Source organism: Delftia sp. GW456-R20, from assembly GCF_001622915.1.
Taxonomy (GTDB): Bacteria; Pseudomonadota; Gammaproteobacteria; order Burkholderiales; family Burkholderiaceae_C; genus Comamonas; species Comamonas acidovorans.
In genome coordinates this window covers 54730-111886 of record NZ_LWCN01000004.1, presented here as the reverse complement: position 1 = coordinate 111886, position 57157 = coordinate 54730, and the positions used below count along the sequence as shown (strand labels likewise).

The following is a 57157-nucleotide window of genomic DNA, read 5'->3' as shown; positions in this document are numbered from 1 at the left end:
AATCCTCCAGGCACAGCATCACTTGGTGTACTTGAAGCCGCTGGCGCAATATCGGCTGGAAGAATAACTGGATGCAATCCTATTTTAATAGAAGCTCATCTTCGTATTTTTCATCAATCGAAAGGACTGGATGCAACCACCATTGTACGAGCAGACCCCAGCGGTAAAATACCAATAGACTTCTCAAAAATTGGACCAGGAAAAACCACTCAAGGAGGTCCGCAGAGATAGCGTAGCACATATGAAATCAACACCCATAACCTTTGATAAATGTCTGGCGATTGAGGATGATTACTATATGTTTTCATCAAGGCCGGATGGAATCGATGATTCTGCAGAGTTCAGTAGGATTTTCTTTTATGATGCTCAATCTTCGGGAGACCCTTGGAGACATCTAGATTTGCCGAATTTCACAACAGTTAGCATCTGCTCTTCAATCAAAGCAATGGGAGACAGGAGAAAATATGTAATTCTATCGAAGAATGGGGAGATATCAGTTTATTGGCCTGGTGGCGCGAGCACCGAGAATATCGCAGAAGCAGGAGTGGACAAAGAACTTCCAATATATGGATATTTGAATTCTTTAAAAGAAATAAATGGTGCATTATACGCATGTGGAGGTGGAGGCCAAATATATAAACGCGGCAAAAATGGATGGTGCGATATTGCAGGAAAGCTCAGAAAACAAAGCCCGATCCCAAAGGCCAATTTAGCACTAAATACTCTTGAAACAGGTGATGATATTTCTGATATAGATGGTTATTCAGAAGATAATATTTACGCTGCTGGAAGAGATGGAATATATCACTTTGATGGAAAATTGTGGAGTGAAGTTGATATTTCAACTGACGAAATAATTATGAGTATTTCCTGCGCCCCAGATGGAGTTATCTGGGCATGCGGATTCAACGGAGCCATACTTCGAGGTGATTTCAAGAATGGCTTCAAAGACATAAGTCATTATGATGACAACATGATTCTGACCAAGATGGTTTTTTTTCAGAACAAAATATATTTCTCTTCCAATGAAGGACTTTTTTCCTTGGACTATAAAAAGAAAAGTCTAAATTGTATAAAATCAAAGAAATAAAGGAATGCGATGATATTTCGGTTCACAAAGAAACCTTGCTATGCATAGGTCCCCAAAAGATAACTATTTTCAATAACAACGATCATCGCGAATTAAAGCATCCCGATTTAAAATAATTGGCTATCACTAGTTCTCATAAAAACAAAAACAGCTCATTGAGCAAACGACACAGGTGCCACCACAGGCCGCATCGGCCTGCGAGACCTAGTCGCCACACTTCGCGAAGCCCTGGGCCACGAGTGGCAGCAGGAATACGACAGCCGGGGCCACCTTGTGCAGGCCACCGGCCCGCTGGGCCGCACCACGCGCTACCGCCATGACGCCCGGGGGCGCACCGTGGAAGTCATTGACGCCAAGGGCGGCTACAAGCGCCTGGCCTGGGATGAAGCCGACCGCCTTATGGCCTACACCGACTGCTCTTTGCCTATGACCCCCTGGGCCAGTTGCTCAGCGAAACCCAAACTCTCCAGACTTTGGGCAATGCCACAGGCCCGGCCCGCCACAAGCTGCAACGCAGTCTCTTGCACGGCTACGACGAACTGGGCAACCGCACCCACACCCGCATGCCTGACGGCCGCACCCTGCACTGGCTGTTCTATGGCTCGGGCCACCTGCACCAGATCAACATCGCTCACCCTCAGCTATCGGACAAGATCAATGAACTAAAGGTTTCTGGTGTAAAAATTAGCGATGCTCAAGCTTCAGAAATCAGAAAATCTGTCTGAAACAATGCACCCACAATTGCTGTTTCTCCAGATATTCATGCTGAAGGACAAACTTGGCGATATAAAACACTACTGAAATAATCTCTCAGGACGCGGGAAACCTCAATGAAGCTGTAAAAAGAAATACAGATGCCATCTCCAAGGCTATGAAAAACAAGGATCTTGAATGCACGGATGCCTATGACAAAATTGCGCAAGATTTGAGAAACATGGATTGGGATCAATATATTCAGGACGCCATCACCAACGAAACAAAGGCAAAGAAATGAATGCAATAGAACTGATGATTTTTTTAGGCCATAGTAGCACGCATGAACCGTTCGACGAGTTTTTAACCAAAAATGGCATTAAGAGTCGACCGAAAACAGGCCGGTCATTGGAAACGCTCATCCCTATAAAAGGACAAGGTCTTTCAATGTCATTTGAAATCGATGCAAAAGGAAATGGGATAGCACCCAAAAGCGAAGGTGCATTCATATTTAGTCAACTTGAAATTCGAATATCTGGAGATGACGGAAGGAATGAAATTTACACCGGACATTTACCTTATGGTTTAAGTGCAAATGACAGCAGGGATGCGGTAGAAAAAAAACTGAGACAACTTAAGCGCAGAATGCCGGAGATTGATAATTATTTTCTTGACGGAGTTGTATGGACAGTCGCTTTCGAAGAGGATAAATTGGAGTTCTTTCAGCTTGGCGTTCCTACAAATGGCAAAAGAAAACATGGACTTTGCCTCTAATTAGGCAGAATATTTATGCATCCATATCCAGTCATCTGGCTCGCTAAAAATCAGATAAACCGCTTCAGATCACGAAACCCCCATCTTCCATATTTTCTTCAGCGCTAATTAATTTCCTCGGTTGTTCTTCAAAAGATCAGCGTTTGGAAGATTTTCTTGAAGAATACAACATCCATGATCGACCGATAAATAATATTATGTCATCCTTCTTATTGTATTTCGAAGAAATAAATCAAGAATCTAAAAATTACAAAGGATTTGCTGAAGTTGGATTATTTCAGCCACCTGAAACTATATTTTCCGGCAGTATCCGCGCAACCATTAACGGCCGCAATTTTAATGCGGCAATTATTTCAGATAAGACGCATCAAAGTTGCAACGGATTTTTTCAGGAAAACAGTGAACGCGCAGATAATATAAAAATATTATTCAATTTTATTGAAAATAGATTAACCAATGATTGCATTATTCCAAACATTGCGAAATTCATATTTAACAACCAATCTACCGTTAATTTAAATGCGAAATGGATTTCAATAAATATTGAAGATGCAAGAAATAATTTTAATCGGGATCTTTTCGATGAAGGATATTTTCTTAGACTTTGGTGAATGTGTAAATTCGTTAGGCCTGCCCCAATAATCAAATTAATCCTTACAAACTCGGACCGGCAGCGGCAGGCCAGCTTGTGGCCCGTGGCGACTACCTGTGCGGCCGCTACGAACACCACGCGCCACGGCGTCGGCCACCCGCTACGCCTACGACCCCACGGGCCGATGTGTCGCCAAAAGCGATGCCTTCTGCAGTACCCACTACCTTTGGGATGGCGACCTCATGATGCACAGCCAGCGGGGTAGAAGACAGGCGCTCTATATTTACGAGCCGGGGAGCTTTGTGCCGCTGGCCACCATTCAGGGAGCGGGCGAAGAGCACAGCACCTACTGGTACCAGTGCGACCAGATCGGTGCGCCACTGGATCACCGACGAACAGGGCCAAGGGGCCTGGGCCGCACCACGGCCTACTCTTGAACTACTGGTCGTGGCATCTCACTGTGGGACTGAATATCTTAAGAATCAAAGCCGATTGCCTGACTTTCTTTTCTGCAACACGATTCCCTTTGCAAAAGGCAAATGCATTATTGAAGCCAATACAGTTGGATACATAGCCCCTCCATTATGACAATCGATTACCCAAATATAAGCATTATTTTAAACAAATATTTATTTGGAGAAATATGTCTGAATGTTGAAACATCAGCAACGGTGACAGAAAGCATAGAAGACCTGGCATCCACGGGGTTTTCCAGAGAGGGAGATCCGAATGACCATGAATTATTCGAGAAATATTATTCCATAGTTAATAAAAACCAGGGAATCAACTTCAAGATATACACGTTCAAAGGGAAAATATGGAGCAGCGGCCTTGATTTCTATGGATTCAGGTTATCCACCATCCTTAAGATGATTAATAAGCCAGCTAACACGAGATTATTCCTTGACAACAAAAACTCCGATGGCGCACTCATCATTAATGATCTATGCGTTTGTAGATTTTCATATCACAATGAAAACCCTCTAGCCCTTACATTTGAAACCAATGCCGCAATAATCGATGATATGAAAAACAGAAAAATCTCCACCAAGACTGTTGAAAATGACTTCACTGAAATATCTGAAGTACTGGCGAGAAGTAGTAACAGGAAGCTTAGAAAAATAAAACAAATATTGGTAGCCACGGGCCATATATTGAAATAATATACACCAATGGCTCTACAATCTTTATTTAAGATGCAGACATGGCAGCCGCCCATTCATATGAATACAACCCAAAATCTTCATCCACTAAATCTGGAGACCGCAGAGAAATCCATCCGCTTGCTGGCGACCGCATTCTTTCACCAAGATCTGAAAACCCTTGAAGCCCACTTCAGTATCAGCCACTGCAAGTGGATGAGGCTTTTGAAGCATTGGAAAATTATCTAGGCAAAGACGATTTCACCTCGCTTGCACCTCCTCCAATAGGTAGCCATATCGTTCTGGAAGAAGATGAAATTTGTGCCGATGATGAAAATTCCTCAATCAGGCTCTATCGATTGAATTACGGAGGCTGGGGCTACGAGATGGATGTTTTCATGCAAGACAAGAGGTGCGATTTGACCATGCGTGGCGAACTGCCTGGAGATTTCGGCAAAAATCCGCACGGCATCAAATTTCATCTGTTTGAAGTCATGTGATTTTCGTCCCGACCATGCACACCATACCCGAGCTCGCCAGCCCGCAATCATGGCAATCCACACGACCGTCCCGCCGCGCAGAGATTGCCCAAGCCATTCTGGAGGGGCTGCCGCGCGGCTTCGAGTTCGCCAAACCGTTCCTCTCTACAGAACCTGCTGAGGGCGCGGCATGGGAGGTTCCCTGCTTTTACGACGCGCAGCATGAGACAACGCTGACCCTGGTCCTGGGCGGCGATTTCACCTACGGGGCAAAGGCGCAGCGGATGGATAAGTTGCGCGGTTCGATTCCTGCGGAGGACTGGTCCTTGATTGCGCCGGTGGTCCATGCAGCGCAGGAGGCCGGTCCCGTGCATGTGCCCGCATTTCTGATGGGCCGCTTTCCCACGTTCGAGTGGGTGATTGAAGAGCATGTGGAGTTGTGCGATGGGCTGGAGCGGCCTGATTTCTCCAGCGAGGACGGGCCGTTTCCCGCCTATGTCACGCAAGAGGAAGCGCAGCGCTTTTTGGCCGCCACGGGCTATCGCCTGCCTTGGGACCATGAGTGGGAGTACGTTGCGAAGGCAGGCACGGAGCGGCTGTATGTGTGCGGGGACGCAGTTCCCCAGCGCGATCTGTCCGGTGATGTGTGTCTGACGCAGTTTGGCGATGGTCGGCTCAACCGCGCGGCCTCCAATCCCAGGGGAATGGCGGCGTTGGCGGTGGCCACGTTCACCCGGCTGCAGGCCAGTCCGCACGAGTGGCGCATCCGTGGCGGTGCGGCGGCGTTCTATCCGTTTCAGCATCCCATGCAGCAGGCCATGCTGCTGACGGAGCTTCAGCTGCCGCTGGCCAACATGCCCGGGCAGATGGCGGGTCTGCGTCTGTGCCTCGATGTGCCAGCCATATAAGGGCATATAGGGCTATATGAGGTCAATCCGTGCACAGCCGTTGTTGTGGCGCTCCTGGCACAGCAATGTTCTGGTGGCGTCATTTTTCGGCTTTAGGATGGCGGGCCATGCGCAATTCCCACCCCCTTTGGACGGCAGCAGCCCTGGGCCTGGCAGCCTGTCTCGGCACCAGCCCGGCCCATGCAGCCCGGCCCATGATCACGGACGATGCCCGCATCGTCGATGCCAAGTCCTGCCAGCTGGAAAGCTGGGTCAAGTCCAAAAAGGACAGCACGGAGTTCTGGGCGCAGCCGGCCTGCAATTTCACGGGCAATCTGGAGCTGACGCTGGGCGCGGCACGCACGCGAGAGGACGGCAGCAGCCGGACCACGGATGTGGTGATCCAGGGCAAGACCCTGTTCAAGGAACTGCAGCCCAATGGCTGGGGCTGGGGCCTGGCCGTGGGCAATGCGCGGCATCCGAATGACGAGGGCCAGGGCCGGGGGGATCTGTACGCCTATGTGCCCGTCACGTTCTCGCTGCGCGATGACCGGCTGTTCTTCCACACCAACGTGGGCTGGCTGCGCACGGCGCAGGCGCATCGCAACCTCATGACCTGGGGCCTGGCCACCGAGGCTCAATTGAGCCAGAGCACCTGGCTGATTGCCGAGACATTCGGCCAGAACCAGGGCAAGCCGTTCTACCAGATGGGCCTGCGCTACTGGCTGGTGCCTGGACATGTGCAGATCGATGCCACCTACGGCAATCGCGCAGGCAGCAGCACGCAGGAGCGGTGGTTTTCCATCGGCCTGCGGCTGCTGTCTTCGCCGTTCCTGCCCTGAGTCCTTTCCAGCTTGCGCCCTGCCCGGCCCTGCCCGCTGCTCACAGCGCGCCAAACCGCCTGAGCACCATGAAGGCCGCCATGGCCACCACGCCCAGCATCAGAGAGAGCTGATTGGCGCAGGCCAGATTGCCATCCAGCACGTTGTTGTAGATGGCCAGTGACAGGGTTTCCGTCCGGCCGATGATGTTACCGCCCAGCATGAGCGACAGGCCGACCTCGCCCAACGCACGGCCCCCCGACAGGATCAGGCCGGCCGCAATGCCGCGCCGGGCCAGCGGCAGCTCGATGCGCCAGAACACCGACCAGGGGCGGTGCCCCAGCATGGCCGCCGCCTCCAGCAGGCGTGGAGAAGTGCCTGCAAAGGCGGCCTGCGTGGGCTTGACCATGAGCGGCAACCCGGCAATGAAGGCCGCAATGACCAGGCCCGTTTGCAAAAACACGATGTCGGGCTGCAGCACGGCAGGCAGCAGTTGGGTGACCAGCCCTTGCCGGCCCAGCAGCACCAGCAGGCCATAGCCCAGCACGATGGGCGGAAACACCAGCGGCAGGCTGACCAGTGCATCGACCAGCTGGCGCCCCGCAAACCGGCGCCGTGCCAGCAGCCAGCCCAGGCCTGCGCCCACCAGCAATTGCAGCATCAGACTCCAGGCAATGACATGCGCGGTCAGGGCCAGCGGCGCCTGGGCGCAAACGGAGGCGGGCATGGAATGTCAGCTGCCAGCAGGCAATGGGTGGCCCATCAAAGGCCGTGCCGCTCCAGCACCTGGCGGGCCTGCGGCGTGGCGATGAAGTCCAGCAGCGCCTGCAGTTGCGGCGATGAGGCGCGGCCCTTGAGCACGGCCAGGCTCAGTTCGATGGGCGGATGGCAGCTGGCCGCCACCGGCACGCTGGCGCCCACGCGGTCTTTCAGGGCCAGGGCCTCGGTCTTGTTGACAAAGCCTGCGTCCACCTCGCCGGTGGTCACATAGGCGCTGACCTGGGGCACCGTGGCCACTTCGACCAGGCGTTCGCCCAGCGCCTGCGCCAGGCCCAGGCGCTCCAGGCAGATGCGCGCCGCGTTGCCGTACACGGCCTTGCTGCGGTCGGCGACGGCAATGCGCTTGAATTCGGGCCTGGCCAGGTCCTGCACGCTTTCCAGGCGCTGGCCGCGCGCTGCCACCAGCACCAGTTGGCCCTGGCCCAGCGTGATGTAGCGCTCGGCCAGTTGCATGGGCTCGACAAAGGCGCGGTCGCCAATCAGCACGGCGATCTCGGGGTTCTGGCGGGCCTGGGTCTCGATCTGCTTCATGTTGCCAAAGCTGGCCTCGGCGCGAATGCCCGTGGCCTGGCCGAAGGCCTGCAGCAGTTCCAGCACGGGCTTGCGGTAGCCGGCGCCAGCGGCCAGCAGCAGGCCTTCATCGGCATGGGCCAGGCTGGCCGAGCCAGCCAACAACAGCGCCAGGAGCGGCGCCAGGCCGCGGGACAGTATGCGTTTGAACATGGATTTCCTCCTCTAGAACGTGGCGTTGAAGCCCACGCCCTTCTCTTTACGAAATATTCAATCGTATACGACGAATCCCGTACCCACCCATGTGTTCCTACTGCAGCGCCCATAAAAAAGCCTCCATGCATGAGGCATGGAGGCCAGCAGGCATGGCTGCCTGCGTCTCGGGCCAAGGTGTCTGGCCGCAGCGCTTACTTGTTGGGCTTGGCCGCAGGGCCGGCAGCGATGGGCGCCACGCCTTCGGGCTTGACGTAGGTGACCGAGGTCACGTAGTGCACACCGTCGTATTTTTCTGCGCCGTTCGGGCCGGTGCGCTCACCGCCGCTGCGCTCGTCGTGCGTGGCTTCGGCCACGTAGGTGCCCTTCCAGGGCATGGCGAACTGCACCAGGCCCTGCTCGTCGGCATGGGCTTCCTTGCTCCAGCCCGATTGCACGGTCAGAACCACCTTGGCCTTGGGCAAGGGCTGGCCCTTGTAGATGACCTTGAACTCGCCGGCCTTGCCCGAGGGCACCACATCCAGCGTGAGGCGCGGGGCCTGGGCAGCAAAGCCGGTGATCAGGCGCGCGGCCGGGTGGTACCAGTTGCGCAGTTCCTGCTCGCCCTTCTTGCTGGTGTACAGCGGGTAGCCGGCATCCTCGGCCACGATGCTGTCGCCCTGGCCGGCCTTGAAGGGCAGCGCAAAGCCGGTGCCGGTCTTGCGGCCATCGGCGGCCTTCTCGCCCTGGGCAGACACCAGGGTGGCCACGGGCTTGCCGAACTTGTCGAGCAGGCCCGGCGATGTCTCGCGCAGGTTGTCGCCGAATTCGCCAAAGCGGATCACGGCGGTTTCGCCAGCCGGCTGTTCCAGCCAGATCTGGTGGGCCTGGCTGGCGCCGCTGGCGGCCAGGAGTGCGGAGACAAGAACCCAGTGTTTCTTCATTGCAGCTTCCTCAAAGGACAAAAAAACAGCCATCGGCGCCACAACGGGCCGACGGCATGAACGTGCTTGGGGAGTGGGGTGCGGCCGCATGTCGCCCCATTGGTTATTGAATGCGAATGGTTTGCATTCTATGCGCATTGCACACCACCCCGGCGCAGTTCACCAGGTGGCTGCAATGGGGTCCGGCCCAGCGTTCAGGCGGCATCCTCGATTCGCACCGGCTCGCCCGTGAAGGCCAGCGCCTTGGCGGCCTGCTCCCAAGGGCTCCGGTCAGCCGCCCTGGCCGGGCGCAGCACAAAGCCCTCGCCTTCCGCATGCGTGGTGCTGGCCGCGGGCGGCAGCGGCAGGCCCATGCGCTCATGCGCCTGGGCCACCAGGGTGCGGGCGTAGATTTCTGCGGCCATGCTGCGCAGGCGCGGCTTGTAGACCTTGCCCACGTTGGTGGTGGGCAACGCATCGATGATGCGCACATAGCGCGGGCGCGCGGGCGCTTCGTCCACGCCGGCTGCGGCAAAGGCCAGCAGTTCGGTCTCATCGGCCTGGGCGCCGGGGTGGAGCGCGACAAAGGCCACAGGCACCTCGCCCGCATAGGCATCGGGCGCGCCCACGGCGGCGCAGGCCTTGACGGCGGGATGGCGCTCCAGCGCCTGCTCTATCACCTGCGGATCGATGTTATGGCCGCTGCGGATGATCACGTCCTTGGAACGCCCGCGCAGCCGCAGCAGGCCATCGTCGCCGACCGAGCCCAGGTCGCCCGTGATCAGCCAGCCGTCATCGGTGAGGTAGCTGGACGGCTCAATGCCGCCCAGGTAGCCGGAAAACAGGTTGGGCGACTGGAACACCACCATGCCGGTTTCGCCGGGCGCCGCTTCCTGGTCCGATGGCCTGCCGTCCGGCCCCATGCGGCGCACGGCCAGGCGCGCAAACGGCAGGCGCAGGCCCACATGGCCCGCCGCCGCGTGCAGGCCGGGCGGCGTGATGGTGGAGATGCCCGTCATCTCGGTCATGCCCAGGCTCTCGTGCACATGGAAACCGCTGTGCGCCTTGAAGCGCGCCGCCACCTCGGGCGACAGCGGCGCGGCGCCCGTGCGGAAGTAGCGGATGGAGGACACATCGGCCCCCTGCAGCGGCACCTCCACCAGCGCGGCCAGCACCGTGGGCACGGCCGACATCAGCGTGGGCTTCCACTGTGCCGCCATCCGCCAGAAGCCGGCAATCACGGCCTTGTTGCGAAACAGCCCCGTGGTCGGAATGATGACGTGGGCCCCGGCCGAAAAGCAGGCCAGCGAGCCCGGCAGCACGCCCGCCACATGGAACAGCGGGTAGCCGTTGATGGTGCGGTCGGCCGTGTTCAGGCCCTGCATCTGCACGCTGGCCCAGGCGGTGTAGACCTGGGCGCCATGCGTCTGCACGGCGATCTTGGGCGCACCCGTGGTGCCCCCGGTATGGAAGTAGGCCGCCACGTCGCCGGCCTGGGGCTGGCGCCCGCTCACCAGCCGGTCGGAGGGCTGGGCGGCCAGGGCGGCATGCAGATCGCTGGCGGGCCAGCGCTGTCCATCCCCCCGGGGAACCCGACCTTCATGCGAGACCCAGAGCACATGCGCCAGATCCGCATCCAGCGCCGTGACTTTCTCGCGGATGCCGGCATCGTCCTCGTCCGCCCACGCGATCAGAAAGCGCGCGCCCGTGGTCCGCATCAGGGCAGAGATCTTCTCGGCACTCAGCAGCGGATTGATGGGCTGCACGATGCCCGCCGCCTCGCCGCCCCACAGCGCAAAGTGGTACTCCATGCAGCCGGGCAGCAGGATGGCCACCGTGTCGCTGGCGCCCATGCCCAGCGCATGCAGGGCGTTGGCCGTCTGGTGGATCTTGCCCAGCAGTTCGGCATAGCTCAGGTGCCGGGCGTCATCCACGCTGCCGGCCTGGGGCAGAAAGCTCAGCGCCCTGCCCTGGCCGTGCTCACGCGCGGAGTTGCAAAAGAGGTCGTAGACCGTTTGCGCCATGATCAGCCCGGCCATGGGCTGGCTTTCGATGGCCTCCACATCGGCCAGAGAACGCACGGCCCGCAGGGGCCGGAACATGGATTGCGCAGGGATAGGACTCATGGCCATGGGCTCACTCCGCGCCCAGGCCGTTGGTGCGCACCACCTCGCCCCAGCGCGTGTAGTCGCTGCGGATCAGGGCCTCGGTGTCCTGGGGGTTGAGGTAGGCGGCCGCCACGCCGATCTTCTCGAAGCGGTCGCGCACCTCGTCGGTGGCCAGCAGCTGGCGCGAGGTGGCGCTGAGTTTGTCGATGATGGCGCGCGGTGTGTCCTTGGGTGCCACCAGGCCGCCCCAGGACGATGCCTCATAGCCGCCAAAGCCCTGCTCGGCCATGGTCTGCACGCCGTCCAGCGCCTTCACGCGCTGCGGCGTGCCCACCGCCAGCGCCCTCAGCCGCCCGCTGCGGATATGGGGCAGCGCCGACACCATGTCCGCATAGATCACCGGCACCACGCCGCCCAGCGTGTCGTTCATGGCGGGCGCGCTGCCCTTGTAGGCCACGTGCTGCATGGTGTGCAGCTTGGCGGATTTCATCAGTTCCATGCTCAGGTGGCCCGAGCTGCCCGCTCCGGAGCTGGTGTAGTCCAGCGTGGCGGGCTGCGCCTTGGCGTACTGGAACAGCGATTTGAGGTCCGTCACCTTGGGCAGCGACTGCGCATTGACCGCAATCACATTGGGCAGGTCATAGATCTTGGTGACCGGGGCGAAATCCGTGGCCGGGTGGAACTTGACGTTCTTGAAGAAATGCGGCGCCATGATGGTGGGCGTGACCATCATCATCAGCGTATAGCCGTCAGGCGCTGCCGTGCGGAACTGGCCCGCCGCCACCGCGCCCGATGCGCCGGGCTTGTTCTCTATCACCACGGGCTGGCCCAGCTGGCGCGCCAGCGCCTCGGCGTAGACGCGCGCCGCGCCATCGGTGGGTCCGCCCGGCGGGAAGGGAACGACCAGGCGAATCGGCCTGTCGGGCCAGGCGCCGGTATCGGTATTGGCCTGCGCCGCGCCGCACAGCGATGCGAACGCAGCCACGCCGATGGCGCCCAGCGCCATTCCCTTGGCCAAAGCCTGTCTTTTTGTGATGCCTGCCATCTTGTCTCCTTGAATGTTTATGTGTTCTGGCTGGCCCATTCTGCCCAGCGCACCCTCTTTGACAATGGCGGCGGCGGTTGACATCATGTCAAACAATATTGACACCCCCTTGGACTGCAGCGCATGGATCTCCTGGCATTCAACATCCTTGTCCAGATCATCGAGCACGGAAACCTGAGCCAGGCGGCAAAGTTCTTGAACATGTCGCGGGCCAACGTGAGCTACCACCTGGCCCGGCTGGAGAAGTCCCTGGGCGCATCGCTGCTGCGCAGAACGCCCCAGGGCGTGGAGGCCACCGAGGTCGGCCAGCGCATCTACCGCCATGCGCGCAACATCCTCAACGAGACCGAGCTGGTGCGCGAACTGGCCCAAAGCAGCACGGACGACATCTCGGGCAAGATCGGGCTGAGCGTGCCCACCGGCTACGGCCACCTGGTCATGGCGCCGTGGCTGATCGAGTTCAAGCGCGCCCATCCGCAGGTGGTGCTGGACATCCGCCTGGAGAACTTCATAGACAACCTGCTCAAGGACAGCGTGGACATCGCCATCCGCGTCATGTCCGACCCGCCACCCATGCTGGTGGCGCGCGACATGGGGCCGGTGCGCTACAGCCTGTGCGCCTCCAGCGACTGGCTGCGCAGCCACCGCTTGCCGGAGACCCCGTCCGAGCTGTCGCGCACGCCGCTCATCACATCGGGCGGCGAAAGCGGCAAGGTGCGCCTGCAGATTGCGCGGAACGGCCAGCCGCTGGAGGAGCTGGACATCACGCCCACGCTGATGTCGCGCAGCTACCCTTTCCTGTGCGACTGCATCACCGGCGGCCTGGGCGTGGGGCTGGTGCCCGACTACATGGTGCGCCGCCAGGTGGAAGATGGCCGCGTCGTGCTGGCCATGCAGGACCACGAATTCAGCATCAACCAGGGCCGCATGTTCATGCTGTACATGCCCAACCGCTTCCAGTCCGGCGCCGCCCGGGCCTTGATCGACTTTCTGAGCGACAGGATGGGCCTTGCGCGCATCATCCGGCCGGGTGACTTGCCCGACACGGCGCAGGCCTTGCGACCGCCGGAATGACGCGGGAACAAAGTTTGTAGACGACTGGTCGGTTTTTGCGTTAGACTTCGATCCCATGAAGAAACCCGCACAGGAAACACGCCAGCACATCCTTGATGTGGCCAAGGCGTTGATGACCCAGAAAGGCTATACGGCCGTCGGCCTGGCCGAGGTCGTCGCGGCTGCGGGCGTGCCCAAGGGCTCCTTCTACTACTACTTCAAATCCAAGGAAGAGTTCGGCCAGGCCCTGCTGCAGGAGTATTTCGACGAGTACCTGACCAAGATCGATGCGCTCATGGAGACGCCCGATCCGGCCATCTCCCGGCTGATGACCTACTTCCGCCATTGGACGCAGAACCAGTGCTCGGCCCATGCAGGAGGCCAGTGCCTCGTGGTCAAGCTGGGCCCCGAGGTCTGCGACCTGTCCGACGACATGCGCTCGGTGCTGCGCACCGGCACCGACGCCATCATCACCCGGCTGACCGACTGCGTGCGCGCCGGCCAGGCCGATGGCTCCATCACATCCGATCTGGACGCGCCTGCGCTGGCCGAATCGCTGTACCAGCTGTGGCTGGGCGCCTCCCTGCTGTCCAAGCTGGGCCGGCATGAGGAGCCATTTGCCGCAGCCCTTGTGTCCACGAAGCGGCTGCTGGGCTGAGCAGGCCTGACCGCCGCTTTTTATTTGCCTTGTTTGTAGACGACTGGTCAACTTCAAAACCTACACCTCTTACCCATCCCTCTTCCTTTTGTTCAACCACCACCACTGCACACCATGACCGACCACAGCCTTCACACCGATCTGTTCTCCCCCACCCAACTGGGCGGCCTGTCGCTCGCCAACCGCTTCGTCATGGCCCCGCTGACCCGCAGCCGCGCCGGTGACGACGGCGTGCCCACCGAACTGCACGCCGCCTACTACGCCCAGCGCGCTAGCGCGGGCCTGTTGATCAGCGAAGCCGTCAACATCTCCGCACAGGGCCGGGGCTACAACCTCACGCCCGGCATCTGGACCGAGGAACAGGTCGCCGGCTGGAAGAAGGTCACCGACGCCGTGCACGCGGCCGGCGGCAAGATCGTGGCCCAGCTGTGGCACGTGGGCCGCTACTCGCACGTGGACCTGCAGCCCGGTGGCGTGGCCCCTGTCGCCCCCTCTGCCATCAAGGCCGAAGGCGTCACCTTCACGCCCAACGGCGTGGCCGAGGTATCCATGCCCCGCGCCCTGGAAACGAGCGAAATCCCCGGCATCGTCGAGCAATACCGCCATGCGGCCGAATGCGCCAAGCGTGCAGGTTTTGACGGCGTGGAAGTGCACTCGGCCAACGGCTACCTGCTCGACCAGTTCCTGCGCGACTCCACCAACCACCGCAGCGACGCCTATGGCGGCAGCATCGAAAACCGCGCCCGCCTGACGCTGGAAGTCACCGACACCGTGGCCAAGGTCTGGGGAGCCGACCGCGTGGGCATCCGCCTGTCGCCCGTCACGCCCAACGCCGGCAACACGCCGCTGGACAGCGATGTGATGGCCCTCTACGGCTACCTCATCCCTCAGCTCAACCGCTTCGGCCTGGCCTACCTGCACGTCGTGGAAGGCGCCACCGGCGGCTCGCGCGAACTGCCGCCCGGCGTGGACCTGGACGCGCTGCGCAAGCTCTTTGACGGCGCCTACATGGGCAACAACGGCTATGACTTGGAACTGGCCATGGACCGCCGCGCCAAGGGCCTGATCGACACCGTGGCCATCGGCCGCCCCTTCATCGCCAACCCCGACCTGGTGGCCCGCCTGCGCCATGGCAAGGAACTGGCCGTGGCGCCGCACGAGGCCTACTACGGCGGCGGTGCCCAGGGCTACACGGACTGGCCAGTGGCCGCCTGAGCCGGCCATCCGCCCCACGATCTGCGGCACACTGGCTGACCTGCGTCCTCATCGAATGACCAAGCGAAAGACCAAGCCATGCAACTGCTGATCGTGGGCGCCACGGGGCTGGTGGGCAGCCAGGTGCTGCAACAGGCCCTGGCCGACAGCCGCATTACCCGCGTCGTGGCCCCGGTACGCCGGGCGCTGCCGGCGCATCCCAGGCTGCTCGCCCCCATCGTCGATTTCGAGCACCTGCCCGAAGACGCCGACTGGTGGCGGGCCGACGCCCTGGTCTGCACCCTGGGAACCACCATCAAGACAGCCGGCAGCCAGCCGGCGTTTCGGCGTGTGGACCATGACTATCCGCTGCTGGCCGCACAGCTGGCGCGGCGCCATGGCACAGCCACCTATGTGCTGAACTCGGCCATGGGCGCCGACGCCGGCTCGCGCATCTTCTACAACCGCGTCAAGGGTGAGCTCGAGCGTGACCTGCAGGCGCAAGGCTTTGCCTCCCTCACCTTCGTGCGCCCCGGCCTGATCAGCGGCCCGCGCACCGAACACCGCGCGGGCGAGCGCTTCATGGTCGGCGTTCTTGGCGCCCTGGGCCCGCTGCTTCCCCGGCGCTGGCGGCTCAACCCCGCGCACCGCATTGCCCAGGCCTTGATAGAGGCTGCTGTCAACGCCAGGCCCGGCGTCCATATCGTGGGTTCCGAGGCGCTGGCCGAGTGAACACCATGCACAGTCAAGAACCTCTCAGAAAGCTCGCATGAACCCGCATATCGCCCCGGTCGATCTCGCCAAGTCCTACCGGCTGATCAACCACGGCCCCACCGTCCTGGTCTCGGCCCGCCACGGCGGCGTGGACAACGTCATGGCCGCAGCCTGGTGCTGCGCGCTGGACTTTGCGCCCCCGAAGCTCACCGTGGTGCTGGACAAGGCCACGGCCACGCGCGCCCTGGTCGAGCAAAGCGGCATGTTCGTGATCCAGGTGCCTACGGCCGCCCAGTTGCAGCTCACGCACCAGGTCGGCACGCACACCCTTTCCACCGATGCCGGCAAGCTCGCCGCCAGCGGCGTTCAGCTGTTCGGCATGGAAGGGTTCGACCTGCCCTTCGTGGACGGCTGCGCCGGCTGGCTGGCCTGCAGGCTGATCCCCGAGCCCCACAACCAGCAGACCTACGACCTGTTCATCGGCGAGATCGTGGGCGCCTGGTCCGACACCCGCGTGTTCCGGGACGGCCATTGGCACTTCGAGGACGCCGACCCCGCGCTGCGCAGCCTGCACTATGTGGCGGGTGGGCAGTTCTATGCGATTGGGCAGGCGTTGAACGTGCAGGACGGATCGCCCTGAAACTCGCCAATGGCGGCATGGCTGTATTGCACAATCCAGCCATGCTCTCGGCCACTGCCTCCTCCCTTGCCTCTTCCATTGCCTCTGCGCGCGCAGTCCCCACGCGCGAAACCTATTCCGAACTGCAGCAGGCCTACGAGCACTTCAACCAGCGCCTGTTCGACGATGCCCTGCCCCATTGCCTGATCACGCTGCAGCGCGAAAAGCGCACCTGCGGCTATTTCTCTGCGGCGCGCTTTGCGTCGCTGGATGGCAGCACCACGGACGAGATTGCGCTCAACCCCGCCTACTTCGCGGCCGTGCCCATCATCGAGACGCTGCAGACCCTGGTGCATGAGATGACGCACCTGTGGCAGCACCACTTCGGCAAGCCGGGCCGCGCGCGCTATCACAACGAGGAATGGGCGGACAAGCTGGAATCGCTGGGCCTCATGCCCTCGTCCACGGGCCGGCCGGGCGGCCGGCGCACGGGCGACATGATGGCCGACTACGCCATGGCGGGCGGCCCCTTCCTCGCGGCCTGCGAGCAGTTGCTGACCACGCGCTTCCAACTGAGCTGGTACGACCGCTTCCCGGCCATCGAGCATGTGGTCACGGGCCAGTGGAGCATGGCCACGCAGATCCAGGGCATGCAGGGCACCCAGCCGCCCATGTCCTCCGTGCCCGCCCTGGCCGAAGCCGTGCGGCCCGTGGGCACCTCGGTGGCTGTGCCGGGCTCCACCACCGGCGAGACCATGGTGCAGCCCGTCAACAAGTCCCTGCGCGTCAAGTACCGCTGCGGCGGTTGCGCGGCGCCCGTCAATGTCTGGGGCAAGCCTGGGCTGAACCTGATCTGCGGCGATTGCGGCAAAGGCTTCACAGCCCAGGATTGATCAGCGGGCAGGAGTCTTGCGCGGCAGCTCCAGCACCGCCTCCAGCCCGCCCCCCTCCCGATTGCCCAGCACAATGCGCCCGCCGTGCGCCTTGGCCACGGCATCGGCAATGGACAGGCCCAGGCCAAACCCGCCAGAGCCCGCGTTGCGCGAGGCCTCCATGCGGTAGAACGGCTCCAGCACCTGGGCCAGTTGCTCCTGGGCAATGCCCGGCCCCCGGTCCAGCACGTCGATGCGCAGCAGATCGTCGCTGTCACTGATGCGCAGTTCGGCGTCGCGGCCATAGCGCAGCGCGTTCTCCAGCAGGTTCTGCAGGCAGCGGCGCAGGCTGTGGGGATAGCAATCGAGCGGGCGCAGGGCGCGGCCCGTGATGGGGATGTGCACTCCATGCGCCTCGCCCAGGTCCTGGGCCACGCCCTGCACCAGGGCGTTGATGTCCAGCGCCTGGCGCTCGCCGCGCGCATCGGCGCCGGTGAGCATGTCCAGCGTGGCGGTGACCATGGCCTCCATCTCCTGCAGATCGCGGCGGAATTTGTCGCGCAGGGCTTCGGGCTCCAGCATCTCCGAGCGCAGGCGCAGCCGCGTGATGGGCGTGCGCAGGTCGTGCGAGACGGCTGCAAAGAAACGCGTGCGCTCGGCCACGCCATCGGCAATGCGCTGCTGCATGGCATTGAAGGCCTGGGCCGCCTGGCGCACCTCGCGCGGGCCGTCCAGCGGCAGGGGCGGGCTTTTGAGGTCCTTGCCCAGCGCGTTGGCCGCGCTGGCCATGCGTGCCAGCGGGCGCATGGCCAGGCGCACGGCCAGCAGAGCCACCACCACCACCACGATGATGCGCAGCAGGTAGATGCGCAGCACGTAGTCGGCCAACGCCCAATAGGGCCTGACGGGATAGCCGGCCTCGCCCTCCACGGCCTGTACCTGCAGCCACTGGCCGTTGCCCAGGCCCAGCAGCATGCGCACATGGGCCTCTGGCTCATGGGCGGTGAGCAGGGTTTCCGCGCCGCCGTGCAGCTCCAGCGCCAGCAGGTGGAACGGCACGGCCGCGCCCACGCGCCGCGCCAGCACATCGGCCAGCAGATCGCCGGCCATGGCGTCGGCCGCATCGGCGGGAGCGGACGCCAGGTCCTCCATCAGGCGCCGCGCACGGACCGCATCGATCAGGGTCAGCTGGTAGCCCTGCGTGCTCAGCGTGCCCACGGCGGCGGCCCGCGCCTCGGGCGGCAGGGAGGACAGCAGCAGCAGCGAATCGGCGGCGCGCGCGCCCAGCAGGCGCAGCGGCACCTCCAGCAGCTGGCTGCGCCGGCTTTCCCACCAGATGGTGCCCGTCAGCGCCTGGGCCGCCAGCATGCCGGCCACCAGGATCAGGGCCACGCGCCCGGACAGCGTCTGCGGCCACAGGCGCCGCAGCAGCGCGCCGGCCTGCCCCCAAGCCATCACGATGCCTGCGGCACCACGTCGCAGGTCAGCACGTAGCCGGCGTTGCGCACGGTGCGGATCAGGCTGGCCTGACGCGCAGGGTCTTCCAGGTGCTGGCGCAGTCGGCTCACGCAGACGTCGATGGCGCGGTCCTGGGCCTGGCGCTCGCGGCCGAACACATGGTCGGCCAGGTAGTCGCGGCTCAGCGTGCGGTGCGGGTTGCTGGCCAGGGCGCAGAGCACGCGGTAGTCGGACTGGGCCAGCGGCACCAGCACGGCCTGGGGCGAGCGCAGCTCGCGCGCGCGCATGTCCAGCGTCCAGCCGGCAAAGCGCAGCACGGGCAGATGCTCCGGCTCGCTGGCCGGCGCCGGTGCCTGGGCCACGCGGCGCAGCACCACCTTGATGCGCGCCAGCAGCTCGCGCGGATCGAAGGGCTTGGGCAGGTAGTCGTCGGCCCCCATCTCCAGGCCCAGGATGCGGTCCAGCAAGGCGCCGCGCGCAGTGAGCATGACCACGGGGATGTGGGTGCGCTCGCGCAGGCTGCGGCACAGGGCCAGGCCGTCGGTGCCGGGCAGCATCAGGTCCAGCACGATGAGGTCGGCCGCATGCCGGCCCAGCCAGTCCCACATGGCCTGGCCGTCACCCACGGCGGCCGGGCGCATGCCCGAGGCGCGCAGGTAGTCGCACAGCAGCTCGCGGATGTCGGGATCGTCGTCCACCACCAGGATGCGAGGACCCTGGGCGGCCGGGGATGCGGCTGCTGGTGCGCTCATGGATTGCATTGGCGCACGGCGTTTTGTAATGGAATGTTGTGGCGGCGGCCTGTGCAATGGAGCATTGCATTTGCCCGGCGGCCGCTGGCCTGTCTGCGCTGTCGCGTCACTAGAGTCCTGCTCGTCAATAAGAACGATTTTCATTCTAGTGATTCGTCGCCATGTCTTCTCAGCACTCCAGCAGTTTCCCTCCGGCCCTGTCCACCAGCCTTGCGCTGACGCTGGGCGCCTTCTCCACCCTGGCCGTGGCCCAGACTGCGGCCGCTCCGGCATCGCCCCTGGGCACGGTCGAGGTCCGCTCCACGCGTGAGGCGCCGGCCTACCAGCCCGCCGCCGTGCAGTCGCCCAAGCTCACCCAGCCGCTGCGCGACACGCCGCAAAGCATCAACGTGGTGCCGGCCGAGCTGATCCGCGAGCAAAACGCCCAGAGCCTGCAGGAGGTGCTGCAGAACGTGCCCGGCATCACCTTCACCTCGGGCGAGGGCAATCTGGGCTGGGGAGATTTCTTCACCATCCGCGGCTTCTCGGCCGAGCAGGCCATCACCATCGACGGCGTGCGCGACGGCGGCATGGCCAGCCGCACCGACACCTTCAACCTGGAGCAGGCCGAGGTCTACAAGGGCACGGGCTCGGTGGAGTCGGGCGTGTCCGCCGTGGGCGGCAGCGTCAATCTGGTCAGCAAGGAAGCCAGGCGCGACACGTTCTACAACGGCTCGGTGGGTGTGGGCAGCGATGGCTACCGCCGCGCCACAGCCGACCTGAACCGCAGCGTGGGCGAGACCGGCGCCGTGCGCCTGAACCTCATGAAGCACCAGAACGACGTGGCCGGCCGCAACGGGGTGGACTACGACCGCTACGGCGTGGCAGCCTCGTTCGCCCACGGCCTGGGCACTTCCACGCGCACCGTGGTCAACGTCTTCCACCAGGTGGACGACAACACGCCCGATGGCGGCCTGCCCATTCAGCGCGGCACGGGCGGCCAGGTGATGCCGGGCGTGCCGCGCAATGCCTGGTACGGCGCCTCCAACCTCTACACCCAGCAGTCGCGCACGGATATGGTGACGGCCCGCGTGGAGCATGACCTCTCGCCCACGACCACGGTGCGCAACCAGTTCCGCTACGAGCGCTCGGACAACTGGAGCGTGCTGGCGCCCGCGCGCTTCAACAGCGGCAGCAGCAAGAACTCGCTGGGCTATGTGGGCCTGGGCGGGCTGGTGACGGCGCCGGGCGGCATCCTGTCCTATGGCGACTACGGCCTGGTGGACACGGCGGGCGCCAATGCCTCGCTGCGCCTGGCCTCGGTGTCCGTGTCCAAGCGCTACACCATCGCCAACAACCAGACCGATGTGCGCACCAGTTTCGAGACGGCAGGTTTCAAGCACGACCTCACGGCAGGGCTGGAGCTGTACCGCGAGACCTATGGCGACCGCGAGCGCAGCATGGACCTGCCCACGGGCACGCTGGGCTTCGACATGGCCAACCCGGCCACCATCTTCCCGGGCACGCCCACGGTGGTGGGCGCGGGCAGCGCGCGCGCCAAGGTGCAGAACGCGGGCGTGTATGTGAACGACACCATCACCTTCTCGCCGCGCTGGCAGGCCCAGACGGCGCTGCGCTACGACCGCTGGCAGGCGAACAACGGCGGCGCCAGCCGCACGGACGGCGCGCTCAGCGGCCGCCTGGGCCTGGTCTACAAGCCGGCCAGCGAGGGCTCCATCTATGTCTCCTACAGCCGCGCGGCCCAGCCCTCGGCCATGGGCGTGACCACCAACAACGGCGTCTACGGCACGGCCGCCCAGCTGGCCTATGCGCCGGCCCTGTCGCGTACCTGGGAGGCAGGCAGCAAGTGGGACGTGCTGGGCGGGCGCCTGTCGCTGACCGGCGCCGTGTTCCGCACCGAGCTGAGCGAATCGTGGGAGTACAGCCCCGACAGCGTCTCGCCCGTGCGCGCCCTGCCCGCCAAGCGGGTGCAGGGTTTCGAGCTGGGCGCCCAGGGCGAGATCACGTCGCGCTGGTCGGTGTACGCCGGCCTGTCCCACTTGAAGAGCCGCCTCACCAAGGGCGCGAACGAAGGTGCCGAGGCCAGGAACGTGCCCGACTGGAGCGGCAGCGTCTGGACGTCCTTCCTGGTCACGCCCGCCGTCACCCTGAGCTGGGGCGCGCAGTACGTGGGCGAGCGCCGCTATACGGACAACGTCATGGTGGGCGGCCAGAACAATACGTCCAGCACGGTCAACGGCCCCAACGGCGTGCACCCCATCTATGTGTCCGACCACGAAAAAGCGCCCAGCTACTTCGTGCAGAACCTGGCGCTGAGCTGGCGCATCAACCGCCAGCTCACGGCCCGCTTCAACATCAACAACCTCACCAACCGCTTCTACTGGAGCCGCATCGGCGCCTCGCTGGACGGCTTTCAGCTGTACGGCGTGCCGGGCGCGGGCCGCACCTACACGGCGGGCCTGGACCTGTCCTTCTGAGCCGGGGCCATACCATGACATCCACCCAACGTCTCCCCACACGCCGCGCCTTGCTGGCGCTGGCCGCAGCCTGCGCCGCCGCCCTGCTGTCCGCCTCCGCGCTTGCGGCCTCGCCTGCCGGCACCGCTGCCAATGCACCGGCCACCACCGTGGTCGACATCGTCGGCCGCACGGTCGAAATCCCCGCCAAGGTGGAGCGCATCCTGCTGGGCGAGGGCCGCTTCCTCTACGCCCTGGCCCTGATCGAGGGTGATCAGCCCCTGGCCCGCATCGCCGGGTGGCAGGGCGAGCTGCCCTTCGCCGACCCCAACGGCTATGCCGACTACCGGCGCCGCTTCCCGGCCATAGACCGCATCCCGGTCATTGGCCGCACCTCGGAAGACAGCGTCAGCGCCGAGCAATCGGTCTCCACCCGGCCCGACATCGCCATCTTCGGCCTGGGCGGACATGGGCCGGGGCGCCAGAGCGGCCTGGTCAACGATCTCAAGAAGGCCGGCGTGCCCGTGGTCTTCATCGACTTTCGCGCCCAACCCGTGCGCAACACCCTGGCCAGCATGCGCATCCTGGGCAAGGCCGTGCACCGCGAGGAACAGGCCGAGGCCTATGCGCGCTTCTACGAGCAGCACCTGCAGCAGGTGCGCCAGCGCGTGCAGGGCATTCCCACCAGCCAGCGCCCGCGCGTCTTCGCCGAGCTGCTGGCCGGCGTCTGGGACGGCTGCTGCCACACCGTGGGCAAGGGCAACATGGGCGAATTCATCGAGGCGGCCGGCGGCATCAACGTCGCGGCCGGCAAGGTGCCCGGCGCCATCGGCGACATGCACCAGGAAGCCCTGATCGCCGCCGACCCCGAGGTCTACATCGCCACCGGCAGCCGCCCGCAGAGCAACCGCCTCATGCTCAAGGCCGGCAGCGGCGTGGCACCGGCCGACCTATCGGCCAGCCTGCAGGCGCTGACCGCGCGCCCCGGTTTCGAGGTGCTGGGCGCCGTTCGCCAGGGCCGCGCCCACGGCCTGTGGCACAACTTCTACGACGCGCCCACCAACATCCTGGCCATCGAGGCCATGGCCAAGTGGTTCTACCCAGAGCGCTTTGGCGACATCGATCCCCAGGCCACACTGGACGAGATCAACCGCCGCTTCCTGCCCGCCCTGCCCATGCACGGCGCCTTCTGGGGCGATGCACCTGCCAAGGCAGCGGCCACAGCGGCCAGCGGAGCCGCGCGATGAACATGGCCGCCGACCTGCCCGTGGACCTCGCCAGCCCGGCCGCCAGCGCCCCGCCGCTGGCCAGGGGCTACCGGCGCCTGACCGCCCTGCGCGTGCTGGTGCTGGCCCTGCTGGCTGCGGCCATCGTGGGCGCGCTGCTGCTGGACTTCACCACCGGCCCCTCCGGGCTGGCGCTGGACCAGCTGATCGCCACCCTGGGCCATGCCGACCAGGCCCCGCCTGCGCTGCGCGTCATCGTCTGGGACATTCGCCTGCCCTACGCCCTGATGGCCGTGGCCGTGGGCCTGTCCCTGGGCCTGGCCGGCGCCGAGATGCAGACCGTGCTGGCCAACCCGCTGGCCAGCCCGTTCACGCTGGGCCTGTCCTCGGCCGCCGCCTTTGGCGCGGCCCTGGCCATCGTGCTGGACTGGAGCCTGCCCGGCGTGCCCACGGCCTGGGCCGTGCCTGCCAACGCCTTCCTGTTCGCCATGGCCTCGGCCCTGCTGCTGGATCTGGTGGCGCGCTGGGGCGGCATGAGCGCATCGGGCGTGGTGCTGTTCGGCATTGCCCTGGTGTTCAGCTTCAACGCCCTGGTTTCGCTGCTGCAGTTCGTGGCCACGGCCGAGGCGCTGCAGGGCCTGGTCTTCTGGACCATGGGCAGCCTCTCGCGCGCCACCTGGCCCAAGGTGGCCGGGCTGGCCGCCGCGCTGGCCCTGGTGCTGCCGTTCTCGCTGCTCAACGCCTGGCGCCTCACCGCCTTGCGCCTGGGCGAAGACCGTGCCGCCAGCTTTGGCGTGGACGTGCGCCGCCTGCGCCTGGGCGCCCTGCTGCGCATCAGCCTGCTGGCCGCACTGTCCGTGGCCTTTGTGGGCAGCATCGGCTTCATCGGCCTGGTGGCACCGCACATCGCGCGCCGCATGGTGGGAGATGACCACCGCTTCTACCTGCCCGCCGCCGCCCTGGTCGGCGCGCTGGTGCTGTCGCTGGCCTCGGTGGCCTCCAAGACGCTGATCCCGGGCGTGATCATCCCGGTGGGCATCGTCACCTCGCTGGTGGGCATTCCCTTCTTCCTGGCCATCGTGCTGCGCACGCGGGGGCGGACATGAGCACCACCCTGAACACCTCCCTGAATATTCCGCACTTCGCACCCACCTATCTGCCACCTCTCACGCAAGATGGTCTGCAGATCGAGGGTCTCAGCGTCGCCTACGGGCGCCGACGCGTCATCGAATCGCTGGACATCGCCCCGCTGCGCGCCGGCACGCTCACCGTGGTGCTGGGGCCCAACGGCAGCGGCAAGTCCACCCTGCTGCGTGCCCTGGCCGGCCTGGTGCGCGCCCAGGGCAGCATCACGCTGGAAGGCCAGGAACTGCAGCACGCCAGCCTGCCCGAGCGCGCGCGCCGCATCGTCTACCTGCCCCAGGCCCTGCCGGCCGCCGTGCACCTGCGCGTCATCGAATCACTGCTGGCCGCGCGCAAGGCCTCGCCACACACCACGCGCCCGCAGCAGGCCGGCTCCCCGGATGCGGTCACCCAGGCTGCCGCCCTGCTTGAGCACCTGGGCATCGCCCACCTGGCCATGCGCCACCTGGATGAGCTGTCTGGCGGCCAGTCCCAGCTTGCAGGCCTGGCCCAGGCCCTGATCCGCGAACCGCGCGTGCTGCTGCTGGACGAACCCCTGTCCGCCCTGGACCTCAACCACCAGTTCCACGTCATGCAGCTGGTGCGCGAGCAAACGCGCCGCCACGGCATGACCACCTTGGTCGTGCTGCACGACCTGGGCGCCGCCCTGCGCCACGCCGACCGCGTCATCGTGCTCAAGCAAGGCCAGTTGCTGGCCGACGGCCCGCCCGCCCAGGCCATCACCCCCGCCCTGCTGGCCCGCGTCTACGGCGTGCAGGCCCGGGTGGAGCCCTGCTCCCAGGGCCTGCCCCAGGTCATCGTGGACGGGCTGACGGCTGCGGCCTGAGCCCGGTCCCCGATTCCAGATCCATCCGCTTTTTTGGAGATTCCGAATGCATGCCCGCATCACCGCCGCCGCTGCCTTGCTGGCCGCCTTCTGCCTGAACGCCCAGGCCCAGCATGCCCACCCCACGCCCGCATCCAGCGTGGCCCATCCCGCCTGCGAAACCACCATTGAAGGCCAGCCCGGCAAACGCTTCAGCCTGGCGGAAATCCGCGTCAGCGCGCGCTGCGAGAGCTTCACCGTCCACTTGGTCCACACCGGCAGGAAGCCCTGGCAGGAAGCCGGCCACAACTGGGTGCTGGCCCGCAGCGCCGATATCGACGCCGTGATCGCCGACGGCCTGCGCGCCGGTCCCGAGCGGGCATGGGTGGACCACGCCGACGCACGCGTCATCGCCGCCACGCAAATGCTGTCGGGCGGCGAGCATGCCTCGGTCACCTTCCCCGTGGCGCGCCTGCGCAAGGGCGAGAGCTATACCTACTTTTGCTCGTATCCCTCGCATGCGCTGCCCATGCGGGGAAGGCTGGTACTGGAGGATTGAGGCCGCGTCACCGCGCGGCAAAGGCCCAAAGGGCCTGCGCGTTCAATGCAGCAGCGTCGCCACCAAGGTCACTTCGGGCACGCCTGCCAGTGCCTTGGACAGCGGGCACTGGGACTTGGCCTCCTGGGCGATTTTCTGGAACTGCGCATCGTCGATGCCGGGCACCTTGGCCTGCAGCGTGAGGGCAATGCGGTCGATCTTGAAGCCCTCGCCATCCTTGGCAAGCCGGACCTTGGCCGTAGTGTCCAGCATCTCGGTGGCGATGCCCGCCTTCTCGCAGGCAAAGGCAAAGGCCATCGTGAAACACGCCGCATGCGCGGCGCCCACGATCTCCTCGGGATTCGTTCCTTTTCGGTCATCCCCGAAGCGGCTGCCGAAGCCATAGGGATGGTCCTTGAGCGCGCCGGTCTCCGTGCTGATGCGGCCCTGGCCGGTCTTGCCTGCACCTTCCCAATGGACGGAAGCGGTTTTCTCGGACATGTGTTTCTCCTGTGCGTTGGTTGGACAAGCCGCCATCACAGCACAGGCGCCACCGGGCAAGGCGTGGTCCCCGGGCGCGCCCGCCCCTGAGAGCACGTCCTACACCGAAGCAATCGGGGGCGGTGGTTCCTGTAGCAGGCGGCCCGCACGCCCCACCGTTACTGCTGGAATGCCCCCTTGGGCTTGACCAATTGCCGGAGATTCTTGAGTTTTCGCGGAGCGCGCTCAGTCCACATAATCTCCGCACCGTCCGCCAGCTCTTCGTAAATGGGCAGAACCTCGGTAATACCCAGCAACTCCCATTGGACAGGCACGCCATCCGGGCCACCCTTGTAGGGCTTCGCATTTTCACCGGCGAACGCCAAGCCTTTTTCATAGGCCTCGTCCAATGTGCTGGCGCGCACAAGCACCGTGTTCTCCCAAGACACAAAGCGGTCTTGTTCGTCGTCCCGACGCTCATCGTTCAGCTCCACGAATCGAAGCAGGTAGGACACCACATACCAGCCGACGGGGGAAAGGTTCTTGTCGTGTTTCATGATGACAGCGAGTTATGGGCATAAATCTACGGCCTGTGCTGCGCAGGCGACCATCGATCATAGGCACCGCTTACGGCAAAGCTCACCCCACAAACACCTGCCGCGTATCCGTTCGCCCCACGATCACCGCCGCCAACACCGCCGCCCCGGCCGCAACCCCAAAATTCGCCAGATAGGCCGCCTGGGCCGAAGTCTCCAGCAAGGCCGCGAACAGCGATCCGCCAATGGCCAGGGTGGCCGCCACGGCAATGGCCTCGCACAGCTGCAGGGCCGAGCTGTTGGCGCCCTGCTCGCCGGGCGCGGACATGGACAGCGTGAGCACCGACAGGCTTGCCGACAGCAGGCCCATGCCCAGCCCCGACACGATCCAGCCCGCCACCGCCACCCACACGGGCACGGCCGGCCAGGCCACCGATGCCGTCAGCAGCACGCCCGCCAGCACCGCGCTGGTGCCCACACGAAGGAAGCGGTGACGGCTCCAGCCGTTGCGGCTGTGTCCCTGGTACCAGGAAGCGGAGCACCAGCCCAGCGCACCCGCGCTCAGCACCAGCCCCGCCATGGGCGCTGACAGCCCGTGCTCGCGCGCCAGCACCAGCGGCAGGAACGCCTCGGCCCCGAAGAACGCTGCAAACACCAGCCCGCGCAAGGCGATCACGCTGGGCAGCCCGCGCCCGGCGCGCAGCGTGCCGGCCGGCAAGAGCTTCCAGGTGCAGACCAGCGACAAGGCCGCGGCCACCGCCACCGCCCCCAAGGCGCCCGCCGATTGCCTCTGCCCGCCCACATACAGAAGGCAGATGCCCGTGGCCGCGCCCAAGGCCCACAGCCCGCGCCGCACACCGCCCTGCATGCCCTGGCCATGGCCGCCCAGGCCCTGGAGCGCCGGGCGCAGCATCGCCCCGGCCGGCAAGGCCAGCAGGGGCACGCCCAGGAACACCCAGCGCCAGCCCAGGTGCTCCACCACCAGGCCGCTCAACGCCGGCCCCACCAGCGCGGGCACCACCCAGGCCGTGGCAAACGCCGCAAAAATGCGCCGCCGCAGTGCCTCGGGATACCGCCGGCCCACCAGCACATACAGCGCCACCGACATGCCACCGGCCCCCAGCCCCTGAACCAGCCTCCCCGCCAGAAACACCGGCATGGAAGGCGCAAAGCCCGCCAGCAGCAACCCCGCCACAAAACACGCCATGCCAGACCACAGCGGCGCCGCCGGCCCGCGCGCGTCGCACCAGCCGCCCGCCACCGTCATGCCCACCACGCTGGTGGCCAGGGTCACGCCAAAGGCAACCGCATACAGCGGCACCCCATCGAGCGCGCGGGCCACCGCTGGCATGGCGGTGGCCACGGCCAGGGCCTCAAAGGCAATCAAGGCCACCAGCGAGACGATGCCGATCGTCGTCAGGCGGTAGGGGGAGGACAGGATGGACCAGCTCTCGGCGGTCGTTGGCCGGACCTGATCGTCCAGCGTGAGGGAATCTTGATGGGGCATGGATGCTTCTTGGTTGCAGGGTCTGCGCCGGCCATGGCGCAGTGCCATGGCGACGAGAAGCCTGGAGCATGCAACCTCAAGTGCGGTTGAGATCAAGGGGGTCCTGCGCCCAAATACCTCTTACCGCTCGATCACACGCCAATACTGGCCAGAGGAGCGGCTGGTGGCCGGCAGCATGACGGCAATCCCATTGTCATTGGCCGTATCCAGCACGACGGCATCCGACAGGAAGCGGTTGTAGAGATGGAACTGACCCGGCAGGTCACTGGGCGCACAGCGCCATTGCTGGCCGCTGAAGCGTGGGGAGTCTCCCGCCGACGCCGTCATCTTCAGCTCAAGATGCGATTTCCCGGCCACGCTGGTGACATCGAGCGCCATGGTGCCCGGTCCGAACGCCGCATTCTGGACAAGCCAGTAGCCCTTGCCGGTGCGCAGGAACCTCCATCTGTCGGCGCCCAGAATCATGGCTGGGACGGAAATCTGCCATGGCTCGAAGTTGAACAGCCCGGGGGGAGACACAAGGCCCGTGCCCTGCAGCAGCGCTACCGCATTGCGCCTTTCGCTCCAATACAGGTTTTGCAGCCCGACCCATTGGCGGTCCTTGAGCATGGGGCATTGGTCGTACAGGTAGTCGCCCGTCTCGTAGCGCCGAAAATCCGTATCGCTGAGCCGCTGGGCCGAGAGTGCGTGCGCCTCAGCGGAGATCCGTTCCAGTTCCCGCATGGCGGCCGTCATGGCGATCAAGGGCGCGGATGAACCACGCACCGGCCTCACCGGCAAGATGCGGCGAGCATTTGCAAGGTCGGAGGCCACGGCCCGCCAGCGCAATGCCAGGGTGCTGTATTCCGTTGCCATCGCCTGCGGCGCGGGCCCAAGGCGGACCACCGCGTTTGCCGGTGGCGGCTGCCTGGCATGGTGCGCGGCGGCCACGCGAAGCAGCGAGGCATGACTTTCCAGTTGCGCCACGACGGGTGCAGCCGCCGCAATGGCCGTATCCATCTCCGTCTCGACGGCTGCGACACCCGCATTCCATCGGGCCTCGTCCAGCGGTGCGTCGGGGGCCAGCGAAACGGCATCCAGCTGGTCGCACAGCTGCTGCAAACGCCCGACGGTCTGCCCCAGCTTTTGCACCGTATCGGCCAGCCCGTCGATACGGGCACGCAGCGTGCCCCAAGCGGCCGATGCTGCCTTCAGCGCAGGGAACGACTGCATGCTCTCCAGGCTCCTTACCAGCGTCATGCGGCCGCTGGCATCGTCCAGATCAAGCCCGGTCAGGAACGAGAACTCGGCGATATCGGTCCATACCTGCCTTGCGACTGGCTCACGCGCGGGCTCGGCTTCGACGCGGCAGCTCGCTGCCAGAGCGCCACCGCAGCACAGCGCCGTGGCAGCGGCGGGCAGCCACAGAAGCCGGGTCATTTGGCTGCAGTGCCGGCCATCAACAGGCGCAGGGCCCGAGGCGCTGCCGGCATCTGTCGGGGCTCCAGCACATCGATCAGCCACGTCGTGAACGGCGTCGGGCAGACATCTCCCAGATGCTGCGAGAACTCGATCTGGTCGCCGGCGTAGGTGAAGTTGATCTTCAGGGGCGAGCAGAAAAGCCTCTCGTCCCCGTTGCCCGTGCTGTCGTGAAAGTCGCTGCCGGTCACCATGTCGATATTGATGCGCTGGGCCGAGGCATCGGCAAACTCCAGCCAGGCCTGCACCGACGAAAGGCGGATGCGGCGGTAGCTGGCCAGTGCCGGATGGCTGGTGGCAATGGACAGGCTGATGGGCTGCCCATGCGCCAGCTGCTGCAGCAGCGCGGCGTCAGTGACCCGCAATTCCCGCCGCAAATCCCCTTGGGTCCTCGCATTGGCCGCCTGCGCGCTGGCGTGGTCTGCCAGCAGGGTGGCGTGGGCATCTGCCATGGCGGCGGCCGTGCCCGGCATCGACAGACGGTGGCCGGGCTGCTTGCCTGTCTCGTAGGCCTGTGCGGCGCGGACCCCGAAGCAGTCCACGAAGAAGCCGCGGCGCGCACTTTCTGCCCTGAGGGTGATTTCCCCCTGCAGCCGCGCGCTGCGCTCCAGCTCTGTCAGCGCCTGCTGCTCCAGCTCCTGCAGGCGCTTGCGCTTGCCGATCACCGCAACGTATTCCAGCTTGAGCGTGGCAAGCTCACGGGCAATGGCATTCTTGGATGCGCTTTGCTCTGCCAGCAGGCGGCCATAGACGGCCACTTTCTGCACCTGTGTCTTGAGGGTGTTGGCGGCGTTGCGCACGGCCGCCTCGGTGCCTTCCGTGGCAAGCACCAGATCCAGCCGGTTGACGGCATCGTTCTCCAGCACCGTCCAGGCGGCCTTGGCTTCATTGGCATCCGGCATGAGCGCAAGTGCACGCATGGTGTCGCCCAGCTCCCGTGAAATCCCCTCGACATCCAGCCCGCCCAGCGGCCCACGGATCACCGGCAGCACCGCATTCAATGCGCCCTTGGCGGGATCCACCAGATTCTTGAGCGTGCTGGAGTTGTGCCTGGTCCATTGCAGTGGAATGGCAAACGACTGGCCCAGGGCCTTCAGCGCCTTGAGCGGGCCGTCTATGCTGCCGCCAAGCGTCTTGGCCTGCCCGTACAAATCCTTCAGGCCGAGCACGCCTTTCTGACCGGTCTCGGTCAGCGCCTTCGGGTCGGGCGGCACGCCCACGCACAGGGCGGCCACACTGCCCGCGACTGCGATGACGCCAAAGGCGATTTCCAGGCTCATCTTCACGGTGCGCACGATCTGGGCAACGTCGCTTTCAAGCTTGAGCCGCATGGCGGCAAGTTCCGCTTCAAGCTCCTCCTGGCGCACCGTGCGTGCGGCGCGGTCAAGGGCCTCGATCTGCTGAATCAACCGCTGCTCCAGCTCGGTGCAACGTGCCTCCAGCATCTTGAGGTCCAAGGTATCCCGGTCGGCAAACGCCTGCGCGACGCTGCCCACGGCACCTGCCAGCTCGCCGCTGGCGCGCAGGCTGCGCAGGTGGGCCTCCATGGCCGCCATCACCTCCTGCCGGGCCTTGGCCAGCGACAGATAGCTGCCGGCGCTCAGATCAGGAATCGGCCTGGCCAGCCCGTCAACGCCCATGACCGGCAGCAGACGCTGCAGCGAACCCGCCGCCTGGATCAACTCGCCAAACCCGGACTCGACCCCTGACCAGCGCGTGATCCAACCCAGCGCCTCATGGCACAACGCCAGCTCGGCCTCGCTGTGGTCGCTATGGCCGGGCCTGCCCGCCATGCCGGCGCTCAGGGCAAACAGCGCGGCCAGCACCCTGTGCATCGGCTCGCCATGCTCCAGCAGGCCGGGCGGCACGGGGGTGTGCTTCACCACAGCCCGGTTGTCCTGCCACAGGAAATTGCTGAACTGCGGCCGCGCCACCGTGTCCCAGGCCTCCTCCAGCGCATAAGGGGTGTCGCGCGTGGGGCCGCCGTACAGGGTGAACCGGCCCTCCACGGCTTCCACGAAAATGCGCACCCTGCTGAGCTCGTTGTCCGCGTCATGCAGCATGCGCAGAACCGTCGTGCCTTCGGAAACAATGCGGCGGGCAATCACCGTCAGCCGCCGCACCGCACCGTCAAGCCGCCTGTCGAACCCCTCGGGCACCACCACGGTATCGGCATGGATGTCCAGCGCCTGCAGGCCAGCCGCGTCGGCCTCGTCCAGCAACACCTTCAGGTCCACCACCAGATCGGCCACGATGCCGAAGGGATTGAAGCTGCCGTCCGGCGCGCGGCCACCGCTACAGACCAGCGGCCCTGGCGGCACCAGGCCCTCGGCACGGTAGCGATCGATCAGGGTTCGCAATTCAATGGGAGTCATCGCGGCAGTGAGCGCGGGAGTCATTGCTGAAGTCATGGCGGGTGATTCCAGGTAAGGCACTGCACCTGTGCAGCGGTGGGACAAAGGCTGGAGCAGATCGCTCAGGCTGCCTTCTTGCTGGCAAGCTCCACCAGTTGGTCCACGCTCTGCGCCTTCTTGGGCGTGCCGCCAAAACGGCGGAAATGGTCTGCCTGTCCGGCGACACGTGCCCAGCCCTTCTTGGCCGTGCCCAGCACCACCGTCAGGCTGAACCAGTTTTCCCCTTGCAGGGACTTACGGCCGGTGGTGCTCAAGACCTTGTGTATGTTGCCCAGATCGGCAGAAATCGCGCGCCATGCCTCGCCCAGCGTCTTGAGCTTGGGACCCAGGTCTTCAATGCTCTTGCTGATGCTGTCAAAGCGATCATTGCTTCGGTTGTAGTAGCCGATGAATCGCTCGTTCGTAGCCATCGTGGCCTGGATGGTTCTCACCTCATCCACCTTCTCGGCAATCTTCCTTCGCGTGACCGCAAGGTCCGCACCCACGCCGATATCCACCCCCGCCAGAATCAGCGGCCCGAAAAGCGGAATCGCCAGATAGGCCGGAGACGTGGACAGCACGATGACTTCATCCTTTTCCTTGCGGCGCAGGGCCTTCAAGTCGTTCTCCAGCTTCTCCACGGCGGCCTTCAGCTTCTGGTTGGCAGCACCCTCGGCGCCCAGCGTGGTCGTGAACTTCTGCTTTTGTCCATTGAATGCGGTCTTGCAGGCGTTCAGGCGCACCAGTATTCCGTTGCTATTGTCAAGAATGGAGTTCTGCAGCGCGAAGGCACGCACCGAGCGCGCATTGGCGTCTTCAATCAACTGCTCCAGCGCGCTGCTGAAATTGCGCTTGATCTGCTCCGAACGCCCGCTGGGCGTATCGCTTTCCCAAACCTTGACCAGGGCCTTCCATTTCGCTTCCACCGCCGGCTCCGCCGATGGGGTGGGCGCTCCCTCCAGATCAAAACGGTCCACCAGCTCGATCAACCGCTCATAGGTGGTTGCCGCCACATCGTTGTACTGAACGATATCGTCGGCAAGGGTCAGCATCTTGTCCTGCACATCGGCCTTGAACTTCTGGCCGACACCCTTGAGCGTGACGAACAGCTCCACCGCTTCGGAAAACTCCGGCCTGAAATCATCCTGCTTCTGCATGCCCAGCATGGCGCGCATCAGCTCCGTGGTGGTCGGGTTGTCGGTGACTGCAGACTCGAAGAACGTCGTCAGCCCGATCCAGTCCTCTGAACTGAGAACGGAGATTCCCTTGTAGATATCGGCAGACGGTGTGAATGCATTCGTTGAATTTGCAGGGTCGGACATAGCGAAGGCTCCTGATGGTGAAAGGCCGGATTCGGCCTCGAATCGGTGTGCAAACAAGCGACGGCGTTGAAGAAATGACCGCACCGCAGTCATCGCCCGCCCTCCTTTTGCGCTCCAGTCGCCCGGATGCTAGGGAGCCAACATGGCCCTGTATGTCCCCCAAACAAGTGACACAAATTCATACAGCACTGGAGATAAGGACAGCCGCCGGACTGCTCTCTCACACCCAATGGCGCTTGTCCCCTGCGCGACCCATGGCAATGAGCACGATCAATCCATTGCCCCAAACGACGAGATAGGGAATTTCGCAGACCAGGCATACGCAACCTGCTACGCAATCAATAGCACATTGCACACATTCATCGCCAACCAGAAGACATCCTCAGTGTCAATTTCTCTTGATTTCACCGCACCCATTGGCACAGGAATTCGCCTCACCCATAAATGTTGCAAAATGTTCGGCAATTTGAACGATGGAGGAGCGTGAGTGGCAAAAAAACGAAAGACCAGCACGGCAGAAGACCTCATGGATCTGGTCGCCATGCTGCCCTGGTGGGCCGGCATTGCATTGGCACTCACCAGTTACATGGTGCTGCACTCCATTGCCATCCGTCCCCTGCCTGCAGCGCAAAGCGCGCAGCAAATCGGCCAATTGGCCACAACAGCCATCTGGCAGGGCTTGGCTACCGGTGGCCAGTACATCCTGCCCATCATCTGCCTGGCCGGCGCGGCCATTTCCGCCGTGCGCAAGCGCCGCCGCAGCCGGTTGTTCGAAACCACCTCGGCCAGCTCCAGCGCGGATGCGCTGCAGAACATGTCATGGCGGGAATTCGAAACATTGGTGGGTGAGGGATTTCGGCGGCGCGGCTACAGCGTCAAGGAAACCGGTGGCGGCGGGCCCGATGGTGGCGTGGACCTGATCCTCTCGAAGGATGGCGAAAAGACACTGGTGCAATGCAAGCAGTGGAAAGCCTTCAAGGTGGGCGTTTCCACGGTGCGCGAGCTATATGGAGTCATGGCTGCTGATGGTGCTGCTGCCGGCTTTGTGGTGACCTCTGGCCGGTTCACTCAGGAAGCTGTGGCCTTTGCTGCGGGGAGGAATATCCACCTCATGGACGGCGCCGCGCTCATGAAATTGCTCAAGGAGGCAAAGGCCCAGACAGGAGCGACTTCAGCAACCAAAGCCCGGACTTCTGTACCTGTGGCGAACCCTGTGCCTGTGGCCGAGCCCGTCAAGACGGAGCCTGCTTTTGACACAGTGCAACCGGCTGCCGCCCCAATACCCGGCTGTCCTCAATGCGGGAAAGCCATGGTTCAGCGGGTTGCGAAGCGCGGGCCTGCTGCGGGAAAGGCGTTTTGGGGATGCTCGGCGTTTGGTGCGGGGTGTCGAGGGACTCGGGAGATGGTTGGGGTTGGAGATGGGAATTGATTTTGTAGATGGCCTGCTTTCGACCCAGAGCCGCCACACAACTCGAAGCCTCCAAGCTGCCACTACACCAAGCGGCCACCACCCGCCGCTCGCTAGCAAACATGGCTGGGCTTTCGATTTTTAGCTGCCCATGTCTCGTGGATGCCGCAGGCCATGCCATTTCACGAACACGCACATCCCCTGCAAGTAGGCCTGCTCGGTGTGCAGGCTATAGAATTTGTAACGAATTCGCTTACGGCTTGGTCCCGCAACCGTGTGGCGTGCAACACAGGAGGAGAAGGCTGATTTTATGGTTGAATTTGGCACTGAATTTTTATACAGCACACCTGCATTCAAATAGCGGCTACAAGCCCCTTTCCGCGGTTTTTGTGCCAATTTAGATCTATGGCCTGAGGATTAATGCGCCCTGCATTACGTTAGGCCGCAGATGAAGGTGATGCGCTCGCGATAAGCTACAACAGAGCCACAAGATGGTGAACGGATTTCTTAGACGGTACTAAAGCAGGACTGGGAGAATGACTGAAGATCAACAAAAGGAAGCGATCTCAAAGGAGTTCCTTCGAGTACTAGCCAACGCACATGGTTTCAAGGTTATTGAGCCACCGCAGGACCATGGTGTGGACATGATCGTCTGTCCAGTAACGGTCCGTCAAGAACCGAGCGGGCGCCTTCGCTATCTTGACTCACAATACAAACTTGATTTTCAGCTGAAAGCCACTACACCCAAAGGCATTATCGAAGATGAACATCAAGTTAAATATGACTTGGAGGTCAAGAACTATAATGATCTAATCGAGCGACGTGGCGACCCACTTCCTCTGCATTTGCTGGTTGTTATTTTATTTTCCACACCTCCCAACTGCATCGACATCGACCATCAAAAGCTGAGCGTTCTGGGACACGCTTACTGGTACCTGCCGGGAGAAAACGAACAACCGAGTGAAAATCAGGATCAAATTCGCATCACTATCCCGAAAGCCAATCGAGTCAGTGCACATTTCGTTAAAGAACGATTTGAAGATTTGGGGATTGAAATATGAAACGCCAATCCACCGACTCAGTTGAGCTAGCTGATCGAATCAAGTCCTTTATGTTGGAGGCTGGCTGGACTCAGACTCGGCAAGCGCGCGGACTCAATTTTTTTAGTCCCCCTGAGAGCCTTGGTATAAAAGGCAAGTACACCATTGCATTGCCTGAGGATGCTGAGCGCCAAAGCGTCAGCAGCCTAATTCATGACGCAGCCGACTCACTGGTTCAAATATATGGTTACGGTAAAATTGGGGATCTTCTAAATCGAGCAGCCTCCTTAAGCGATATGGACCGCTCTACGCGGATAATTTCGAGGTTCCTCGATGACTCAACGAAAAGTGGTGCAATCCCGCTTGCGTCACTGGCCGCATACGCCAACAGCATGGAGCACACGCTGTACCGAGGTGCCATGTACAAACTCGGTGATGATTCCGTCGCCAATGAAATGGCTGCGCGACAATTCGCGAAAGACTGCCTTTTTCTTCAAACTTCGGTTGGTAGCTTTATTGCAAAAGTTGAAATACCGCCCACCGTGCTGCGTCAAGCAGACCTTTTTGGAGAGCCAAGCTTAGACTCAACTGAAGTTTCTTCATCTTTATTTTCGGCTCTTCAGTTCATTAATGAGACGATTCTGGGCACAGACATACCATTCGATGACGAAACGACGCTATCTAATGCCATTTCACTTTTTGATGTCGAGCTGCTATCAGCAGTGTCTGATGTTATCGTTGCCCCGGAATTGAATTCAATTGAATTCACGTTTGAACTCGGCAATCGGGTTCGCATGACGTCTACCGGCTGGCTCTCAGCGGAAAAGAAGAATCGGCTCAAATCGTTTGTCACCTTCATTAAAGAAAAACTCAGAGGCGAGAACAACATTGATATATCAGGCTCCATCATTGAACTTCGGTCTCGCGACCCTGAAGGCGATAGAAATCACATTAAAATTGCTGCGGACTTCTATGGCGACAGGACTTTCTTTACGGCCACACTGAACAACGCACAATATAAAATTGCGGTGGATGCGCACAAAAATAAACGCACAGTCCGGATGGCTGGCCGAGGAACTCGACTTCGCACACAGGTCCGAATTATTAATGTTGACTTTTTCGAGTAGTCATGCGCAAACGAAGGTGCCCCCGCCTAACTGATCGTTCAACGCGGACACCGACGCAGGCCACGCCTTCAGTCGGTCGCCATCATTCCGATGAATGAAAGACCGTTTGTAGTTGATTTCTTCTGGATTCTTAGCGGCAATGATCATGGCTGTGCCGTTCCGAGTGAATCGGATGGTATGAAGGAATTGCTGGAGCGGCTGCAACAATTCGGGGTCCAATAATGAGTCAGCCGTCAAGGCAGGGGGCAATTCGAGCAAAGCTAAGTTCGTATGGAGGATCCGAGAGAATGCGCTCTAACCCATCCTTGCAACGGACCACCTTCGGCGCTCACTGAAATCAAACGTTGAATGTCTGCTTCTTGATTCCGTCAGCGACGGCTCATGGCCGAGAGCAGTCCTCAAGAGACTGACGGTCCACATGCTCCAAACCCCGCTAGCAGCCTCAACCCACCCAGAAAGGCCACGCATATCATGCGTGGCCTCCCAGTGCAGCACCCTAGTCAATCCGTCCCCCGCACCACCCCGCGCTCACTAACTCCCCCCATCACCCCCTCAAGCGCCTCTTCCTGCGCCTGAATAAACGCAAGCAATTGCCCAGGAGTCACCGGCTCCAAGGCATGCCCTGGGTAGGCGCCAATGATCAAACTGGAAATCAGCCCCAACTGATCCTGCACGCGCCGCAGGCTGTTGTACTCCGGCTCGGAAAGTTGAAAGTACAGCATGGCAACTCCTCAATGAGCGCGCTTGGCAGCTGAAACAAAGGAATGCCCATGCGCTAGAAGCACGGGGCCACGCAAAGGATTGGGAGAGGGTTCGGGCATTGATACGCCCGCAAGGAAAGCAGCCATGAGGCCTCCTGTGAGTACGTCCAACTGCTTTCGGGAGTGTGGCGAGGTCCGCCTGTGAAGGTGTGTTCAGCACCTGGGCGAGATGATACAGCGCTCAGGCGCAGCTCCCGCATCCTTGTGTTGCCCGCCCGCCGCCGCTCAGCCCGGCAAGGCTCCGCGCTCAAAGCCCCCAGCGCCCTCGGAACACAAGGAAGGCCCCCACGCAAACACATAGCCAGACGCCCACCACCAGAGCGACTCCGGCACGGCTTCGGGGCTTGCGGCCTTGGGCCTGCATCCAGGCCTCGGCCTGCTGGCGGCTGTCGGCCAACACGGCCGGGGGAAGCAGCCGCACGGTGAGCCAGATCAGCGCGGGCAGCAGCAGGACGTCATCCACATAGCCCAGCACGGGGATGAAGTCGGGGATCAGGTCGATGGGGCTCAGGGCGTAGGCGACCACGAAGGCGCCCAGGGCCTTGGCATACCAGGGCGTCTGCGGGCTCTTGCAGGCAAACCACAGGGTGACGCCATCGCGCTTGATGCGTCGTGCCCAGGCCTTCAATCTTTCACTGGCTGTCATGGATATACGAGGTTGTGACCGGGCTAGATGATGGCGGCCGGCTGTTGCCGTTGGGGCTGCGCCGCTAGGCCCGCGCAGCACTCGATGATATGGACCGCCAGCCCGCTGCGCGCGGTTTCCTTGTACCTGGTCTTCATGACGGCATCGCCACGGCGCCGTGCCTGTGGCCGCAAAGGCCCGCAGCACGGCGGTGTCGGGTGGCCTGCGTCCACAGGGGCAAATGGCTGTATTGACTGGCAAAGCCTTGTCACCGCCCTCTTCCCCATTCCAAATCCATATCGACTGCGCTCAAGGCATGCATCTCGTATATGCATCTAGGAATAATCTGAAAATAATCAGCCACCAGCCTTTCTGCTTGACTTCCAGATACCCAAGAAATCAAATAGCCGGACTCCCACAACGGAATTCCCAGGCCATTGATTGCCATCGGCCTTGGGAATGATTGCGAACGCGCAATTCCCACTCTCACACCTTGATCGGACCTGATTTCTCACAGGACCGAGGGTAGGCCTGCGTTTGTGATTTTTCTGGCATTTGGCAAACCACCATTTCCTTATTCATTCCATTAACCATTCGCTTGCAGGCCATGGCAACATCCACCGATCTCACCCGCCCGTATATCAGCTATGAAAAGGCCTTCAACAGGCAGATCACCCGCGCCATGGACAGCCAGCAGGTGGACGTGGTGGTACTCACGCCGCAAGAGTTCGTAGGCGTCCTGCAAGACAGATCGCGCAATGACCCGCGCCTGGCGGCCAGCCTGCGCGCCATCCTGGCCCAAAGCGCCCTGGGCCGGTATTGGACGCAGACGGCCAGCCCCAATGCCGGCAAACCCTGGACCATCCCCGCCTCCATGCTGGCCAATGACGCGTACCTGTTCACCAGAACGCTGATTGCATTGCGCCTTGCCGGTGCGCGCACCTATGTCAAGGCGACGCCCAAAGGCACCTATATCATCATCACGGGCCGAGCCGGGTTTCGCGGCAATCTGCTGCAGGGCACGCGCTTTCTCACCACCAATCCCCGCATGGTCCAGATGGGTCTGGGCATGCGCGGCCTTCAGGGCGTGGCCAGAGGGGGCTTCATCTTGAGCTTGGTCGTTGGCATCGGCGTGGAGACATTGGACTTCATCTTCAACGACGAGAAAACCATGCATGACCTTGTGGGAGGGATTGGAGTGGAGGCTGTCAAGGCTGGGTTGGCGACGATGGTTGGTGCAAGTATAGGTATGGCGGTGATAGCCTCAGGTCTAACAACAATTGCCATTATTCCTTTATTCGCCATGGCTGTGAGTGTACTTATTACAAGTGCGATTTTGAATGAAGCAGATAAGTCATGGCAAATAAAAAATAACGTAATAGATGTACTAAAGACAATAACAGATAGTACGGCCCCAGGGATATATCGCGTAAGAACCGACAACATCACACCCAAAGAACTCAATAACAGTGAAGAATTAACAAGAAATGATGACTTCCCTTCGCGACAGTCTAGCAATAGGCTATCCCCTATTAATAAATAATTAATCCAATTTAAAATGCAGGCAACAAACACAACCCAAATCAGAAAATCTCTAATATGGAGTATCCCATCATTTTTACTTATTTTGACCCTATCAATTTGGAGCATCAAATACTCCTTTCTCAACACCATCATTGACTTGAAGAATTCTTCTCCGTCAGTAAGAATTACACCACTTCATCTGGCAATTGTATTTTTCCCAGTAATTGCAGTCACAGGAATTATTGCCATGATACAAAAATCAATCCCCTGCAAAGAGCGTACTTTAAAAATAGCAGAGCGTATCTTTGCGTTCTCGGTATTCACAGGGACTGGCGTTGTAGTACTTTGTTTCTTTGTAATCACCCCTCTGCAATACTATGCCATGCCAAAGCTTGGTTATACGCGGTGCAACATTCTGAAAGATCATCCCACCATATATTTCACTGACTGGGTCAAAAATCCCGATTGGTGTGTGCGAGGCAAAAGCCGGGAATGGGTCAATGAGCAAGCTCGCCTGCCCAATGATTCAGACCATGGATCTCGGTGAAATGTCGTCCAAGGCGTATCCACCTGAGTGGTGGTATGACAAAGGGAAATCAGAGATAGCGCCATCAACCGGAGAGAGTTAAGCAACAGAAGTAAAAAAAGAAAAACAAAGACAAACGCTCGGCACAGTCCAGCAATCTGCTGGAACCTATTAATCGAAAAATATGGATATTTAAGTGGAAGAAAATAATCTGACCGAGTTCAGAAAATCTTTAATCCATGGCATTCCTTCCCTTCTATTGGTTTCAGCATTATCGATATGGAGTACGAAATATTCATTTCTAAACACAATAATTGATCTAAAAAATTCCGCTCCATCCGTAAGAATTACACCATCCAGTTTGCTTGTGGCGTATTTCCCAATAATGTCACTCACAGGAATTATTTTTCTTGTACAAAAATCAATTCCTTGCAGATCAAGTATCCTGAAAATCTCAGAGCGCATTTTCACTATTACCACAATCACGGGAGTAGTGATCATGATTACTTGTCTTCTTGTAATAACCCCTTTGCAATACTATGCCATGCCAAAATTAGGCTATACACGCTGCAATATTTTGAAAGACCACCCCACTATTTATTTTACAGACTGGGTAAAGAATCCCACCTGGTGCGTGCGTGGCAAAAGCCGGAAATGGGTTAATGAGCAATCCCGTCTGTCCAAATAATTCAGCTCATCAAACTTTATGAAATGGCATTCAAGGTGTTTTCATTTTAAAGCTGATTGACGTGGTGCCTGTGGGAAACCAGTGCCACCGTCATTACCTCGATTAATTAGGCGACACTCATGCAATAATAAATAACAAAATCGAATCTTTGGATGCAACCAGACAATCTGGCACTCCCTATCCGCCGGAGAGATTGATGGATATCGAAATGGAAACAAACAACCTAGCCGATGTCAGAAAATCATTGATATATGGAATTCCATCAATTATATTTGTTTTGTTTTTCTCAATTTGGAATACAGAACATTCATTTCTAAAAACAATCGCCGATTTAAGTAATTCAGCGCCCTCGGTAAGAATCACACCTGGTGATTTGGTCGGGGTATATTTCCCGATAATGGGATTTACGATACTCGTATCAGTGATACAAAAAGCAATCCCCTGCAAAGCACGCACTCTAATGATCTCAGAACGCATTCTTGCGATCTCTGTAATCACAGGGGGAGGAATTATGATCTTCTGCCTTCTTGTTGTTACACCTTTTCAGTATTACGCCATGCCAAGATTAGGATATACACGCTGCAATATATTAGAAGGCCATCCAAATATATATTTCACGGACTGGGTCAAAAACCCCGAATGGTGCGTGCGAGGCAAAAGCCGGGAATGGGTCAAAGAGCAAGCCAGTCTTGCCCAATGACCCGATGATTTTTCCCGGGTAGGTAAAGAGGGGTCGAATGGCCTACCGGCCCAGGAACAGGCGGGTGGCGCGCAGGCCCAGGGGCGTCCAGTGCAGGCCCGGTGACATGGCCTGTACCAGCAACTCATGCTGGGCCGCTGAATCGAGCGTGGGGTAGCGCTGCTCGAAGAGCATCAGGTCGGTGTCCAGTTCCTGCGCGCTGCGGCCCGGGTCGGGTCGCGCGCCACGGGATGTGCGCAGGCGCTCGGCCACGCGAAAGCTCATGCGCCGCGCCGGTTTGCCGGGCTCGGCCACGGATTCGAAGGATGCGCCATCCGCACTGGCCGGCCCACGCAGCCAGTCATGAATGACTTGCAGCTCATAGGGGGAGAAAACACCGAACATCTCTGCCCGCTCGCCCTGCAGCAGCTGCCAGAAGCGGCTTTCCTCAGCAGGCCGGTTGCGTTGTATCCAGCGTGCCTGCTCCAGCGCGCCCAGGAAGGCAGGCATGTCCTGCGGACGGGACAGCCAGTCATTGACGCTGCGGCCGGCCACCTTGCAGAAGTCCGAGTGCGCGCCATGCCCGGAAGGCGATTTGCGCGCCAGGATGCGCACCACCTCAGCTTCGATATCGAACGACCTGATCACGTCCAGCGTGCTGGTGCCCGTGTCTGCCAGCCGGGCGCCTGCGCGTACGCGGCGCCAGTATTCGCCGCCATCGTCAATACGCGGCGCGTTCTCCCAGGCGGCAATGCAGGCCCGCCGGGCATGGCCGGTGTCGGCGTTGTCCACGGTGACATGCAGTGTGAAGTAGTAGGGATCTATCCCCAGTTCATTGAGTTCGTAGGCGGTGATAAGCAGGTGCAGCGGCAATTGCTCATAGCCCAGGTTGAATCCCACGATCTCGGGCAGGAACTGCTGCGCATTCCAGCCCAGCGCCAGCTGTACCAGCCCCTGCCGGTACAGGTCGTCGGGCAGGTCCTCCACGGGATCAAGGCCATACCTGGCCAGCAGCTCCCGGTAGAGCTTGACGTGGTTCTTGTCGGCCATGCCGTCGCCCAGTTCTTCCACATAGGTGGTGACCAGGTCTGACATGCGTGAGTTGCCCGCGTGCGCGCACAGGCCGTAGAGCCAGGAACCGTCCACCAGCTTGGTAGGTGCCACATTGCGCAGGAAGTACAGCGCATGGGCGCGGTTGCCGAAGTAGCGGCGTGCCGCACCCGCCTTGCGCTCTGCCAGGTAGGCCTGGTACTGGGCGTGCACTTTCTCGACATTGGCACGCATCCAGTCGGTCAGGTGCTCCGGGTTGTCCGGCAGGCCATCGGCATCGGCAGAGGTCTCGGCGATCACGCCGTGCAGGAAGTCCGCAGCAGCCTGGCGCTCCTGTTCGGTGGGCAGATGGTTGGCCAGGCGCTCGTAGAGCGGCACATGCAGGAAAGAAGGCTCAAGCGTGCCTGCGCCAGCGGCCGGTTCGATACGTGGGGGTTCCAGCAGTTCTGTGTTCATGGTGGGGCTTTGGTCCGTAACGCCTTCAGGATGCGGTGTGGCCCTCGGTACAGCCATCGGGCCAACGCCTTCCTGTGCGTCGTAATACGCCTACCCTTGGCGCAGGCGCCCGGGCCGGCCCGCCGTCGCCCTGGCGCCCGCGCTCATGGCAGTGGAACAGGACCCGGCCCGGCCTTCCCGGCGAGCATTGGCTGGTACTGGGCGCCGGCCTGCTGGGCGTGGGCTGGGGCCCGGTTATGGACTAGCGCGGCGTCTTGCTGATACTGAGATAAAGCCGGTCTTCCTGTCGCTGCCCGGCCATCGCCTCACGCTGGCGTTCAGCGCGCATCTTGGTGCCCACGCGTACTCCCCCTCCCCACCACCTCAAACCCCACATCCTGCGCGGCCGCCGCCACGCCACCGGCCATGCGCGCAATCAGCGCCTCTGCGCCCAGGCGGCCGATGGCGGCGCCGTCCACGCGCACGGTGGACAGGGCGGGCCAGGCGTCCAGCGCCAGGGCCTGGTCGCCAAAGCCCAGCACGCCGAATTCCTCTGGCATGCGCAGGCCCAGCGCGTGGGCGTGGGAGAGCACGCCTTGCGCCAGCGCATCGGAGCTGCAGAAGACGGCATCGGCCTCCGGTGCCTGGGCGCGCAGGGCGTTCAGGGCATCGCGGCCACGGCCGGATTGGGGGATGGCTTCAGAGAAGACGATTTGCGCGGGAACCGGGGCACCGGCTTCTGCGGCGGCGCGGGTGAAGCCCAGGGCACGGCGGGCGGCGCGGCTGTCGTCGGCGCGCAGGATGGCCGGGCGCCGGTAGCCGCAGGCGGCCAGGTGCCGGAAGGCTGCGCGGCCTGCGTCTTCCTGCGAGAAGCCGACCACCATGTCCAGCGGATGGGGCTGGTAGTCCCAGAGTTCGACCACGGGCACGTCGGCATTGACCAGCAGGCGCCGCGTGCGGGCCGTGTGCTCGGTGCCGGTGAGCACGATGCCGTCCGGGCGGCGGCTGAGCATGGCGGCCAGCCAGGTTTCCTCATGCTCCGGGTCATAGCTGGAGATGCCCAGCGTGGTTTCATAGCGCTGCGCGGCCAGGGTGTGGATGAGCGCATCGAGCATGTCGGAAAACAGCGAGTGCCCCACCGAGGGCACGATGGCCGCCACCAGCCGCGTCTGGCGCGAGGTCAGCCCGCCCGCCAGGGAGTTGGGCACGTAGCCCGATTGCTCCACGGCCTGCGCCACGCGCAGCCGCGTGGCCTCGGCCACCAGTTCAGGCCGGTGCAGCGCGCGAGAGGCGGTGATGGGCGACACGCCGGCAATGCGGGCCAGGTCCTTGAGCGTGGGCGCATTGGCGTTGCGCAGGGTGCGGAGGGTCATGCGAGGCCTTTGCCTGGAATGGCGATGGAGAGGCGGCTTGAGGATGATTGCGTGGTCATGTTAACGATGATGTCCATCAGCACGGTCTGATTGTTTCCTCTCGTACGTCCGAATGGAGAGCGCTGCCTTTGCTTGAAATGATTGCGCAATCATTCAAGAGGAGACCACCATGCGCCCTTCGCTCTCCAACCGCCGCAGCGCCATGGCGCGCCTGCTGGCTGCGGCCCTGGCTCCGGCCTCGATGCTGGCCCCCGCGCACGCCCAGGCCCAGGCCGCCTGGCCGGTCAGGCCGATCACGCTGGTGATTCCCTTCCCTCCCGGTGGCCAGACCGATGTGGTGGGCCGGCTGGTGGGAGAGCGCCTGTCGCAGCGCCTGGGCCAGCCCGTGGTGGTGGAGAACCGGCCCGGCGTGAATGGCTCGCTGGCCTCCGAGGCCGTGGCGCGGGCGCGGGCCGATGGCTACACGCTGGTGATTGGCGGGCCGGGCACGCATGCCATCAACCAGCTGGTCAATTCCAACGTGAAGTACGACGCGCGGCGGGATTTCACGCACATTGCCATGCTGGGGCGCGTGCCCATGCTGCTGCTGGCCTCGCCCAGGCTGAAGGTCGCTTCGGTGGCCGATGTGGTGGCCCTGGCCCAGGCCAGCCCCGGCACGGTGAATGTGGCGCTGACGGGCATTGGCTCGTCCAGCCATGTGACGACGGAGCTGCTGCGCCAGGCGGCCGGCGTGAGCTTCAACAACGTTCCCTACAAGGGCGATGTGCCCGCCATGACCGATGTGATGGGCGGCCAGGCCGACCTGCTGTTCGTGCCCGCCACCTCGGCCGTGGGCTTTGCGCAGGCGGGCAAGCTGCGTGCGCTGGCCGTGGCAGGCGAGCGGCGCCTGGCGGCCCTGCCCGATGTGCCCACCATGGCCGAGGCCGGCCAGCCGCAGGTCGTCAACTATTCATGGACCAGCCTGGCGGGGCCGCCGGGCATGCCGGCCGATGTGGTGGAGCGGCTCAACCAGGCCTGCCAGTCCCTCCTGGCCGAGCCCGAGGTGGTGGCCCGGCTGACCGCCATGAGCAACGAGCCCACGCCGGGCACGCCCGCCCAGGCCGCCAGCTTCATCGCCGCCGAGGTGGCGCGCTGGAGCGAGGTGGTGCGCAAGGGAAACATCCAGGTCCAGTGAACAGCTTCAGGAGAGTCCCCATGAGCATGCTGCCCGCCAATACGTTCAAGCGCGCGCTGCGCGAAGGCCGCCCGCAGATCGGCCTGTGGTCCACCATTCCCTCCCCCTTTGTCTGCGAGATGATCGGCGGCGCGGGCTACGACTGGGTGCTGCTCGATACCGAGCACACGCCCACCGACGTGCCGCTGATGCTGGGCCAGTTGCAGGCCGTGGCTGCCGCCCTGCCCGCACCGGGCGCCCTGCCCGTGCATGCCGTGGTGCGGCCCGCCTGCAACGATGCGGTGCTGATCAAGCGCTACCTGGACCTGGGCGCCCAGTCCCTGCTGCTGCCCTTTGTGCAGAACGCGCAGCAAGCGCGGGATGCCGTGCGCGCCATGCGCTATGCACCCCAGGGCATGCGCGGCATGGGCGGTTCCACTCGCGCGGCCAACTTCGGGCGCACGGCCGACTATGTGGCACGTGCGGCCGACGAGCTGTGCCTGCTGGTGCAGGTGGAGACGGCCGAGGCGCTGGAGCAGATCGAGGCGATTGCGGCCGTCGATGGCGTGGACGGCATCTTCATCGGCCCCGCCGACCTGTCGGCCAGCCTGGGCTATCCGGGCCAGGCGCGCCACCCTGTGGTGAACCGGGCCATCGACCAGGCCATCGCCCGCATCCGCGCCTGCGGCAAGGCGCCGGGGATCCTGATGGTGGACGAGGCACGGGCGCGCGAATGTCTGGAGCTGGGCGCGCAGTTCGTGGCCGTGGCGCTGGACACGCTCTTGCTGCGCGACGGGCTGGATGCGGCGGCGGCGCGCTTCAGGCAAGGGCCTCTGGCCGCGAACCCGCCAGGGCCCGCATCCACTGCCGGCAGCTACTGAGGAGCCCCCCAACCATGACACGTTCCCCCGAATCCCTGCGCAGCGCACGCTGGTTTGCTCCCGATGATTTCCGCTCCTTCGGCCACCGCTCGCGCGTGCTGCAGATGGGCTATGGCTACGAGGACTGGATGGGCAAGCCCGTGATCGCCATCGTCAACACCTGGAGCGATGCCAACCAGTGCCATGCCCACTTCAGGCAGCGCGTGGAAGACGTCAAGCGCGGCGTGCTGCAGGCCGGAGGATTTCCGCTGGAGCTGCCGGCCATCTCGCTGTCGGAAAGCATGGTCAAGCCCACGACCATGGTCTATCGCAATTTCCTGGCCATGGAGACGGAGGAGCTGCTGCGCAGCCACCCGGTGGACGGCGCCGTGCTCATGGGCGGCTGCGACAAGACCACGCCGGGGCTGACCATGGGGGCGATCTCCATGGGCATTCCCTTCATCTACCTGCCGGCCGGCCCCATGCTGCGCGGCAACTGGAAGGGGCAGGTGCTGGGCTCGGGCTCGGACGCCTTCAAGTTCTGGGACGAACGCCGCGCCGGCCGCCTGGACGAGCAGGCCTGGCGCGAGATGGAAGCCGGCATTGCCCGCAGCCACGGCACCTGCATGACCATGGGCACGGCGGCCACCATGATGGGCATTGCCGAGGCCGTGGGCCTGACGCTGCCCGGCGCTTCGTCCATTCCGGCCGCCGACGCCAACCACATCCGCATGAGCGCCGAGTGCGGCCGCCGCATCGTGCAGATGGTGTGGGAAGACCTCACGCCCGCCCGCATGCTCACGCGTGCGCATTTCGAGAACGGCATTGCCTGCGCCATGGCCATGGGCTGCTCCACCAACGCCATCATTCACCTGATCGCCATGTCGCGGCGCGCGGGCCATCCGGTCAGCCTCGATGACTTCGACGCCTTCAGCCGCCGCGTGCCCGTGATCGCCAACATCCGGCCCAGCGGCGACCGCTATCTGATGGAGGATTTCTTCTATGCAGGCGGCCTGCGCGCCCTGCTGGAACGCATCCGCCCGCATCTGGACACCGGGGCCATGACGGTCAACGGCAAGACCCTGGGCGAGAACATTGCGGGCAGCCAGGTCCACCAGGACGACGTGATCCGCCCCCTGTCCCGCCCCATCTACGCCGAAGGGGCGCTGGCCGTGCTGCGCGGCAACCTGGCGCCGGACGGCGTGGTCATCAAGCCCAGCGCCTGCGCCCCGCACCTGCTGCGCCACACAGGCCGCGCCCTGGTATTCGACGACTACCCCAGCCTCAAGCAGGCCGTGGACGACCCCCATCTCGACGTGAACGGCGAAGACATCCTGGTGCTGCGCAACGCCGGCCCCAAGGGCGCGGGCATGCCCGAATGGGGCATGCTGCCCATTCCCACCAGGCTGCTGAAGCAAGGCGTGAAAGACATGCTGCGCCTGTCCGACGCCCGCATGAGCGGCACCAGCTACGGCGGCTGCCTGCTGCATTGCTCACCCGAATCCGCCGTGGGCGGGCCGCTGGCCCTGGTGCGCACGGGCGACCGCATCACGGTGGACGTGCCCGCCCGCCGCATCCACCTGGAAGTCAGCGACTCAGAACTCGCCACCCGCCGCGCCGCCTGGACGCCCCCGCCCGCGCGCTACGAGCGCGGTTACGGCTGGCTGTTCGGCCGTCATATCCTGCAGGCCAATGAGGGATGCGATTTTGATTTTCTGGAGACGGGTTTTGGGAGGGCTGTGCCGGAGCCGGATATTTTTTGAGAATTTCCCGAGCGAAGAGTCCCCGGTAGGTTTGGCGGCTTTCTAGGCAAACATTTTTCGTTACTGCATGATGAAGAACTGGCTTCTACAGAGACCCCACATGCCTCCTCGACTGCGCCGCCATCTCCACACCATCACAGTTATCGCCGGCCTGCTCGCCACCACACAGCGTGCACAGGCTTCGCCCCCGGCCTGGCCCCCTGTTCCGGCACTCATAGCGCACCGAGGCTCTTCAGCCCTGAAGCCGGAGATGTCCCAGCCAGCCTTCGAACAAGCCATGCACGATGGCGCCGATCTGCTGGAGCTGGATGTTGTGCTCAGCAAGGACGGAGTCTTGCTCGTTCGTCACGATGCAGCACTTGCTGCAATGGAGGTGAATGGCGAGCCACCCTTTTCGACAACCGACGTGGCAACGCACGCCGAATTCTCGACACGGAAAACCACCAAGTTGGTGGATGGCAAAAAAGAGACGGGATGGTTCGCTGAAGACTTCACATTGCAGGAACTCAAAAGCCTGAGGGCCATTGAGCGCTTTCCCCAACTACGCCCTTCCAGTGCCAAACTGGACGGCAAGTTTCCACTCCTGACGCTCCAGGAAGTGGCCGACCTTGCAAAGGCCTACACTGCGAAGACCAACCGAAAGGTTGGGCTTCTGGTCGAAATCAAGCACGCCGCCTATCTGAAGGCCCAGGGCCAAGACATAGGCCAGGCCGTATTGAAGTTTCTACAGCACAACCATTGGAGCAGCGCACAGGCTCCGGTTTTCGTCATGTCTTTCGAAGTGGAAGTGCTCAAGCAATTGCGTTCTGCCAGTCCGGTGCGCATTCTGCAGTTAATGCGCATTGGAGATGGGCCACCAGACTTGGCTCAGCAGGGAGTTTCCTACGTGCAGATGAGATCTTCCGAAGGACTTGCCAAGGTTGCCCAGTATGCTCAGGGTGTCGCTCTCGCACGGGAAATGGTCATGGAAACAGACCGTGGTCGCTGGATCAGCCTGTCCAGAGTGACGCGCAACGCAAAGGCCGCAGGCCTCTCGGTGCATGTATGGACTCTGCGCCCGGAAAATCTGCACCTGCCCAGCGCTTATCGGAAAGGCAGCGAGCCTGCCGGCCGTGGCGATGCTCTGGAGGAGGCCAGAGCTTTTCTGGGAGCGGGAGTGGATGGCGTGATTACGGACGACCCCGGCGCCATTCGCAGCCTGTTCAAGCGCTGACGGCTGCTGCACTCGAAGTGGTCTTTTTATTTATCAGGCCGATGAAGACTCTGGCTACTCCTACAGATATGAGCGACAGCAGTACTCCAGCAATCAGGTCCAAGAAGTAGTGCATTCCCGTGGCCAAGGTCGCCACCGTAGTCACCGCCGCTATCAAGATCCCAGGAACAAGCAGCCTGGGATTTTTTATATTGCACAAGCAGTATATCGCGGGCAACGCCAAGTGAAAAGAAGGCATTGCAGCCACAAACGCATACGGCGAGATTCTGGAGAAATCATAATCTGAATTCGCTATTTTTTGGGAGTTATTGAATATGAATTTCTGTATCCCAACTATCGGGTGATTCACATCAAACCAACCTAATCCATTGAAGAAGCCGAAATCATAAGCATATGGACCCCAAGCCGGAAAGACGAAATAACTGCCAGCCCCCAGGGTATACAGTGTGAAAAGCGATATCTTGTATCGCTGATAGCTTGCACTCTCAGAAAATAGCGCGCAAGAAATCAATTGACCGAAAATAATGGGATGTATGAGAAGGTAGAAATCTGAAAGAAACTTCTGCAAGCCCGGCTGACTTGCCACCAGAGCCGCGACCTTTCTATGAGGGAGACCAAACAAGTATTCATCCAATGCGAAGATGCTCTGATCAAAAAATTCTGTCTCAACAAATGAGTTTGCCTTGATGACGGTAAACAAATACCCCACAGCAACAAACAGAATCAAGAACAATCCCACACTCGTTACCAAAGCAATTGGCCTGTCTTTTTTAACAGCTGCCAGATATACCAGAAAAACCAATGAGATTATATCCAAAACATCAAAAGGAAATCCTATGACTGAAATAAAAATTGCGGCATATAGAAAAGCTCTTTGATGCACACCAACAGTATTTTCAGAAAAAACACGCCCCTTGGAAAAGAGTATTGGAAGAAAACATATCACAACCATCAGAGGAAGCGCCATCGGCTGCAATAAATCCTCCTTTATTAAACCGAACGCTGCAGAAAAATCATAAACCCCATTAACCTTTCCCATCTCATTGAGAAAAAATGCAACAAATAAAGTCAACAACGTTGCAAATATGGCTCCATATTTTTCCAGGTAGAGCAATTTTGTCCTTCTATTAAATTCAATTCAAAAATTTGCTTCAATCTCTAGCGCTTACTGTTTAATTAGATATTTTCAACAGTTGCAAGTACCAGCGCAGATCATGAAAAAACGACAGGTATGATAAATTTTATCTATGATAAAAAGATTCTCAATAAAACACAAATTATTTGCGCTAAACGTGTTTTGGTAATGGCGTACTGTAAGAAATTGCAAAAATTCTACCAATTTTCTTTTGGACAACTCTTAGCCTCAGTTGCCATTGATCGCCCAAGATATGCCGTCCAGGCAGATTCATCTGAAGGGTGAACTGTCCTAAATCGATTTCAACATCGGCATCAGCTGCCTCTCGCGTGACGGCGCAGTCCTACGCAGGAACTCATATTTGTAATGAATAGTGGACTTGCAACCTAAGAAAATATAAAAATACAATGAAACAGGCGCATGTGATTGAGAATTTCTTAATCATGCGTGCTCAATCAGTATTTCTCAATAGATATTTCCCAATAGAAATCGTCGTTCCCCCCAAGTCCGCGCGCACGCAAGCCCCTGCTCTCCCCTGGCAGCCGCTCCCCGTTGCCTTGCACCGCCGTGGACCTCAACCCAGAAGCAGAGGTGGCTGTGGACTTTCTCAGAAGCATCTTTCATCAGGCTCCGGAAATTGCGCTGTTCGCGGCCTTGGCGCTCGGTTACTGGGTGGGCAAGTTCAGGTTCGGGTCGTTCCAGCTGGGGGGCGTGGCGGGGTCGCTGCTGGCGGCGGTGCTGATCAGCCAGGTGGGGGTGACCATTGATTCGGGCATCAAGGCGGTGCTGTTCGCGCTGTTCATCTATGCCGTGGGTTTCGAGAGCGGGCCGCAGTTTTTCCGCTCGCTGGGTCGGCAGTCGGTCAAGGAGATCCTGATGGCCCTGGTGGTGGCCGTGTCGGGGCTGGTCACGGTGGTGGTGATCGCCCGGGTGTTCCATCTGGACAAGGGGCTGGCGGCGGGGCTGGCAGCGGGCGGGCTGACGCAGTCGGCCATCATCGGCACGGCGGGCTCTGCCATCGAGAAGCTGGGACTGGCGCCCGACGAGGTGCAGCGCATGCAGGCCAATGTGGCCATCGGCTATGCGGTGACCTATATCTTCGGCTCCTTCGGCGCCATCATCATGTGCGTGAACGTGCTGCAGTGGCTGACGGGCCGCAAGATCCGCGAGGACGCGATCCAGGCCGAGCAGGAGCTGCTCAAGGGCGTGCGCGTGTACGGAACCGGCGAGTCACCGGCCGTGCCGGATCTGGTGGGCCGCATTTTCCGCGTGGGCCAGGCGGGCCGCACCGTGGCGGAGCTGGAGGCCAGCGCCACCGCCAACGGCGGCACGGTGACGGTGGAGCGCATACAGCGCAGGAACGCGATGGTGGGCGTGGACGGCAGCCTGGCGCTGGAGGCCGGCGACATCATCTTGCTGGTGGGCCGGCGCGCGGCCGTGGTGGCGCTGGGCGCCTCGGTGGGCGAGGAGCTGCAGGGCGCCGAGGGCATGGACGTGGTGATGGTGCGGCGCGACGTGGCCATCTCCAACAACCAGTACCTGAACCGCAGCGTGAAGGACATCCTGGACAGCCTGTCGCAGGAGTTCAAGCACGGTGTGTACGCAGTGGCGCTGATGCGCGCGGGCACGCCGGTGCCGATTGCGCCGGCCACCATGGTCATGCCGGGCGATGTGGTGACGCTGTTCGGCACGCCGCAGGATGTGCAAAAGGCTGCGCAGTCGGTGGGCCCCATCATCGTGCCCAGCGACAAGACGGACTTTGTCTTCCATGGCCTGGGCATCACGGTGGGCCTGCTGATCGGGCTGCTGGTGCTGCGCCTGGGCTCCATTCCCATCACGCTGGGCAGCGGCGGCGGCGCCCTGCTGGCGGGCCTGCTGTTCGGCTGGTGGCGCAGCCGCAAGCACACCTTCGGCAACATGCCCACGGCCGCTTCCACGCTGCTGCGCGACCTGGGCCTGGCCGGCTTCGTGGCCATGGTGGGCCTGCAGTCCGGCCAGCAGGCCGTGACCACGGTGATGCAGCAGGGCCTGACGCTGTTCCTGCTGGGCGTGGTGGTGACCATCGTGCCGCTGCTGATCGCCATGCTGTTCGGCAAGTACGTGCTGCGCTATGACAACGTGGCCGTGTTCGCGGGCTCGCTGTCGGGGGCGCGCAGCGCCAACCCGGCGTTTGGCGAGATTCTGGACAAGGCCGGCAACTCGATTCCCACGGCACCGTTTGCGATCACCTATGCGCTGGCCAATGTGTTCCTCACATTGCTGGGCCCGCTGGTCATCGCCTTTGCCTGATCACCCCTGATCACCCCTGACCGATCCCCAAGGACCACCAAGGACCATCACAAGGAGCTGCGCAATGAGCAAGGATTATCGGAGTCTGGCGAATTTGAGCCCGTTCGAACTCAAGGACGAACTGATCAAGGTGGCCTCGGGCAAGGCCAACCGCCTCATGCTCAATGCGGGGCGCGGCAATCCCAACTTCCTGGCGACCACGCCGCGCCGGGCGTTCTTCCGGCTGGGGCTGTTCGCGGCGGCGGAGTCGGAGCTGTCGTACTCCTACATGACGGTGGGCGTGGGCGGGCTGGCCAAGCTCGACGGCATCGAGGGCCGCTTCGAGCGCTTCATCGCCGAGCACCGCGACCAGGAGGGCGTGAAGTTCCTGGGCAAGTCGCTGAGCTATGTGCGCGACCAGCTGGGGCTGGACCCCGCCGCCTTCCTGCACGAGATGGTGGACGGCATCCTGGGCTGCAACTACCCCGTGCCGCCGCGCATGCTCACCGTGAGCGAGCAGGTCGTGCGCCAGTACATCGTCCGCGAGATGGCCGGCGGCGCCGTGCCGCCCGAATCGGTGGACCTGTTCGCGGTGGAGGGCGGCACGGCGGCCATGGCCTATATCTTCGAGAGCCTGCGCATCAGCGGCCTGCTCAAGGCCGGCGACAAGGTGGCCATCGGCATGCCGGTGTTCACGCCGTATATCGAGATTCCCGAACTGGCCCAGTACGACCTCAAGGAAGTGCCCATCCACGCCGACCCCGACAACGGCTGGCAGTACTCCGACGCCGAGCTGGACAAGCTCAAGGACCCGGACGTCAAGATCTTCTTCTGCGTGAACCCCAGCAACCCGCCGTCCGTGAAGATGGACCAGCGCAGCCTGGACCGCGTGCGCGCCATCGTGGCCGAGCAGCGGCCCGACCTGCTGATCCTGACCGACGATGTCTACGGCACCTTTGCCGATGAATTCCAGTCCCTGTTCTCGGTCTGCCCCCAGAACACGCTGCTGGTGTATTCGTTCTCCAAGTATTTCGGGGCCACGGGCTGGCGCCTGGGCGTGATCGCGGCGCACAAGGACAACGTGTTCGACCATGCGCTGGCGCAGTTGCCCGAGTCCGCCAAGAAGGCGCTGGACCACCGCTACCGCTCGCTGCTGCCCGATGTGCGCTCGCTCAAGTTCATCGACCGCCTGGTGGCCGACAGCCGCGTGGTGGCGCTGAACCACACGGCCGGCCTGTCCACGCCGCAGCAGGTGCAGATGGTGCTGTTCTCGCTGTTTGCGCTCATGGATGAAGCGGACGCCTACAAGCAGGCGCTCAAGCAACTGATCCGCCGCCGCGAGGCCACGCTGTACCGCGAGCTGGGCATGCCCCCGCTGGAGAACCCCAACTCGGTCAACTACTACACGCTGATCGACCTGCAGAACGTGACCTGCCGGCTCTACGGCGAGGCCTTCTCGCAATGGGCCGTGCAGCAGTCCTCGACCGGCGACATGCTGTTCCGAGTGGCGGACGAGACCGGCATCGTGCTGCTGCCAGGCCGGGGCTTCGGGTCCGACCGCCCCTCGGGCCGCGCCTCGCTGGCCAACCTCAACGAGTACGAGTACGCCGCCATAGGCCGCGCCCTGCGCCGGCTGGCCGACGAGCTGTACGAGCAGTACAAGGCGCTGGGCAAGGAGTAGGCCCTGCGCACAAGGCCCGCACGGCTCATCGCAGCTGTCGGGCCTTGACCACCAGCAGCGCCCCGGCCATCAGGCCCACGCCGGCCAGTTGCACGAAGCCCAGCGCACGCCCGTAGACGGCCCAGTCCAGCACGATGGCCGTCAACGGATAGACGTACTGCAGCAAGGCAATGCGGCCCAGCGTGAGGCGCGCCATGCCCGCAAAAAGGATGGCATAGGCCAGTCCGGTGTGCAGTACGCCCAGACCGGCCAGCCACGCCCAGGACGACGGCGCCTGCGGCCAGCCATGAACCAGCGGCACCCACAGCAGCAGCACGGTACCGACCGCGCACTGCCACCAGGCCAGCGCAAACGGCGTGACCACCTTCTCGGTCTTGGCCAGGATGGTCACGGCCGCATAGCACAGCGAGCCGGCCAGGCACATGAGCAGTCCGGACACATGGTCCGGTCCCCAGGCCGCCGCATCGCCACCCAGCAGCCCCGTGGTCAACACCAGTCCCAGCAACGCCGCCAGCACGGCCGCCACCTGCCGTGGCGCCACGGCCTCGCACAGCACCAGGGTGCCAAAGAGCATGATCCACACCGGCTGGATGTGGAACACGATGGTGGCCACGCCAATGGAGGTGCGCGGTATGGCGGCAAAGAACAGCGCCCAGTTCAGCACCATGAGGAGGCCCGTGGCCACCACCACCGCCCAGCTTCTGCCGCGCACGCGCAGCTCCCGCACGCGGCCCGTGGCCAGGCCCCAGGCCAGCAGCGCCAGCGCGCCGAAGGCGCAGCGAAACAGCACGGTGACCAAAGGGTGCTGGCGGGCTTCTTCCACAAATACGCCGACGGTGCCCAGCAGCACGCCGCCCGCAATCATCAGCCACTGGCCGCGTGTCTCCTGCGCTGTGGAAGCGGCTTGCGCGGGCGCGGGAGCGGGCGCGGTGGAGGCTACGGATGCGGCCTGTAAGAAATGGGTTCTGTCTTGCATGGCCGCGATCGTCTCGTGGCAGGAAATTCCCGTAAAGCAAATAGTTTGCAGGTTTAGTATTCGATATTCGAATCCATGGAGCGTGCCGTGAACCACCCCGACCTGCAGATCGACTGGCTGCGTGCCCTGGTGGCCGTGGTGGATGCTGGCTCGCTCTCGGCTGCCGCGCCGCTGCTGCACCGATCACAGGCCGCCGTGAGCATGCAGATCAAGAAGCTGGAGACAGCGCTGGGCCAGCCCGTGCTGCTGCGCGGCCCACGCCATCTGCAGCTCACGCCCGCTGGCGCGGAGCTGCTGGGCTATGCGCGGCGCATGCTGGAGCTGCAGGCCCAAGCGCAGGCGGCCCTGTTCGGCCCCGACCTGTCCGGACGCGTGCGGCTGGGCGTGCCGGACGACTACGCATCCACCTATCTGACGCCCGTGCTGCGCAGCTTTGCAGGCCGCTACCAGGGCGTGGAGATCGAGCTGACCTGCGAGCAGTCCACCGCGCTGATCCCGCAGGTGGTGCGCGGCACGCTGGACCTGGCCCTGGTCTCGCGCGACAGGCCCCAGCGCGGGCGCCTGCTGTTCCACGAGCCCCTGGTCTGGGTGGGCGCGCCGCAGCACGAGGTGTGGAGGAAGAATCCCCTGCCGATTGCCGTCTACGAGGCCGCCAGCCTGGCGCGCACGGCCGCGCTGTCCAGCCTGGCGGCCCAGCGGCGCGCGCACCGCGTGGTCTATCACAGCTCCAGCCTTGCCGGCCAGCTGGCCGCCGTGGAAAGCGGCCTGGCCGTGGCCGTGTTCACGCGCTGCAGCGTGCCGCCGCACCTGCAGGTGCTGCAGAACCTGCCGGCCGGCTTTGAGCTGCCGCCGCTGGTGTCCATGGAAGTTTCGGCCCTGCGCAGCAAGGCCTCGCAGGGCTCGGCGGCCGTGGATGCCATGTACGGGCAGTTGATTGCGACGCTGGGCCAGGCACCTCAGGAACTGACCAAGGCCTGACGCCTGGCGAGGTTCGGCAAGCATTCTGCGCACGCATTTCGCTGTATTCTTGAAAACATAATGAAATCATCCACCGGCCATTTACCGCAACTTGGTTGGGCGCCCCCACAAGCCCGCGCTGGAGAACCGACTTGACGCAAAAATACATTCCCCATCTGCTGGCCCTGGACCGCGAGCGTGACTGGGCGCGCGCAGCGCAGGCCTGCGGCATCTCCGACAACGCGCTGGCCCAGGCCATCCGCTCGGCCGAGGCGGAGTTCGGCCACGCGCTGGTGCGTGCGGGCCGGCCCTTCCAGGGGTTCACGCGGGAGGGTGAACAGGTTCTGGCCTGGGCACGGCAGTTCGCCCAGGCGGTGGATGCACTCAAGCACTGCTTTGCCGACACGCGCAAGCGGGCGGGCCTGGCGCCCCTGCTGGCGCGGCGCTCCGTCTCGCCCAGGCGGCTGGCCATGCCGGGCCCGGACAGCGGCGACATGGACCTGATGATCGAGGCCGCGCTATGCGCTCCGGACCACGGTGCCTTGCACCCCTGGCGGGTTCTGGAGTTTCCCGCCCACCAGCGCGAGGCCTTGGCCAGCCTGTTCGAGCAGGAAAAACTGCGCCGCGATCCGCTGGCCCCGGCCGACGACATCCGCCGTGCGCGCGAGCATGCAACGCGCGCTCCGGCGCTGATC

The 57157-nt window shown here is 62.4% G+C and carries 53 protein-coding genes (1 of these 53 cut by a window edge); 33 read left to right on the top strand and 20 right to left on the bottom strand.

The genetic code is table 11. The annotated features are described in order from the left end of the window. Positions 1 to 241 precede the first annotated feature (241 nt). From A4F85_RS30330 to A4F85_RS06240, 8 genes are all read left to right on the top strand, one after another. The gene (locus tag A4F85_RS30330) at positions 242 to 1090 is read left to right on the top strand and encodes a hypothetical protein (protein ID WP_156516950.1); all 849 of its coding nucleotides are present in this window, start codon (positions 242 to 244) and stop codon (positions 1088 to 1090) included. A gap of 443 nt (positions 1091 to 1533) precedes the next feature. Then, positions 1534 to 1815 (top strand): hypothetical protein, encoded by a 282-nt coding sequence (locus A4F85_RS31015; RefSeq protein WP_231890458.1) that lies wholly within the window; start codon positions 1534 to 1536, stop codon positions 1813 to 1815. A 265-nt stretch (positions 1816 to 2080) separates the two neighbouring features. After that, complete coding sequence (locus A4F85_RS29310) at positions 2081 to 2557, top strand: hypothetical protein (protein ID WP_082848128.1); 477 nt, start codon at positions 2081 to 2083, stop codon at positions 2555 to 2557. Between the two features lie 143 nt (positions 2558 to 2700). Then, positions 2701 to 3168 (top strand): hypothetical protein, encoded by a 468-nt coding sequence (locus A4F85_RS30315; protein ID WP_156516949.1) that lies wholly within the window; start codon positions 2701 to 2703, stop codon positions 3166 to 3168. A gap of 565 nt (positions 3169 to 3733) precedes the next feature. Beyond that, the gene (locus A4F85_RS30310) at positions 3734 to 4312 is read left to right on the top strand and encodes a hypothetical protein (RefSeq protein ID WP_156516948.1); all 579 of its coding nucleotides are present in this window, start codon (positions 3734 to 3736) and stop codon (positions 4310 to 4312) included. Positions 4313 to 4503: 191 nt separating this feature from the next. Continuing rightward, positions 4504 to 4791 (top strand): hypothetical protein, encoded by a 288-nt coding sequence (locus tag A4F85_RS31010; RefSeq protein WP_231890457.1) that lies wholly within the window; start codon positions 4504 to 4506, stop codon positions 4789 to 4791. Positions 4792 to 4805: 14 nt separating this feature from the next. Continuing rightward, positions 4806 to 5678, top strand: a complete 873-nt coding sequence (locus A4F85_RS06245; RefSeq protein ID WP_063327893.1) for a hypothetical protein — start codon at positions 4806 to 4808, stop codon at positions 5676 to 5678. 107 nt (positions 5679 to 5785) lie between these two features. After that, positions 5786 to 6499 (top strand): hypothetical protein, encoded by a 714-nt coding sequence (locus A4F85_RS06240; RefSeq protein WP_063326033.1) that lies wholly within the window; start codon positions 5786 to 5788, stop codon positions 6497 to 6499. 40 nt (positions 6500 to 6539) lie between these two features. On the opposite strand, the gene A4F85_RS06235 is transcribed toward A4F85_RS06240, so the two are convergent. The 5 genes from A4F85_RS06235 to A4F85_RS06215 form a co-directional block, all read right to left on the bottom strand. Continuing rightward, positions 6540 to 7205 carry a molybdate ABC transporter permease subunit gene (locus A4F85_RS06235; protein WP_063326032.1) on the bottom strand — a complete coding sequence of 222 codons (666 nt, stop codon included), beginning with the start codon at positions 7203 to 7205 and terminating at the stop codon, positions 6540 to 6542. Between the two features lie 35 nt (positions 7206 to 7240). Next, a complete protein-coding gene (gene modA, locus A4F85_RS06230) occupies positions 7241 to 7981 on the bottom strand; it encodes a molybdate ABC transporter substrate-binding protein (protein WP_063326031.1) in 741 nt (246 codons plus the stop codon). Between the two features lie 194 nt (positions 7982 to 8175). Further along, a complete protein-coding gene (locus A4F85_RS06225; protein ID WP_063326030.1) occupies positions 8176 to 8904 on the bottom strand; it encodes a DUF4198 domain-containing protein in 729 nt (242 codons plus the stop codon). A gap of 194 nt (positions 8905 to 9098) precedes the next feature. Next, positions 9099 to 11015: an AMP-binding protein gene (locus tag A4F85_RS06220; RefSeq protein WP_063326029.1), complete on the bottom strand. Its 1917-nt coding sequence runs from the start codon at positions 11013 to 11015 to the stop codon at positions 9099 to 9101. Positions 11016 to 11019: 4 nt separating this feature from the next. Beyond that, the gene (locus A4F85_RS06215) at positions 11020 to 12036 is read right to left on the bottom strand and encodes a Bug family tripartite tricarboxylate transporter substrate binding protein (protein WP_063326028.1); all 1017 of its coding nucleotides are present in this window, start codon (positions 12034 to 12036) and stop codon (positions 11020 to 11022) included. 123 nt (positions 12037 to 12159) lie between these two features. Here A4F85_RS06215 and A4F85_RS06210 point away from each other — a divergent pair, with 123 nt between their 5' ends. The 6 genes from A4F85_RS06210 (at position 12160) to A4F85_RS06185 (ending at position 17167) form a co-directional block, all read left to right on the top strand. After that, the gene (locus A4F85_RS06210) at positions 12160 to 13110 is read left to right on the top strand and encodes a LysR family transcriptional regulator (protein WP_063326027.1); all 951 of its coding nucleotides are present in this window, start codon (positions 12160 to 12162) and stop codon (positions 13108 to 13110) included. Between the two features lie 55 nt (positions 13111 to 13165). Continuing rightward, positions 13166 to 13747: a TetR/AcrR family transcriptional regulator gene (locus A4F85_RS06205; RefSeq protein WP_063326026.1), complete on the top strand. Its 582-nt coding sequence runs from the start codon at positions 13166 to 13168 to the stop codon at positions 13745 to 13747. A 114-nt stretch (positions 13748 to 13861) separates the two neighbouring features. After that, positions 13862 to 14962 (top strand): alkene reductase, encoded by a 1101-nt coding sequence (locus A4F85_RS06200; protein WP_043823061.1) that lies wholly within the window; start codon positions 13862 to 13864, stop codon positions 14960 to 14962. A gap of 78 nt (positions 14963 to 15040) precedes the next feature. Continuing rightward, complete coding sequence (locus A4F85_RS06195) at positions 15041 to 15673, top strand: hypothetical protein (RefSeq protein ID WP_063326025.1); 633 nt, start codon at positions 15041 to 15043, stop codon at positions 15671 to 15673. Between the two features lie 37 nt (positions 15674 to 15710). Next, positions 15711 to 16295, top strand: coding sequence for a flavin reductase family protein (locus tag A4F85_RS06190; protein WP_063326024.1), 585 nt, complete (start codon positions 15711 to 15713; stop codon positions 16293 to 16295). 41 nt (positions 16296 to 16336) lie between these two features. Further along, positions 16337 to 17167: a SprT-like domain-containing protein gene (locus A4F85_RS06185; protein ID WP_063326023.1), complete on the top strand. Its 831-nt coding sequence runs from the start codon at positions 16337 to 16339 to the stop codon at positions 17165 to 17167. Here the strand turns inward: A4F85_RS06185 and A4F85_RS06180 are convergent, their stop codons facing one another. Then, positions 17168 to 18601: an ATP-binding protein gene (locus tag A4F85_RS06180; RefSeq protein WP_063326022.1), complete on the bottom strand. Its 1434-nt coding sequence runs from the start codon at positions 18599 to 18601 to the stop codon at positions 17168 to 17170. Continuing rightward, the gene (locus tag A4F85_RS06175; protein ID WP_013802320.1) at positions 18601 to 19365 is read right to left on the bottom strand and encodes a response regulator; all 765 of its coding nucleotides are present in this window, start codon (positions 19363 to 19365) and stop codon (positions 18601 to 18603) included. Before A4F85_RS06175 ends, A4F85_RS06180 begins: the two co-directional genes overlap by 1 nt. A gap of 152 nt (positions 19366 to 19517) precedes the next feature. Here A4F85_RS06175 and A4F85_RS06170 point away from each other — a divergent pair, with 152 nt between their 5' ends. Genes A4F85_RS06170 through azu form a run of 5 tightly spaced genes read left to right on the top strand, consistent with a single transcriptional unit; the run spans position 19518 to position 25545 of the window. Then, entirely contained in the window at positions 19518 to 21833 is a 2316-nt protein-coding gene (locus tag A4F85_RS06170; RefSeq protein ID WP_063326021.1) for a TonB-dependent receptor, read from the top strand. A 14-nt stretch (positions 21834 to 21847) separates the two neighbouring features. Continuing rightward, positions 21848 to 23059: an ABC transporter substrate-binding protein gene (locus tag A4F85_RS06165; protein WP_063326020.1), complete on the top strand. Its 1212-nt coding sequence runs from the start codon at positions 21848 to 21850 to the stop codon at positions 23057 to 23059. After that, positions 23056 to 24144 carry a FecCD family ABC transporter permease gene (locus tag A4F85_RS06160; protein WP_082848127.1) on the top strand — a complete coding sequence of 363 codons (1089 nt, stop codon included), beginning with the start codon at positions 23056 to 23058 and terminating at the stop codon, positions 24142 to 24144. Before A4F85_RS06165 ends, A4F85_RS06160 begins: the two co-directional genes overlap by 4 nt. Then, positions 24141 to 25007 carry an ABC transporter ATP-binding protein gene (locus tag A4F85_RS06155; RefSeq protein ID WP_231890456.1) on the top strand — a complete coding sequence of 289 codons (867 nt, stop codon included), beginning with the start codon at positions 24141 to 24143 and terminating at the stop codon, positions 25005 to 25007. The genes A4F85_RS06160 and A4F85_RS06155 overlap by 4 nt, the downstream gene beginning before the upstream one ends. Before the next feature lie 46 nt (positions 25008 to 25053). Further along, positions 25054 to 25545, top strand: coding sequence for an azurin (azu, locus tag A4F85_RS06150; protein ID WP_063326019.1), 492 nt, complete (start codon positions 25054 to 25056; stop codon positions 25543 to 25545). A gap of 42 nt (positions 25546 to 25587) precedes the next feature. Here the strand turns inward: azu and A4F85_RS06145 are convergent, their stop codons facing one another. The 6 genes from A4F85_RS06145 to A4F85_RS06120 form a co-directional block, all read right to left on the bottom strand. After that, on the bottom strand, positions 25588 to 26025 hold the full coding sequence (locus A4F85_RS06145; protein WP_016447025.1) for an OsmC family protein: 438 nt from the start codon (positions 26023 to 26025) through the stop codon (positions 25588 to 25590). Between the two features lie 158 nt (positions 26026 to 26183). Continuing rightward, entirely contained in the window at positions 26184 to 26561 is a 378-nt protein-coding gene (locus A4F85_RS06140) for a DUF4288 domain-containing protein (RefSeq protein WP_012205719.1), read from the bottom strand. 82 nt (positions 26562 to 26643) lie between these two features. Continuing rightward, complete coding sequence (locus A4F85_RS06135; RefSeq protein WP_197485458.1) at positions 26644 to 28047, bottom strand: MFS transporter; 1404 nt, start codon at positions 28045 to 28047, stop codon at positions 26644 to 26646. Positions 28048 to 28167: 120 nt separating this feature from the next. Continuing rightward, positions 28168 to 29466, bottom strand: a complete 1299-nt coding sequence (locus A4F85_RS06130; protein ID WP_063326017.1) for a hypothetical protein — start codon at positions 29464 to 29466, stop codon at positions 28168 to 28170. Continuing rightward, positions 29463 to 31916: a hypothetical protein gene (locus tag A4F85_RS06125; RefSeq protein WP_063326016.1), complete on the bottom strand. Its 2454-nt coding sequence runs from the start codon at positions 31914 to 31916 to the stop codon at positions 29463 to 29465. The genes A4F85_RS06130 and A4F85_RS06125 overlap by 4 nt, the downstream gene beginning before the upstream one ends. 65 nt (positions 31917 to 31981) lie before the next feature. Continuing rightward, positions 31982 to 33220 carry an alpha-xenorhabdolysin family binary toxin subunit A gene (locus tag A4F85_RS06120; RefSeq protein ID WP_063326015.1) on the bottom strand — a complete coding sequence of 413 codons (1239 nt, stop codon included), beginning with the start codon at positions 33218 to 33220 and terminating at the stop codon, positions 31982 to 31984. A 487-nt stretch (positions 33221 to 33707) separates the two neighbouring features. Between A4F85_RS06120 and A4F85_RS06115 the strand changes: the two genes are divergently transcribed. The 3 genes from A4F85_RS06115 to A4F85_RS30305 all read left to right on the top strand — a co-directional run bounded on the left by A4F85_RS06115 (position 33708) and on the right by A4F85_RS30305 (position 36795). Continuing rightward, positions 33708 to 34649, top strand: a complete 942-nt coding sequence (locus A4F85_RS06115) for a restriction endonuclease (RefSeq protein ID WP_063326014.1) — start codon at positions 33708 to 33710, stop codon at positions 34647 to 34649. A 515-nt stretch (positions 34650 to 35164) separates the two neighbouring features. After that, complete coding sequence (locus A4F85_RS29305) at positions 35165 to 35689, top strand: DUF4365 domain-containing protein (RefSeq protein WP_082848126.1); 525 nt, start codon at positions 35165 to 35167, stop codon at positions 35687 to 35689. Then, positions 35686 to 36795 (top strand): hypothetical protein, encoded by a 1110-nt coding sequence (locus tag A4F85_RS30305; RefSeq protein ID WP_156516947.1) that lies wholly within the window; start codon positions 35686 to 35688, stop codon positions 36793 to 36795. Before A4F85_RS29305 ends, A4F85_RS30305 begins: the two co-directional genes overlap by 4 nt. A 500-nt stretch (positions 36796 to 37295) precedes the next feature. On the opposite strand, the gene A4F85_RS06110 is transcribed toward A4F85_RS30305, so the two are convergent. Then, entirely contained in the window at positions 37296 to 37517 is a 222-nt protein-coding gene (locus A4F85_RS06110) for a hypothetical protein (protein ID WP_013802306.1), read from the bottom strand. Positions 37518 to 37803: 286 nt separating this feature from the next. Next, positions 37804 to 38202, bottom strand: a complete 399-nt coding sequence (locus tag A4F85_RS06105; RefSeq protein WP_063326013.1) for a YkvA family protein — start codon at positions 38200 to 38202, stop codon at positions 37804 to 37806. A 586-nt stretch (positions 38203 to 38788) separates the two neighbouring features. Here A4F85_RS06105 and A4F85_RS06100 point away from each other — a divergent pair. Together A4F85_RS06100 and A4F85_RS29300 are read left to right on the top strand one after the other, a co-directional pair. Beyond that, complete coding sequence (locus tag A4F85_RS06100) at positions 38789 to 39724, top strand: hypothetical protein (protein ID WP_063327890.1); 936 nt, start codon at positions 38789 to 38791, stop codon at positions 39722 to 39724. 138 nt (positions 39725 to 39862) lie between these two features. After that, positions 39863 to 40252, top strand: coding sequence for a hypothetical protein (locus A4F85_RS29300; protein ID WP_231890455.1), 390 nt, complete (start codon positions 39863 to 39865; stop codon positions 40250 to 40252). 171 nt (positions 40253 to 40423) lie between these two features. On the opposite strand, the gene A4F85_RS30300 is transcribed toward A4F85_RS29300, so the two are convergent. Beyond that, positions 40424 to 40732: a hypothetical protein gene (locus tag A4F85_RS30300; protein ID WP_156516946.1), complete on the bottom strand. Its 309-nt coding sequence runs from the start codon at positions 40730 to 40732 to the stop codon at positions 40424 to 40426. Positions 40733 to 41115: 383 nt separating this feature from the next. Between A4F85_RS30300 and A4F85_RS31005 the strand changes: the two genes are divergently transcribed. Continuing rightward, entirely contained in the window at positions 41116 to 41619 is a 504-nt protein-coding gene (locus A4F85_RS31005; protein WP_231890454.1) for a hypothetical protein, read from the top strand. Positions 41620 to 41661: 42 nt separating this feature from the next. Here A4F85_RS31005 and A4F85_RS06095 read toward each other — a convergent pair whose 3' ends face one another. Beyond that, positions 41662 to 43104: an iron-containing redox enzyme family protein gene (locus A4F85_RS06095; protein ID WP_063326012.1), complete on the bottom strand. Its 1443-nt coding sequence runs from the start codon at positions 43102 to 43104 to the stop codon at positions 41662 to 41664. Between the two features lie 317 nt (positions 43105 to 43421). Beyond that, positions 43422 to 44456 (bottom strand): LacI family DNA-binding transcriptional regulator, encoded by a 1035-nt coding sequence (locus tag A4F85_RS06090; protein ID WP_063326011.1) that lies wholly within the window; start codon positions 44454 to 44456, stop codon positions 43422 to 43424. Positions 44457 to 44625: 169 nt separating this feature from the next. On the opposite strand from A4F85_RS06090, the gene A4F85_RS06085 reads away from it, so the two are divergent. From A4F85_RS06085 to A4F85_RS06070, 4 genes are all read left to right on the top strand, one after another. Next, positions 44626 to 45630, top strand: coding sequence for a Bug family tripartite tricarboxylate transporter substrate binding protein (locus tag A4F85_RS06085; protein WP_063326010.1), 1005 nt, complete (start codon positions 44626 to 44628; stop codon positions 45628 to 45630). A gap of 20 nt (positions 45631 to 45650) precedes the next feature. Beyond that, positions 45651 to 46490 carry an HpcH/HpaI aldolase family protein gene (locus A4F85_RS06080; protein WP_063326009.1) on the top strand — a complete coding sequence of 280 codons (840 nt, stop codon included), beginning with the start codon at positions 45651 to 45653 and terminating at the stop codon, positions 46488 to 46490. A gap of 14 nt (positions 46491 to 46504) precedes the next feature. Then, positions 46505 to 48232 (top strand): L-arabinonate dehydratase, encoded by a 1728-nt coding sequence (gene araD / locus A4F85_RS06075; protein ID WP_063326008.1) that lies wholly within the window; start codon positions 46505 to 46507, stop codon positions 48230 to 48232. Positions 48233 to 48299: 67 nt separating this feature from the next. Then, positions 48300 to 49445: a glycerophosphodiester phosphodiesterase family protein gene (locus A4F85_RS06070; protein ID WP_063326007.1), complete on the top strand. Its 1146-nt coding sequence runs from the start codon at positions 48300 to 48302 to the stop codon at positions 49443 to 49445. On the opposite strand, the gene A4F85_RS29285 is transcribed toward A4F85_RS06070, so the two are convergent. Beyond that, positions 49435 to 50559: a phosphatase PAP2 family protein gene (locus A4F85_RS29285; RefSeq protein WP_156516945.1), complete on the bottom strand. Its 1125-nt coding sequence runs from the start codon at positions 50557 to 50559 to the stop codon at positions 49435 to 49437. The two genes, A4F85_RS06070 and A4F85_RS29285, sit on opposite strands and share 11 nt — an antisense overlap. Positions 50560 to 51177: 618 nt before the next feature. On the opposite strand from A4F85_RS29285, the gene aspT reads away from it, so the two are divergent. Together aspT and A4F85_RS06060 are read left to right on the top strand one after the other, a co-directional pair. After that, entirely contained in the window at positions 51178 to 52869 is a 1692-nt protein-coding gene (gene aspT, locus A4F85_RS06065; RefSeq protein WP_034398603.1) for an aspartate-alanine antiporter, read from the top strand. A gap of 64 nt (positions 52870 to 52933) precedes the next feature. Continuing rightward, entirely contained in the window at positions 52934 to 54529 is a 1596-nt protein-coding gene (locus A4F85_RS06060) for a bifunctional aspartate transaminase/aspartate 4-decarboxylase (protein WP_012205739.1), read from the top strand. Between the two features lie 25 nt (positions 54530 to 54554). On the opposite strand, the gene A4F85_RS06055 is transcribed toward A4F85_RS06060, so the two are convergent. Then, on the bottom strand, positions 54555 to 55505 hold the full coding sequence (locus A4F85_RS06055) for a DMT family transporter (RefSeq protein ID WP_063326006.1): 951 nt from the start codon (positions 55503 to 55505) through the stop codon (positions 54555 to 54557). Positions 55506 to 55580: 75 nt separating this feature from the next. Between A4F85_RS06055 and A4F85_RS06050 the strand changes: the two genes are divergently transcribed. After that, positions 55581 to 56483, top strand: coding sequence for a LysR family transcriptional regulator (locus A4F85_RS06050; RefSeq protein WP_063326005.1), 903 nt, complete (start codon positions 55581 to 55583; stop codon positions 56481 to 56483). Positions 56484 to 56614: 131 nt separating this feature from the next. Continuing rightward, positions 56615 to 57157 carry the 5' portion of a nitroreductase gene (locus A4F85_RS29280; protein ID WP_082848120.1) on the top strand. 360 nt of this gene lie beyond the right edge of the window, so the window shows 543 of its 903 coding nt (coding positions 1-543); the start codon lies at positions 56615 to 56617; its stop codon lies beyond the right edge, outside the window.

Bases quoted from the DNA above. Each gene is read 5' to 3' on its own strand.
- azu (WP_063326019.1), top strand. From the start codon at position 25,054: ATGCATGCCCGCATCACCGCCGCCGCTGCCTTGCTGGCCGCCTTCTGC.
- A4F85_RS06160 (WP_082848127.1), top strand. From the start codon at position 23,056: ATGAACATGGCCGCCGACCTGCCCGTGGACCTCGCCAGCCCGGCCGCC.
- A4F85_RS06225 (WP_063326030.1), bottom strand. From the start codon at position 8,904: ATGAAGAAACACTGGGTTCTTGTCTCCGCACTCCTGGCCGCCAGCGGC.
- A4F85_RS06135 (WP_197485458.1), bottom strand. From the start codon at position 28,047: ATGCCCCATCAAGATTCCCTCACGCTGGACGATCAGGTCCGGCCAACG.
- A4F85_RS06080 (WP_063326009.1), top strand. From the start codon at position 45,651: ATGAGCATGCTGCCCGCCAATACGTTCAAGCGCGCGCTGCGCGAAGGC.
- A4F85_RS06085 (WP_063326010.1), top strand. From the start codon at position 44,626: ATGCGCCCTTCGCTCTCCAACCGCCGCAGCGCCATGGCGCGCCTGCTG.
- A4F85_RS06070 (WP_063326007.1), top strand. From the start codon at position 48,300: ATGATGAAGAACTGGCTTCTACAGAGACCCCACATGCCTCCTCGACTG.
- A4F85_RS29310 (WP_082848128.1), top strand. From the start codon at position 2,081: ATGAATGCAATAGAACTGATGATTTTTTTAGGCCATAGTAGCACGCAT.
- A4F85_RS06200 (WP_043823061.1), top strand. From the start codon at position 13,862: ATGACCGACCACAGCCTTCACACCGATCTGTTCTCCCCCACCCAACTG.
- A4F85_RS06060 (WP_012205739.1), top strand. From the start codon at position 52,934: ATGAGCAAGGATTATCGGAGTCTGGCGAATTTGAGCCCGTTCGAACTC.
- A4F85_RS06105 (WP_063326013.1), bottom strand. From the start codon at position 38,202: ATGACAGCCAGTGAAAGATTGAAGGCCTGGGCACGACGCATCAAGCGC.
- A4F85_RS06145 (WP_016447025.1), bottom strand. From the start codon at position 26,025: ATGTCCGAGAAAACCGCTTCCGTCCATTGGGAAGGTGCAGGCAAGACC.
- A4F85_RS06180 (WP_063326022.1), bottom strand. From the start codon at position 18,601: ATGGCTTGGGGGCAGGCCGGCGCGCTGCTGCGGCGCCTGTGGCCGCAG.
- A4F85_RS31005 (WP_231890454.1), top strand. From the start codon at position 41,116: ATGGATATCGAAATGGAAACAAACAACCTAGCCGATGTCAGAAAATCA.
- A4F85_RS29305 (WP_082848126.1), top strand. From the start codon at position 35,165: ATGACTGAAGATCAACAAAAGGAAGCGATCTCAAAGGAGTTCCTTCGA.
- A4F85_RS06245 (WP_063327893.1), top strand. From the start codon at position 4,806: ATGCACACCATACCCGAGCTCGCCAGCCCGCAATCATGGCAATCCACA.
- modA (WP_063326031.1), bottom strand. From the start codon at position 7,981: ATGTTCAAACGCATACTGTCCCGCGGCCTGGCGCCGCTCCTGGCGCTG.
- A4F85_RS06210 (WP_063326027.1), top strand. From the start codon at position 12,160: ATGGATCTCCTGGCATTCAACATCCTTGTCCAGATCATCGAGCACGGA.
- A4F85_RS06090 (WP_063326011.1), bottom strand. From the start codon at position 44,456: ATGACCCTCCGCACCCTGCGCAACGCCAATGCGCCCACGCTCAAGGAC.
- A4F85_RS06175 (WP_013802320.1), bottom strand. From the start codon at position 19,365: ATGCAATCCATGAGCGCACCAGCAGCCGCATCCCCGGCCGCCCAGGGT.
- A4F85_RS06110 (WP_013802306.1), bottom strand. From the start codon at position 37,517: ATGCTGTACTTTCAACTTTCCGAGCCGGAGTACAACAGCCTGCGGCGC.
- A4F85_RS30305 (WP_156516947.1), top strand. From the start codon at position 35,686: ATGAAACGCCAATCCACCGACTCAGTTGAGCTAGCTGATCGAATCAAG.
- A4F85_RS06120 (WP_063326015.1), bottom strand. From the start codon at position 33,220: ATGTCCGACCCTGCAAATTCAACGAATGCATTCACACCGTCTGCCGAT.
- A4F85_RS06185 (WP_063326023.1), top strand. From the start codon at position 16,337: ATGCTCTCGGCCACTGCCTCCTCCCTTGCCTCTTCCATTGCCTCTGCG.
- A4F85_RS06170 (WP_063326021.1), top strand. From the start codon at position 19,518: ATGTCTTCTCAGCACTCCAGCAGTTTCCCTCCGGCCCTGTCCACCAGC.
- A4F85_RS06190 (WP_063326024.1), top strand. From the start codon at position 15,711: ATGAACCCGCATATCGCCCCGGTCGATCTCGCCAAGTCCTACCGGCTG.
- A4F85_RS06240 (WP_063326033.1), top strand. From the start codon at position 5,786: ATGCGCAATTCCCACCCCCTTTGGACGGCAGCAGCCCTGGGCCTGGCA.
- A4F85_RS06100 (WP_063327890.1), top strand. From the start codon at position 38,789: ATGGCAACATCCACCGATCTCACCCGCCCGTATATCAGCTATGAAAAG.
- A4F85_RS30300 (WP_156516946.1), bottom strand. From the start codon at position 40,732: ATGATCACTACTCCCGTGATTGTGGTAATAGTGAAAATGCGCTCTGAG.
- A4F85_RS06155 (WP_231890456.1), top strand. From the start codon at position 24,141: ATGAGCACCACCCTGAACACCTCCCTGAATATTCCGCACTTCGCACCC.
- A4F85_RS06050 (WP_063326005.1), top strand. From the start codon at position 55,581: ATGGAGCGTGCCGTGAACCACCCCGACCTGCAGATCGACTGGCTGCGT.
- A4F85_RS06215 (WP_063326028.1), bottom strand. From the start codon at position 12,036: ATGGCAGGCATCACAAAAAGACAGGCTTTGGCCAAGGGAATGGCGCTG.
- A4F85_RS30310 (WP_156516948.1), top strand. From the start codon at position 3,734: ATGACAATCGATTACCCAAATATAAGCATTATTTTAAACAAATATTTA.
- A4F85_RS06125 (WP_063326016.1), bottom strand. From the start codon at position 31,916: ATGACTTCAGCAATGACTCCCGCGCTCACTGCCGCGATGACTCCCATT.
- A4F85_RS06195 (WP_063326025.1), top strand. From the start codon at position 15,041: ATGCAACTGCTGATCGTGGGCGCCACGGGGCTGGTGGGCAGCCAGGTG.
- A4F85_RS06220 (WP_063326029.1), bottom strand. From the start codon at position 11,015: ATGGCCATGAGTCCTATCCCTGCGCAATCCATGTTCCGGCCCCTGCGG.
- A4F85_RS06140 (WP_012205719.1), bottom strand. From the start codon at position 26,561: ATGAAACACGACAAGAACCTTTCCCCCGTCGGCTGGTATGTGGTGTCC.
- A4F85_RS06235 (WP_063326032.1), bottom strand. From the start codon at position 7,205: ATGCCCGCCTCCGTTTGCGCCCAGGCGCCGCTGGCCCTGACCGCGCAT.
- A4F85_RS06055 (WP_063326006.1), bottom strand. From the start codon at position 55,505: ATGCAAGACAGAACCCATTTCTTACAGGCCGCATCCGTAGCCTCCACC.
- A4F85_RS30330 (WP_156516950.1), top strand. From the start codon at position 242: ATGAAATCAACACCCATAACCTTTGATAAATGTCTGGCGATTGAGGAT.
- A4F85_RS06165 (WP_063326020.1), top strand. From the start codon at position 21,848: ATGACATCCACCCAACGTCTCCCCACACGCCGCGCCTTGCTGGCGCTG.
- araD (WP_063326008.1), top strand. From the start codon at position 46,505: ATGACACGTTCCCCCGAATCCCTGCGCAGCGCACGCTGGTTTGCTCCC.
- A4F85_RS06130 (WP_063326017.1), bottom strand. From the start codon at position 29,466: ATGACCCGGCTTCTGTGGCTGCCCGCCGCTGCCACGGCGCTGTGCTGC.
- A4F85_RS06205 (WP_063326026.1), top strand. From the start codon at position 13,166: ATGAAGAAACCCGCACAGGAAACACGCCAGCACATCCTTGATGTGGCC.
- A4F85_RS06095 (WP_063326012.1), bottom strand. From the start codon at position 43,104: ATGAACACAGAACTGCTGGAACCCCCACGTATCGAACCGGCCGCTGGC.